The sequence below is a fragment of the Rhodococcus sp. IEGM 1307 genome (assembly GCF_030056915.1).
Classification (GTDB): domain Bacteria; phylum Actinomycetota; class Actinomycetes; order Mycobacteriales; family Mycobacteriaceae; genus Rhodococcus_F; species Rhodococcus_F opacus_D.
Genome location: NZ_JASHKW010000031.1, coordinates 1 through 57,671, shown reverse-complemented (window position 1 = coordinate 57,671; position 57,671 = coordinate 1). Strand labels below are relative to the sequence as shown.

Here is a 57,671-nt window from a genome sequence, read left to right as displayed (position 1 = left end):
TCCCCGCCGACAGGCAGAGGGTCTATTGGCAGGCCTGCGGCAGCTCGATACCCGGTTCGACGAGCTCACGGCGGTCGTTCACGGCACTACGGTGGCCACCAACGCGGTCCTCGAGCGCAAGGGTGATCGATGCGCTCTGGTGACCACGCGAGGTTTCCGCGACGTACTCGAGCTACGGCGTCGCGACAGGCCCACTACCTACGGCTTGACCGCCGGTTACACCCCGATAGTGCCACGCAGTCGGTCGTTCGAGATCGACGAACGCATCGACGCCCACGGTCGTGTGATCACCCCGCTCGCCGACGACGATGTCCGTTCTCTTGCAAAGCTATTGAAGTCCGCGCAGATCGACAGCGTGGCAGTATGTCTGCTCAACAGCTACTGTAATCCCGTCCACGAACGCCGGCTGGCGGACGCTCTCGGCGAGCTGATGGGCGGCGTACCGATCAGCACATCACACGAGATCTGCCCTGAAGTAGGCGAATTCGAACGCGCGAGCACCACCGCCACCAATGCATTCGTCCGCGCAACCATGAGCAACTATCTCAGCAGCGTGCAGAACCTACTGGAATCCGACGGCTTCCGACACGAAGTGCAGGTCATGCAGTCCAACGGCGGTCTGATTCCGGCTCGACGTGCCGGCGAAATGGCGGTCCGCACTCTGCTCTCGGGCCCAGCTGCTGGCACCGTCGGTGCCGCGGCATTCGGCACGGCAGCAGGCCTGCCCAATGTCATTTCGTGCGATATGGGCGGCACCAGCTTCGATGTCGCACTTATCCCCGGAGGCAAACCGGCACTGACCGACGAGAAGAACATTGACTACGGCGTTCCGATCAAAGTCCCAATGATCGACATCACCACCGTCGCAGCGGGAGGAGGATCCATCGCCTCCCTGGACCGAACAGGGATCCTGCAAGTCGGCCCTGAAAGCGCCGGTTCAGATCCAGGCCCAGCCTGTTACGGCCGCGGCGGCACCCAGCCCACGGTGACCGACGCGAACATAGTCTTGGGACGGATAGCGGCGAGACAACAATTGGGAACCGAGTCCGGATTCGTGCTCGATATCGATGCGGCCAAAACTGCCATTCGCAAGGAAATCGCCCAGCCTCTGGGCCTCAGCGTGACCGCAGCAGCACTGGCCATCATCCGCATAGCGAACGAAACCATGGCCGCCGCCATCCGCAGTGTCAGCATCGATCGAGGACACGACCCCAGAGGATTCACCCTGGTCGGGTTCGGAGGAGCCGGACCCATGCACATCGTCGAGCTCGCCGCCACCGTCGGTGCCCGCACCGTGCTTATACCGCCGTTTCCCGGTGCACTCAGCGCCTACGGCTGCCTGATCGCAGACGCAAAGTACGACTACGTGACAGCAGTGAACATCCCAGTCGACGAAGCGGATGTGCGGAGCACGATCGAAGCCGCGTTGAGTACCCACCGTGCTTCCGGCAAAACCTTGCTCGACGCCGACGGCTTCGGCTCGGATGCGATCTCGGTCGAACACGTAGCGGAGATGAGCTTCATGAAGCAGAGGTACTCCATACGAGTTCCGCTGGGAAACGACGAAAGCTGCTGGGACACCGAAACCCTGACCGAGGCATTCTACAACCACTATTCCACTTCGTACACCGGACGCGCGCCTGCCCGAAACATCAAGCTCATCAATCTGCGCACGACAGTGACCGGGGCACGCCCCCTGCCACGCGCCAACCGCTCACCCCGTAGGGCGCCGTCCATCCCGGCGTTCCGAGAGATCGTCTTCGACAACCTCACTACCTCCGTCGAAGTATTGTCCCGCGACACTCTCGAACCCGGCCAGACGTTGGAAGGACCTCTCGTAATCGAACAAACCGACACCACCATCGTGTTACCACCGAAATCTTCGGCAGTAGTTACCGGCGACCTCTCCCTCGTTGTCGAGGTGAACCGATGAGCGTATCCGTAGATCCGTTGACGCTGGCCGTAATCCGAGGCCGCCTCGAACAGATCGCCGATGAGATGGATACTGTGTTCGAGCGTATGGCGTTCTCCCCGGTCATATCCGACGCGTGGGACCGAGCCGACGGAATCTACTCCGCCACCGATGGTTCGGTAATTGTCCAAGGCGACCGCGGGTTGCCGATCTTCGTCGGCACAATGCAATTCACCGTTGCCAGCGTACTTTCCACGGTCTCCGATATCACACCGGGTGATACGTTTCTGGTCAACGATCCCTTCGCCGGAGGGACGCACATCATGGACACCAAAATGGTCCGACCGTTCTTCTACCGTGGTGAGTTGTTCGCCATGCTGGCCAACACCGGACACTGGACCGATCTGGGCGGCCGCGTACCCGGCGGCTTCGGATCACAAGCCAGCGACTGCTACCAAGAGGGACTCCGTATACCGCCCGTACGGTTGTTCGTGGACGATGAACTCAACACCGACATCCTCGCGATTCTGCAAACCAACTCCAGGCTCCCCGACGACGTCATGGGCGACGTGGATGCGCAGGCCAGCGCCCTGCGAGCCGGCGAAACCCGCCTGACCGAACTGCTCGACGAGCACGGACCCGAGGTGGTCTCTGCGGTCATCGCGACACTCCGGCAGCGATCCGCCGACCAAATGCGCACACAGATCCTTGACATACCGGATGGCACATATCAATTCACCGAGACGATGGACAACGACGGCATCACCGATGAAGTGCTCAACGTCGCGGTCGACATCACTGTCATGAGTGAGCGGATGACTATCGACTTCACTAGATCCTCACCGCCGTGCGAGGGACCGATGAACTCGGTTCATGCCGCGACAGTGTCCAGCGCCCTCGTCGCCATCAAACACATCTTTCCCGACATTCCCATCAACTCTGGAATCTTCGAGCCCCTCGACTTCGTCATCCCAGAATCGGTGTTCCTCAACGCGAAACCACCGAGACCAGTCGCAGGATGCGCCGCCGAAACAAGCCAACGCATCATCACGGCCGTGATGGGTGCACTCGCCGAGGCGGTTCCGCACCGCAGTCAAGCCGGCTCGTCCGCAACCTCGAACAACCTCTCGATCGGCGGAACTGACCAAGACGGTGAACCCTTTGTGATGTACGTCTTCCTCGGCGGCGGGTACGGAGCACACCCGGCAGGAGACGGACTATCCAACGGCTGCTCGCTGATGAGCATCGGCTTGGTACAGTCCATCGAAATACTGGAACAGCGTTACCCCGTCCGGTTCAACCAGTATTCGCTGCGAGACGGGTCTTCCGGTGCCGGACAATTCCGCGGAGGACTCGGTGTGCACTTCGAATTCGAGTACACCGGCGACGCCGGACGGATGAGCCTTCTGGGCGACCAAGCCAAAACAGCACCCGTCGGTCGCGCCGGCGGCGACAACGGTGCGACCTCGGCACCATGGTTCCGCCTCGACGGACGAACCACGACCCTCCCCATGATCAGCAAGGGTGAAAACATCTCCATCCACCAGGGCGACGTGATCTGCATGCAAACCCCCGGAGGCGGCGGCTACGGCGACCTGCAGCAACGTCACGCCGACCACATCGCCGCCGACGCCGACAACGGATACCTCACCGACTCCGCACCGCACTAGTACGAAGCCCATACTCTCGAAAAGAGACAGACGATGTCCACACAACACAGCGACCCAGCACGCACAGTGCAGATGCGGCGTGCAGTTACGGGAAGTCTGATCGGCAGTTCGCTGGAGTGGTACGACTATTTCCTCTACGGCGCCGCATCCGCACTCGTCTTCAACAAGGTCTTCTTCCCCTCCTTCGACCCCCTGACCGGAACCCTCCTCGCCTTCCTCACCTTCTCGGTCGGCTTCATCGTCCGCCCCATCGGAGCAGCGGTGGCCGGTCATTACGGTGATCGAATCGGGCGCAAGAAAGTCATGCTCGTCACCATCGTGGCAATGGGAGTCTCCACAGTCCTGATCGGTCTACTGCCGACTTATGCGACGGTCGGCGTCGCTGCGCCCCTCATGCTCGTCGCCATACGCATCGTCCAGGGACTCGCATTGGGAGGCGAATGGGGCGGCGGCGCTTTGATGATCGCCGAACGCGCCCCTGCCGAACGCCGCGGATTCCTCACTAGCTTCGTGCAGGTCGGTGCGTCCATCGGCAATCTCCTCAGTACCGGCGCGCTGTTACTGCTGTCGGCACTATTGACGCAGGAATCGTTCCTCACCTGGGGGTGGCGAATCCCGTTTCTGTTCTCCGCAGTCGTCGTGCTCATCGGCCTGTACGTCCGGCTCAAGATGAGCGAAACCCCTGCCTTCCACTCACTGCAAGAGCAGGGCCAGGCCAGCACCAACCCCGTCCGCGACGTCCTCCGCCAACAATCCCTGGACCTGCTGCGTGTCATCGGGATTCGCGCCGGCGCGGACATAATGTACTACGTCCTGATCACATTCCTGTTGACCTATATCGCCGATGAACTGGGCCTGCCTCGCACGGTCGGACTGCTGGCTGCGATGATCGGCGCGACCATGCAGCTGTTCACGTACCCCGCGTTCGCCGCACTCAGTGACCGATTCGGCCGTCGGCGCCTGACCATAATCGGAGCACTGGGCGCCATCGCGTGGATGCCCTTCCTCTTTCCGCTGGTCGATACTGGATCGACGCTCGTCATCATCGTGGCTGTCCTCGGCGGACTCGTATGGCACTCCGCAATGTACGGAGTCCAAGCAGCCTGGATCTGCGAGCTCTTCGACGCCCAACACCGCTACAGCGGAGCATCATTGGGCTATCAACTCGCCGGAATCGTCGGCGGCAGCCTCGCACCGACGATCGCAATCGGACTGCTCCAGCTCTTCGACTCCACCGTTCCAGTCACCATTTATGTCTGCCTCGCGTTGGCCGTCGTCGCCATTACCGCACTGTGCACACGCGAAACACGAGGCATCGACTTGAACCCATCGGTCGAACCGGCCCCCGACCAGCTGAACGAGTCACACGCGCCGTGAACGACGCGTGACCATTCTCGACACTCCGAATGCCCACATGCCACCCCTCAATCCAGGCGGCACACGAATCCAGCAAGGACTTCCATGACTCAATCAAGTACGTTGAACGACCTGAGAGCCGAATGGTTGGCGCTCTACAACCAGAGAACCACTCGGTCGCGCATGGCCAACGAGGCCGCCGCACGGTCGATAGCACAAAGCCAACGTAGCCGGTTCAACTCGGCGATGCCTCATCCGATCTACATCGATCATGGCGAAGGCGCCCACTTCGTCGATATCGACAAGAACCACTTTCTCGACTGCAACGCAGGATGGAACGCCGCATTTCTCGGACGCGGTCACCCTGCAATTACTGCTGCCGTCGGTCAGGCGATGTCATTACTCGGCGCGCCCGGCGGCTCGATGCATCCGTCCGCCAAACGTGACGAGTTCGCGCGACTGCTCTGCGACCGCGTTCGCGGAGCCGAACGCGTCGTCTTCGCCCCCTCAGGCTCCGAGGCGAACACCTATGCCCTTCGACTCGCACGTTCCTTCACTGGCAAACAAACAGTAATCAGAATGGCCGGGGGCTATCACGGTCAACACGACGCCCTGCTAGGTGAGCAATCGTCGAAAGCCGGAACAGCAACAGGCGCTCAGAACAACGTCATTACAGTGCCGTTCAACGATCTACCAGCTGCGCGCGCGGCACTCGATGCCCACCAAGGCACAACGGCAGCGTTGATTTCCGAGCCCATGATGACCATTCCCGGCGCTGTACACCAACGAGACCATTTTTTGCACGACCTGCGGGCCATCACCCGAGAATACGGTGTTCTCTTCATTCTTGACGAAGTGATCACTGGGTGTCGTTTCGCAGTGGGCGGAGCAAGCGATTACTACGATTTCGAGCCCGCAGACCTTGTCGTCATGGGAAAGATGCTCGGGGGTGGCCTACCCACCGCTGCCGTCGTCGGGCGAGCCGCGATACTCGAACAACCCATCAGTGCCTCGAATACGCACGCTCAAAATCCTGTCACCCTGGCAGCTGCCGTTGCCGCTCTCGAACTGTCCACTGCCGACGAACACCGTCGGGTGGCACTCATGGGCGAACGGTTGCGATCAGGCCTACGCGCCACTGCCGCGGACTTGCCGATTCCCGTACAAATCACCGGCGACGGCCCCTGCGCTGGAATTCATTTCACCTCCGATGAGGTAGTCGACTTCACGTCCGCCGAACGCGCAAACAACGAATTGTGGCGGCTGCTGTGCGTCGGAATCGCCAACAACGGGTTAGGACTGACCAGCCGCACTTTCGGGCCCACGATGGCCTGGACCGACACCGACGTGGACTACGCGCTGGGCGTGTTCTCCGCGACGCTCAAGAACATCGCCCACGCCGCTGCGGAAAGCGAGCTCACCGCACGATGATCACCTCGAATGCACGCCACGAGATCAATGCACCGCACCTACCCCCGCCGCGTGGACACTTCCCCCACGCAGTTCGGATCGACGGACCGGCGCCCCTGGTTCACGTATCGGGTCTGCTCGCACTCGACGCAGACGGGCGAATCGAGGGTCCCGGTGACGCCGAAATACAGACATCGCGCATTCTCGACTCTCTCGAGACCATCCTCGCTGCCGCAGGCGCCGACATCGACGGGCTGGTGAAACTCACTATCTACGTCACAAATATCGAAGACCGAGCCGCCGTGAGCACCATTCGGCGGAGTCGATGGCCCGACATCAAACCCGCCAGCACCCTGGTCGAAGTAAGCCGCCTGGCCGCAGACGGCGCCGTTGTCGAAATAGACGCCGTCGCTGTCGTTCTCACCGACAACTCACGGACTGCGTCATGACACACCCACTCCCCGATCGCCCACGTCGATCTGATTCGCCCCTGGCCCGCCGCGCACAACACGTAATGCCGGGCGGGATCACCCGCTCCACGGTGTACGTACCGCCGCACCCTCCCTACGCAGTCTCCGGATCCGGAGCCGTACTCACAGACCACCTCGGAAACCAGCTCATAGACTGCAACAACAACTACACATCCTTGATCCACGGACATAGCCACCCCGCAATAGAAACCGCAGCTATGAGCGCCATCCGAACCGGATCAGCATTCGGCCTCCCCACCCGCAGCGAAATAGAGTTCGCCGAACTCCTCTCCCAACGAACAGGCTTCGAGAAGTGGCGATTCTGCAACTCCGGCACAGAGGCAGTCCTCATGCTCGTGCGAGCAGCTCGCGCTCACACCGGACGACAGAAAATCGTACGGTTCGCCGGCAGCTACCACGGCACCGGAGACGAACTCGCCAGTGCCAACACCCCCGGCGTTCCGTCATGGATCGAAAAGTCGGTTCTTGAACTGCCACAAGGGGACCTGCCCGCGCTCGAGAACGCCTTCGCAGTACACGGTGACGACATTGCTGTGGTCCTGATAGACCTCCTCCCCAACCGGGCAGGACTCACCCCTGCAGAGCCCGCCTACATTGAACGACTACAGTCAATCGCCCGCCGATACGGCGCACTCGTGGCCGTCGACGAGGTCATCAGTTTCAGACTCTGTTTGGGCGGGCTGCACACCGAATACCCAGTTCAACCTGACCTCATCTCCACGGGAAAACTCATCGGTGGAGGCTTCCCAGTCGGGGCGGTAGGGGGCCGGCGTGAGGTGCTCGAATCCTTCGATCCCACCCGAACACGACCCGTCATGTGGGGCGGCACATTCACCGCCAACCCGGTGACCATGGCTGCAGGCCACGTAGCCCTGCAGCTGTACGATCAGACCGCCGTCACCACCCTCAACGCCCGCGGTAACCGTCTCCGCGCCGATCTGCGCGACGCTGGAGTGGACACGAACGGGCACGGATCGTTGATCCGCATCCTCAGCAACGACACCCCCGCCCTGTGGTGGGCGCTGTACGATCTCGGCGTACTAGCAGGGTCGAACGGACTACTGTCATTGTCCACCGCCATGACCGACGAACAGATCGATAGCATTCACGCAGCTGTCGTGGCCGCCGCGACCACCCCGGCCGTCCGGTAAGCGGAACGCCGACAGCGCCGGGCATACCCTGTCGAATTCGCCTGATATCAAGGCTTAATACGGCCAAGAGCCGCACTGCCCTGAAACTTCCAGTGAGACCGGCGGCCCGCGCGGCCGCGAACTCCCCGGAAGTCCGAGAGTAACGAACGCTGAAGACACGACTGCACAAGTACTTGACGGGACCACCACTGCTGCAACGATCAAGAGCGAGCTTAAGGACAGAGCCTCGATTCTTCGCGACCAAGGTAGTACCCCGCTCTTGGAACACTGCTGGTCGGCGACGATCCAGGTTCCCGCTGGTACGTCAACGGCAAGCACAAAGACTGTGCAGAGGTGGGCATCGAGTCGATCCGAATCGATCTTCCTGCGAGCGCCTCGCAGGAAGAGATCGAGTGCGCGGTCCGATCGCTCAACGACGATAAGCGCTGTACCGGTTTCATCGTTCAGCTTCCGCTGCCGCACGGTCGAGACGAGAATCGTGTTCTTGCCCTTGTCGATCCTGCCAAGGACGCTGATGGCCTTCACCCGACGAACCTGGGCTGGCTCGTTCTCGGCGGAGAAGCACCCTTACCGCGCACCCCGAACGGAATCATCGAGCTGTTGCGACGCTACGGGGTTCCGGTCGATGGCAAACGGGTCGCGGTGGTCGGCCGAGGAGTAACTGTCGGTCGCCCGTTGGGCCTCCTATTCACGCGACGCTCGGAGAACGCCACTGTCACGTTGTGCCACACGGGGACCCGCGACCTAGCCCAGTGCGTCCGTGAAGCAGACATCGTCGTGGCGGCCGCCAGTGTCCCAAACATCATCACGGCTGAGATGGTGAAACCCGGCGCCGCAGTCCTTGACGTGGGCGTGTCGCGGCTCGATGGGAAACTTGCGGGCGACGTAGCAAAAGACGTCTGGGATGTGGCCGGTTGGGTCTCTCCAAACCCGGGCGGCGTGGGCCCAATGACGCGGGCAATGTTCCTCAACAATGTAGTGGCCTTGGCAGAAGAGCAGCACCGCCCGTCGATCTTTGAGTGTTCCACCTCCAGGTGAGGTTCCCCCGCTTCTTCGGAGAGGCGGGGGAACGTCACGGAGCGGCCCTGCGGGCCCGTATCGGCGAAGCTCTTCGCCGTGTCCGGGGTTCCTGCTCGGGCCTCGACTGACGGCGTGAGGCCCGAGGAGTTCAGGCGCGTCGACCAGGTATCGGGTCTGTCGCGCTGCCGCGTCTGCGCAGGCGCTGTCGCGCGGACCCCTCGGACAGTGGGATAATCGCAATTGCGTGCGCCTGCCCGGTCGGGCGGCTCAGTCCCAGGTCGGGAGATGTGCGTCGATGTAGCGGGCGCCGTATCCTCCAGCGGGGAGGATCTCGGCGATCCGGTTGAGGTCGGCGGGCGTGAGGTCCAGATCCACGGTCGCAGTGTTCTCTTCAACGCGTGCGACACTGCGGGTCCCAGGGATCGGGACGATGTGCTCGCCCTGCGCGAGCAGCCACGCCAGCGCGAGTTGCGCGACTGTCGCTCCCTTGGTCTCGGCGAGCACCTTCAGCTCGTCGACGGCGGCGACGTTCTTCTCGAAGTTGCTCGGCTGCCACCGCGGGTCGTAGCTGCGCATATCGGACGCGTCGTACGTGCTCGCCGGCTGCGCGGTTCCAGTGAGGAACCCACGACCGAGCGGCGAGTAAGGCACGAACCCGATCCCGAGTTCGTCGAGGACCGGGAACAACTGCTCGACATCGCGCTCGAACAGCGAGTACTCGGTCTGCAGGACCGAGACTGGCTGCACCGCGTGCGCACGCCGGATAGTCGTCACTCCCGCCTCCGACAGACCGAGGTAGCGCACCTTTCCTTCCTGGATGAGCTCGCCGACCGTGCCGGCAACGTCTTCGATAGGGACCTCCGGATCCACACGGTGCTGGTAGAGCACGTCGATGACGTCCGTCTGCAGGTACCGGAGGCTATTCTCCGTGACCTCGCGGATGTGCTCGGGCCGACTGTTCAGGGAAAAGTCTGGCATGTAGCCGAACTTCGTCGCGACGACGATCTCATCCCTGAAGCCCTTCACAACCTTGCCAAAGAGCTTCTCGTTGGCTCCGAAGCCGTACAACTCTGCGGTGTCGAAGAACGTCACCCCGAGCTCGTACGCGCGACGGATCGCGTTCGCGCCACCTTCCTCGTCTCCTGGGCCATAGGCGAAGGTAATCCCCATGCCTCCGTAGCCGATCGCGGAGGCCGTTAGCCCCTGCTTGCCCAGTGTTCGCTGTTTCATATGCGTTCCTTTCTCGAAGCTACTCCTGGAGGCACTCTACGCCTTACATGTCTCACTGTGACACAGAAGGCGGAGTGCGCCCTGTCGCGTAGGCTGGCGGTGTGGATGACAGTGAGACGAAGCCCGGCCTAGTGAGGGACATCGCCCGCGACGCAGTGCGCGCGCACGTCACCGCGGTTGCCGTTCATCTGTTCGACGAGCTCGGCTTCGAGAATGTGACGATCGACCAGCTGTCCGAGGCTGCCGGCATCTCCCGGCGCACGTTCCACCGATACTTTTCCGCCAAAGAAGACGTCATAGTCGGGGACACAGCCCAGATGGGCAAGCTCGTGCGCGACGCGCTGCTGCAGCGGCCACCACAGGAGCCTGTGTGGACCTCACTGCGCCTGGCGTTCGTGTACATGCTCTCCCAGGCATCCGGCGATAGCGCACGAGGCAAGCGGATGATCCGGCTCATGGCCGACACCGCCGCGCTTCGTGCGCGCAACCTGGAGAAGCACCTGAAGTGGGAAAATATGCTCACTCCGATCATCGAGGAGCGCCTCACAGGCGACGACCGACATGTCCGCGCCCAAGCGCTCGTGCATGCGGGCCTCGCCTGCCTCGATGTCAGCCTTCTCACCTGGGCGCAGTCAACCAGTGACTCAGGTATCGAGGATGTGTTCCGACGCGTATTCGCCGCGATCGATGAAGGCGGCTGACCGACGAGCGCACCCGCTCGAGGCCTGCCTGCGGAGCGCAAGGCTCAGCTGACCTCATTTATAAAGCACACTTCGGGCGTTTCGGGTGTTAGTGGTGTACATACATCTCCCGCGTATCCCGTTCGCGAGAGTGTGCCGTCCGACATCGAGATGGTCATCGATTGACTCACTGCGAGACCGACCAGAATACCGGTGCTCACGCACGACGAAAAGTTCGACGTGCCGCTCCTCGAGCGGGCGCTGCGGCTCGAGGTGGGGTACGTGGGAGCGATGGGGTCGCGCCGGACCTGCCTGAACCGCGAACGGGCACTACGACTGCTCGGGCTGGGTGACACCAAACTCGGCCGTTTGCACGCCCCGATCGGGCTCGACATCGGGGGGCGAACACCCGCGGAAACCGCAATCTCCATCGCGGCCGAGATCATCGCTGCCCGCGAACACAGGCCGGGTAACCCACTCCGTGAGGGCTTGTCACCGATCCACACACGAGTCGGCGAATCGTTAGCCGCCGTACAACAAGGGTGAACCGACAGCCAGTGAATACCAGAAAACGATGACCTGCCGACGCCTAGTCGTTTCTAGGCGTCGGCAGGATGCCAGTTACGTGGGGATAGGGCCCGTATTCCCAGGTGCGTCGCAAGCTCCTTCAATGATGTTCCGTGATAGTTGCGTTCGACCAACAGCGCGAGCGCCACCTCCGGCGCTGACGTCGCGATTACTTAGGGCGGATCAAATGCAGAACCCACCCGGGTGCCGGGAGCTATAGGGCACGACACCCTATCGTGCGACGCGAACGGCGCCCTTCGGTGTGACGTCGATTTCGGAGATCTCCGTATCTGCCAGTGCAAGCGGCTTCATGCAGGTGCCACAACACAATTCCGGCTCGAGTGGACTGCGACAGGGAACGTGTGTCAGAGGCACCAGGGGTCCCTGCGAACTCTTCCACCGCTCACCCCAGGTGATAATCGCTAGTGCAACCGGGTAGAGCTCGAGTCCCCTCTCTGTCAGGTGGTACTCGTGGCGGATCGGCCGCTGCTGGTACTGGGTACGAATCAACACACCGCGCTCGACGAGACGGGTCAAGCGAGTGGTGAGGATGTTGGTCGAGACCTGCAGATTCGTGCGGAACTCATCGAATCGGTGCACACCGAAGAACGCCTCACGCACCATCAGACAACTCCACCAATCGCCGAGAACGATTTGGGTGCGCGCGATGGAGCACGGCCGGTTGCGTTCCAGCAGATCGTAGTCAGGCGCTCGATGGTACTGCCCAGATAATCGAGACCCTCCCAATCGTTGTTCGGCGTGCTCTGCGTGCACGTCTCGAGCCACGATTAGCTTCCGGCAGGAACCACAGCGCAACTCCGGGGAGGCTGCACCACCACACATACGGTGCGCGACACTGAGTCGGCGGTTCCCGACCTCGCCATCGGGACACTTGTCCCCCCACGCCAAGGCCGTCATGAGGCATGCGAAGAAGTCTTCGCCTGCGGGCGCGACAAGGTACTCCTCTGCGGCGCTCGAGCCCTCGTGGCCGCGCGTGAGCAACCCGTTATCGACGAGCTGAGACAGTCGGGCACTGAGTGTCGAGCGAGCGATTCCCAGACGTGCTTGAAAGTCGGCGAAGCGGCGTACGTCATGCAGTAATGCCTCGCGCATCACCAGCCATGACCACGCATTGCCGACGGCTTGTGACGTGAGGGTGATCCCGTCCAGCCTGGTTCCGGGTTCAGTCATACATGTCTCTCCTCGACCGGCATCCGTCCATCGACCCAAAACTATCACTTGTGCGGTGCGCCACATCGCACTAAAGTCTCGTTTTGAAAGTCAGTCTTGCTTTGCAAGTAACTATGGAAGGAATGCCAACATGAGCACCGAACAGAAGTTGATCGTCGAACGGTCCGGAGCCGTGACGACGGTGACCCTGAACCGGCCTGCGGTGAACAATGCGCTCGATCGGGATCTCTCAGAACAGCTGAATCGGGCGGTCCGAGAAATCCGAGACGATCGAGAGTCACGCGTGGTCGTGTTCCAAGGCGCAGGAAACACCTTTTGCGCCGGTGACGACGTGGCCGAGTTCAACGAGTGGGACGAAGCGACCATCGGCAGGCAGATCAGGATGTACCAGGAAACCTCCAAGATCATCGAGGATCTCACACAGGTCACTATCGCCAAGGTTGACGGCATCGCCGTCGGTGGAGGCCTCGAACTGACGCTGGTGTGCGACTTCGTCGTGGCAACCGATCGCTCGCAGTGGGGTATGCCGGAGATCGACTGGGACATCACACCGGGATGGGGTGGCACCAATCGCCTTGCCGCGTTCGCCGGTCGCCGAAAGGCTAAGGAATGGAACCTCATCGGTGCCCTCTTCGATGCGAATACCGCTGAGCGCTTTGATCTGATCAACCGTGTCACGACGCCCGAGGGACTCGACGCAGAGGTCCAGTCGCTGATCGCGGTGATGCTCGCAAAGGAGCCACGAGTGGTAGAGCGCACGAAGAAGTGCCTCAACTACGGCGCCGACAACATCGCCACGGGCCTTGCCCTCGAATCGGAATGGATCGGCCGAGCCAAGACCGCCGGCATCGCCGATTTCACCGATCGTGGTGCGCGCGAGCGGCGGCGGCACCTCTCGAAGACCTTCTGGCAGGACCGATCGCCGCAGCGGTGATTGTGCACTCCAGTCGGCCACGGGAGGAACGGTCATGACGATACCGTCAAAAAACGCTCAAACGTTGCTCGATATTTTCGAGAGCAACGTTCACGCCACTACCTTGTCCTGGTTCTCTGATGACCTCCTTCCGCGGCCTGGCTGGAGCGCATCATCCACCGATCCATCAGGCTGGTGTTCGCTCAGCGGCTCGAATGTTCGCGACCATGTCCGAACACTCGCCGCCGCCCTGGTCCAGGCCGGGGTGTCCCGCGGGGATCGAGTGGCGTTGATGATGCCGAACCGGCCAGAGCACTGGCTCTCGGATCTGGCTGTGCTCCACGCGGGCGCTGTCCCGACTACGTTCTACCCCACGCTTTCGCGCGCGCAAGTGCGATCGCAGGCCGCCCACGTGGGGGTCAGTGCAGTAGTACTCGAAGGCTCCGCACAGGTTGAGCAGTGGTCTCATGCACTCGAGCACCCCGACCTCCGCTGCGTCATCGTCCTCAGCGAGAACGTGACACCTACCTCCGCGACCGTCGAGTGGCAGACGTATGCGGAGGCCCTCGAACGAGGGAAGGCACGATTGTCCCGGGAACCTTCCGTCATCGAGGAACGGGTTCAAGGGATCCGTCCTGAGGACCTCGCGACAATTATCTTCACGTCGGGCACAACGGCAGACCCGAAGGCAGTTCCGTTGACCCATCGCAATGTGCTGGCAGCCGCGTCCGGGTTGCAGGCAGCCGGCAAACCACCCGTGCCATACCGATCTGTCAGCTACTTGCCCACTGCGCACATCCTTGACCGGCTGTGCAATATCTACGTTGTCCTGCTTCTCGGTGGTGAGATCGCATTCAGTCCGAATGCAGATGCACTTCATCGCGTGGTGGCACGTTCTCGACCGACATCCTTCGCTGGCGTACCGCGCATCTGGGAAAGATTGCTTACGCTCATCGAAAGCGTTCCGCAGGACCGATCCCTTGATGCTTTGCGTCTCGCCGGCCTCGATGATGTCGCACTCGCGACCACGGCCGGCGCTCCGATGCCGACGGTTCTCGCCGAGCGGTTGCGACGCCACGGCCTGCCACTGGTGGATATGTGGGGACTTACCGAAGCTGCCGGAGCGATCACGGCCTCGAGCGCCTCCGACGCTCGCCCCCACACTGTCGGCCGGCCCCTACCGGGTTCCGAGATACGGCTCGCTGCCGACGGCGAACTCATCTTGCGCGGACCGCAGATCACGCCCGGTTACCTACGGCCGGACGGAACCACTAAGTCCATCACGGATGCGGAAGGCTGGCTTCCCACAGGCGACATCGGCGGCCTCGACGCGGATGGCTACGTCCACATCACCGCCCGGAAGAAGGAAATCATCGTCACCAGCGGCGGAAAGAACGTCAGCCCCGTGGCAGTCGAATCATTGCTCGTACGTTCGCCCCTCATAGCGCAGGCGGCAACGTTCGGCAATGATCACCCTTACATCGTTGCCTTGATGACTGTTGACCTGGAAGGTGCGAAGGCATGGATGGAACGAGAGCACGGTGTCGCTACCGATGAGTTGTCCGCCGACTCGCTCGTCGAGGAGCCCACGGTGCAGGCGGAGGTCGCGCGAGCAGTCGACGAGGCCAATGCGGAACTAGCCCGCTCCGAGCAGGTCAAACGCTGGCAGCTGTTACCACGACCATGGAGCCCCGAGGACGGCACGCTGACGCCGACACACAAAATGCGCCGAGCAGTTATCGAGGATCGGCATCGCGCCGCCCTCACCGAGCTCTACCGCTCAGCATCCTCCCGGGTCAGGACACAGTGATGGCAACCACCACCAGGTCTCCCCACGATCCCGTCGGCCTCGATCTGAAAAACCTGCGGCACTTCATGGACACGCGCCATCCCGGATTGGTATCCGGAAGCCTGACCGGCACGGTCCTCGAGGGCGGGCGATCAAACCTCACCTATCTGGTCGGCGACGGCACCACGAACTGGGTGGTACGGAGGCCGCCCCTTGGAGATATCCTTCCAACAGCGCACGACGTGGTCCGCGAGTACTTGATCCTGGACACGCTCGTGGACACGACCGTCCCGGTGCCCCGACCGCTCGCACTCTGTACCGCCGAAACCGAGGCAGACGCACCATTTTACGTGATGGAGTATGTGGAAGGCACGGTCTACCGATCCGACGCACAGCTCACCGCGATCGGGCCCCAGCGCACCCGCACGATCACCGATGCTCTCATCGATACCCTCGTCGAGCTACACCACGTGAACCCTACCGACGTCCTCACCGCCGTCGGTGGCCGCCCTGAGGGATTCTTACAACGACAGCTTGTACGATGGACAACCCAACTCGATCGCTCTCGCAACCGCGATCTGCCTGTCCTGGACGCACTCGCCGAGCAGCTGAGCCGCTGCATTCCTGCATCCGGAGCGCCATCGATCGTCCACGGAGACTATCGCCTAGACAACACACTGGTCGACAAAGGTCAGATCGTGGCCGTGCTCGATTGGGAAATGGCCACGGTCGGAGATCCACTAACCGATGTGGCGTTGATGATCGCCTACGGCGAAGCTGCCCGAATTGGGGTCGGAGCTATCGGCACCGCCACCGGCTACCCATCCGCCCGCGAGATCGGCGACCGGTACGCCAGGGCGACCAGACGAGACGTCTCCGCTATTCCGTGGTACTTGGGGCTCTCCTATTTCAAACTCGCCGTCATTGCCGAGGGGATCCACAACCGATTCACGCGCGGACACACAGTCGGCGGCGGCTTCGCCGATATCGGTTCGGCCGTAACACCTCTCGCCCAACTGGGCACCGATGCACTGAAGGAGTGACCATGGATTTTTCCTTCGATGTCGAAACCAAGCGACTCACGTCCGAGCTCCTCGACTTCATGGACTCTCACATCTATCCAGCCGAACAGATATTCGCCGACCAGGTCGGTGACAGTGACGATCCGTGGCTCATACCACCGATCATCGACGAACTGAAACGCGAGGCGCGCGACCGCGGGTTGTGGAACCTGTTTCTGCCCGGTGAACACGGTGCGGGACTGACCAACCTTCAATACGCGCCCTTGGCTGAGATCACCGGCAGAAGCCCCAGCATCGCGCCGGCAGCGATGAACTGCTCGGCACCCGACACCGGCAACATCGAGGTTCTATCCATGTTCGGTGACGACATGCAGCGACAGCGATGGTTGCGTCCGCTGCTCGACGGCGAGATCCGGTCCGGCTTCGCGATGACCGAGCCGGACGTAGCGTCCTGCGACGCACGCAATATCTCGACGAGCATCAGATCCGAGGGTGAGTCGTATGTCATCAACGGGCGCAAGTGGTTCTGCTCGGGAGGCATGAACCCGCACTGCGAGGTCTTCATTGTGATGGGTCGCACGGACCCGGACGCAGATCCTCATCGGCAGCAAAGCATGATTCTCGTTCCACGTGATACACCGGGGTTAACCGTGACCAGGGGGTTGCACATCTTCGGTTACTCGGATGGCTGGCACGGTGGACACGCCGAACTCTCATTCGAGGATGCCCGGGTGCCCGTGGAGAACCTGATCAGCGCTGAGGGCTCCGGCTTCGCCATCGCGCAAGCTCGTCTTGGGCCCGGCCGTATCCACCACTGTATGCGCCTCATCGGTATGGCCGAGCGCGCGATCGAATTGATGTGCCGACGCGCAAACTCTCGCATCGCATTCGGACAGCCACTGGCCACACAGGGCGTAATCCGAAATTGGATCGCCCAGGCGCGGGTGACCGTCGAGCAGCTGCGCCTGCTCGTACTCAAGACCGCGTGGCTCATGGACACCGCCGGAAACCGCGAAGCACACAGCGAGATCCAGGCAATCAAGATTGCCGTCCCGTCCGCTGTCGGACAGATCATCGACCGGGCGATCCAGATCCACGGAGCCGGCGGCCTGAGCCAGGATCTTCCGCTCGCGGAGCTGTACGCGCAAGCTCGCGTCCTGCGTATCGCCGACGGTCCCGATGAGGTACACGAGAACTCACTTGCTCGCGCTGAGCTACGGAGGCACCAATGAACTTCGACGGGAAGGTGGTCGTTCTCACCGGAGGCAGTCGCGGAATGGGCAAAAAGATGGCTGAGGCATACGCTCAGCGAGGCGCCGACGTGGTCATAGCGAGTCGGAAACTGGACAACTGTGTAATGGTCGCCGACGCCATACGGTCGAACTATGGCGTGCGTACGCTTGCCGTGGAGTGCAACGTCAGTAACTGGTACAGCTGCGATGAACTCATTAATGCCGTGTACGCGGAGTTCGGACGCATCGACGTTCTGGTCAACAACGCCGGGCTCTCCCCGCTGTACGCGAGTCTGGACCAAGTCGGTGAAGACCTGTTCGACAAAATCATCGGAGTGAACCTCAAGGGACCGTTCCGGCTTTCCGCTGTCACCGGCACTCGGATGACCGAGGACGGCGGTGGTGTGATCCTCAATATCAGCTCGATGGAGGCCATCCGACCCTCACCGGATTCACTGCCCTATGCAGCAGCAAAAGCTGGTCTCAACACGCTGACCGAGGGTATGGCGAAAGCGTTCGGACCACACGTGCGCGTGAACGCAATACAATGCGGTCCGTTCCTCACCGACATAGCGGCAGCGTGGGATCCCGACCTACGTGACGGGTTTGCCAGCACACTGGCGCTGCGCCGTTGCGGCCACCCAAACGAGATCATCGGTGCAGCAATATATCTCACCGGAGATGAGTCGTCGTTTTGCACTGGCTCCATCCTACGACTTGATGGTGGAGTCCCATAGGCGAAGTCGGGCCACCACACCTTATGTGTCATACCAGTTCGATATTTCTCGGGGTACAACACTAGTGATGGTGTCTGTGCATTCGAATTTTAACAGTTGGTTCTTCTGGATCCGTCGCGGGAGATGTTGTCAACAACCGTGAAGGAGTGAGTTTCAGGCGACCTCTGCCCCGTGCTTGCGGGCTCGACCGCCTCGATGTTGGGGCTGATGTCGGTGGGTCGTTCGAGCAGCTCGCCTTTGTGGAACACCACGTCGGCACGGACGGGCGAGACCAGATATGGTGCGTTGACCACACACCAGCACGCTTGGGCGGCGTCGATAAGCTTGTAGGCTATGGCAATCTACTTTCGCGACGGTGCGGCCCCGGACGAAGGTCACCAGGGTCCCGGATCCCGTGCGGCGGTCGTCAAGCGACACGAACGCTGGCTGACCCCAACCAGTCGCCGGGTTACGGATTCTGCGGCGCCGGTTCTTGCGCGACGCAGTTCGCGCTTGACAATCTCGCCGTCGGCATCGGGCGCGACCCCAGTCGGCGATGTCGGACGCGATGATTGGCTTGGGGCGGAGGCCGCCGGAGACTCACTCATCCACAGGTATTGACAACATCCCTCCTGACCAGTGGAGAATTTCTAACGCCAACCCCACCCTGAGATGGTTGCCGGACAATGGTTGTGGTAGAAGCTGCTCAGCTCGATCCAGACGATTCAATACGGTGTTGCGATGCGTGAACAGTTGCGCAGCAGCACGAGTGGCATTAGCGTCCTCCCGCAAATAGACCCGCAGCGTTTCGCTTAAGTCGGCATCCGCGCCGATAAGGCCACCAAGGGTGTCGATGACAAACTGGTTGGCCCCTTCTTCGTCTTGAGAGGCCAACACCGCGAGACGAGCATCGTCGTAGACCACGAATCGTTCTCGACCAGGATTTCGCTCCGCAAGGCGTCGCGCGGCGACTGCTTCTCGATGAGTTCGGCGAAATCCCGCCAGATGGGGCGCGGGAGAACCGGCGGCTCCTAGAACACCCTCAGATGCCTGAGTCATCGCGTCGCGTAACGGATGGGAAACAAGTGAACTCCTGGTAAGTCAGTGAGTGCTTACATCCTCGAGCTACCAGGATCACTTGCCATCAACGCTCATCGAACTGCGCCCCGTCACGCCCGACCCCGATCAAAGTCGAGCGGGCACCGCTGCGCGGTGTATCCCTCTTCGTCGGTGCACGATGCACAACGGGCCCTCCTCGAACCCCTCCGGTAACACCGGAGGCCGTGGTGGTCGACCCATAAAACATTGTCGCACTTTGGTGCTCGATGCCATCTTCTACGTCGTGTGGGGTATCGCGTGGCGGCCGATACCGGCGGAGTTCCCGCCCGCCACCATGGGTACGCGATCTTCATCCGCTGGGTCCGCGCGGGAGTATGGCGGCGGATCCACGACTCATTACGTGATCGCGACCGTGTGCGAGGCGGCCGCGATGCGCAGCCGTCGGCGGCGATCGTCGCTCCCAATCGGTGCAGGGTTCCGACGCCGTGCCCGGGTCGAGGCGTGGATACGATGCGGGGAAACCGAACGGGCGCAAACGCCACATCGCAGTGGACTCGAGCGGGCTGTTTCGCCGATGCGGGCACTCGGAAGCTGGGTGGCGCCAGTTCACCGATCGGTGGCGATGCCGAGCGATCGCGCCCAGAGCAGGGTTAGTGTCTCGATGGCTTTGTCCTCGTCGTAGGGCTTGCCGAAGACGTAGAACTCGTCGGCGAAACGGTCCACCATGTAGGCCAGCGCGTTCGCTGCGTAGACGGGGTCGACGTCGTCGAAGGCCACGCCAGTCTCCTGCCAGTGTCGGATGGCCCCGACTAGGCGGTTCTCGAAGACCGTGTCAATCTCCGTCTTGATCAGTCGCATGTCCGGGAGCGTCCTGGCCAGGGCCGAGCAGTCGGTCATCAGACGGGCGTTGCGCTGGTAACCACGGAGGTAGCTGGCGTTCGCCTCACGGATGGAGTCGATCGGACGCCGCTCGCCCGAGGTGGAGACCCCGGGACGACTGTTCTGCAGCTCAGCGAGCACCTCGATCATGACGGCGTGGAACACCTCCTCCTTGGAGGAGAAGTGGATGTAGAACGTCCCGGTTGCCAAGCCTGCGCGAGGGGCGATGTCGGAGAGCTTGGAGTCGTAAAACCCTTGCTCGTTGAACAACTCTCGCGCGGCATCGATCAGCCTCTTCCGCGTGCGCTGCTTGCGCGCAGGGACCCCACCGGCCGGAGCCGTCGCCGCTGGTGCTTGTGGGGTACCGGCCTCAGTAGTCAAACAAGCTCCTCGAGGGTGTTGGTAACGGCGCGCGCATGTCGTCAGATCGTACCTAAGCAGATCCTACTGAAGCAGCGACAGGGCCATCTGCGCGAAGCGCTCTGGCTTGTTGAGGAGTTCGTCGAGCTCCTGCGTCTGCTCCCCCATCGCTCCCGATGCGTAGCGCTCGTACACACCGAGACCGATGCAGGCCAGGCGCCAGTACGCGAACGCCTGGTAGTAGGGGAGTCGCTCGATGTCGAGGCCGCCGGCAGCGGCATAGGCGTCCAGGAGACGCGGCAGGCTCGGGGAAGCCAGGTGGGGGGCGGGGGTCCACTCCAGTCCCCCCGACCACCAGGCCGCGAGCCAGCCGAGGTCGGCCAGGCCGTCACCGGCAGCGGTCAGTTCCCAGTCGAGCACGGCAGCGATCGATCCGTCCGGGGCGACGATGACGTTGCCGGGACGGTAGTCGCCGTGCACCAAGACCGGCTCGTCCTGGTCCGGTGCGTCGGTCTTGAGGCGGTCGTGGAGCTCACGGAGAAGCATTCCCGTCGGGTCGGTGCGGTCCTGGAGCTGTGAGTTCCAGCGCCGCAACTGGCGCCGCACGAGGGGGTAGGGCTTCACCAGGTCGCCCAGACCGACTTCGGCGAGGTCGACCGAGTGGATCCGCGCCAGCGTCGAACCGAGTTCCTGGAGGAATCTCTCCCGTGCCGGCCCGGCGAGGGCCTCGATGGCGGCGTCCTCATCCATCACGACCCCGTCGACGAACTCCATCACGTAGAACGGGGCTCCTGTCACGTCGTCGCCGGCGCAGTAGCCGACCATCCTCGGCACCGGCACGCCGGTGTTGTACAGGGCTGCCATGATGCGGTGCTCGCGGCCGACGTCATGGGCACTGGTGTGCACCGCGCCGACTGGTGGACGGCGAAGGATCCACCGCCGACCCGATTCCGCTGTCGCCGTGTAGGTGAGGTTGGAGCGGCCATTGGCGACCAGGGAGAATGTCAGCCCGCAATCGTCGCCGACGTGCCGGGCGAACCAGGAGACGACGCGGTCGGTGTCTAGGCCCGGCAAGTTGTGGCCTTGAGGGCTCTCGCGGTTCACGGCTTCACCCCCGGCATCCGCAGCTCGTTGCGCCCGAGTGTGCGCAGATGGACCTGGTCGGGACCGTCCCCGAACCGCATCGTGCGTGCGATAGCCCACAGGCGCGCCAGCGGCGTGTCGGTGCTCACTCCCATTGCGCCGTGTAGCTGGATGGCGTCATCGATGATGGCTGCGACGCCCCGGGGCACGGCGACCTTGATCGCCGCGATCTCGTCTCGTGCTGCGGAGGCGCCGGCGTCGTCGATGATCCACGCGCACTTCATTACCAGGAGGCGCAGCTGCTCGATGCTGATCCGTGCCTCGGCGACCCATTCCCGGACGACCGCGTTCTTCGCCAGGGGCTCGCCGAAGGCAACGCGCTGCCGGGCGCGCTCCTTCATCAGCGTGATTGCGCGCTCCGCCATTCCGATGGCGCGCATGCAGTGATGGATTCGGCCGGGACCGAGTCGCGCCTGGGCCATCTCGAAGCCGCCGCCGGGCTCGCCGAGGAGATGGGACCGCGGAACCCGGACGTCCTTGAAGATGATCTCTCCGTGGCCGCCCGCGTCGTGGTAGCCGTAGAAGTCGAGGTCGCGTTCGACGGTCACGCCCGGAGCGTCCCGCGGCACGATGACGAAGGACTGGCGGCGGAAGCCGTCCGCCTCCGGGTCACTGAGGCCCATCACGAGGAAGAAGCTGCACCTGGGGTCCAGGGCACCGGTGATCCACCACTTCCGGCCATTGACCGTGATCCCGTCGGGATCGATGTCGATCGAAGTCTGGATGTTGGAGGCGTCACTGCTGGCGACGTCGGGTTCGGTCATGGCGAACGCGCTTCGGGCATTGCCGGCGAGCAGCGGCTCGAGATACAGCCGTCGTTGCTCCTCGCTCCCGAACATGTGTAGCAGCTCCATGTTGCCCGTGTCCGGGGCCGAGCAGTTGAAGACCTCCGGCGCGATCTCGGGGTACCAGCCGGTGGCCTCCGCGATAGGCGCGTAGTCGACCGTCGTCAGACCGGATTCTGCGGGCAGGAAGAGGTTCCACAGGCCGTGTCGGCGCGCCTCCTCCTTCAGCAATTCGATGACAGGTGGCACCGCGTGCGGGTCTGCGGCGGCGATGGCGGCTCGTCGTTGCTCGGCATACACGGCCTCGGCCGGCGCGACGCGACTGGCTATGAACCTCTGTGCCTTGGCGGTGATCTCCGCCGAAGCGGACGAGGGGTGAAAGTTGACCATGGGAGCACACTACATGACAATGAATTCATTCTCATCGAAATTTGTGACGCCCCGCGCCACCCGTCCGTCCGGACCGGTCGCGCCGGGCTCCAGCAGGGGAACGGCCCCTCTGACACCGAAAGGACCCACAGCTCCATGACACTCCAGAACAAGGTCGCCGTCGTCACGGGCGGAAGTCGCGGCATGGGGAAGGCCATGGTCGACGCTCTCGCCAGCCAGGGCGCCCACGTGGTCATCGCGAGTCGCAAGGTGGAGAACTGCGAGACACTCAAGACCGAGATCGAGCAGCGTTACGGCACAAAGGCCTTAGCCGTGCGCTTCAACGCCAGCAGTTGGACGGACTCCGACGAGTTGCTCGAACGCACGCTCGCCGAGTTCGGCACGATCGACATTCTTGTCAACAACGCCGGTCTCTCTCCGCTCTACTCCAGCCTCACCGAGGTCAGCGAGTCTCTCTTCGACAAGGTGATCGGCGTCAATCTCAAGGGCCCGTTCCGGCTAACGGCGCTCGCCGGTGAGCACATGGCCACTCACGCGGGAGGGTCCATCATCAACATCGGGTCGATCGAGGCGGTCAAACCGTCAGCCCAGGCTCTCCCCTACGCGGCAGCCAAGGCTGGACTGCACGTCCTGACCGAAGGATTTGCGAAGGCCTACGGACCGTCAGTGAGGGTCAACACGATCCAGTGCGGCCCCTTCCTCACCGACATCTCCGAAGCCTGGACAGAGGAAATGCGAGCAGACTTCGAGTCAGACCTCGCGCTCGAGCGGTGCGGCCAGCCCGAGGAGATCGTCGGCGCCGTCCTCCATTTCGCCTCTGACGCATCCTCATTCACCACGGGCGCCGTTCTTCGCGTCGACGGTGGTGCGCTGTGACTGACGAACCCTCGCTGCTCGACGGTGGAACCGACCTGTCCCCTGAGAGCCGGCAAGACCTCATGCGGGTCCTCGGCTGGATGGCGCGAGAAGGACTCGCCCTCGGCGATCTGCGTGCCGCCGCACCCGTTGGTGGCGGGACGCAGAACGTGATGATCCGGTTCACCAGTGATGACCGGTCCTACGTGATGAGGCGCGGTCCTCGCCACCTCCGGGAGACCACGAACGCGGCCCTGACACGAGAGATCGAGATCCTCGAAGCGTTGGCGCGCACCGAGGTGCCGCACCCGCATCTCGTCGCCAGCTGCACCGACGTGAGCATCCTCGGCGATTCGGTGTTCTACCTCATGGAACCCATCGAGGGCGTGAACGCCTTCATCGAGATCAGTGATCTTCATCGCGACGACCCAGTCGTGCGTCGCCAGATCGGCTTCGAACTGGTCGAGGCCTTGGTGTCTCTCGGCGAGGTGGACCCAGAAGCGGTCGGACTCGGCCACCTGGGACGCCCGGACGGCTTCCTGGAGCGGCAAGTCGACCAGTGGCTGCGCGAGGTGGACCGTTACGAGTCCGTCGAGGGCTACGTGCGTGACATCCCCGATCTCGAGGAGGTCGCGAGTTGGCTACGTGCTCACCAGCCCCTGACCAACGAGCCGGGACTCATGCACGGTGACTTCCATCTCGGGAACGTGATGATCGCACCCGACGGTCCGGGAATCGCTGCGATCGTCGACTGGGAGATGTGCACGGTCGGGGATCCGCTGCTCGACCTGGGCTGGCTCCTCGCGACGTGGCAGCAGCCCGACGGTACGGATCTCAGTGGCAGCAAGCTCGCAGCGGCCGGCGAGCTCGCGACGACGGACGAGCTCATCGAGCACTACGCCCGCCTGTCGACTCGGGACCTGACGAACCTCGACTGGTATCGGGTCCTGGCGTGCTTCAAGCTCGGCATCCTCCTCGAGGGCACCTACGCGCGCTCGCTCGATGGAAGGGCACCGAGAGCCCTCGGCGACTGGATGCATGCCCGCACCGTCCGCCTCTTCCACCAGGCGATTCAGCTCATTCATCGAGCCGTCCGACCAGCCCCTTCCCCATCGGCAGCAGGAGAACTCTCATGACCGAAGCCGTCGTCATCGACGTCATCCGAACCGCCACCGGCCGCGGCAAGCCCGGAGGTGCGCTGTCCGGCGTCCACCCCGCTGATCTCCTGGCGACGACGCTGCGTGCACTCGTCGAGCGCACGCAGATCGACCCCGCACTCGTCGATGACGTCCTCGCCGGGTGCGTGTCCCAGATCGGCGACCAGGGCTACAACATCGCCCGCACGGCCACGCTGGTTGCCGGGTTCCCGGAGTCGGTGCCGGCGACGAGCATCGACCGTCAGTGCGGCTCCAGCCAGCAGGCCGCTCACTTCGCGGCCCAGTCGATCATGGCCGGGGTCAACGACGTCGTCGTCGCCTGTGGCGTCGAGTCGATGAGCCGCATTCCCCTCGGATCGAGCCAGGCCGACGGGGACCCGTTCGGTCCGTTGTCGGCCAGGTACCCGGCGGGCCAGGCCAATCAGGGCGTGGGCGCCGAGCTGATTGCAGCCCGGTGGGGACTCTCACGCAGCGAGCTCGACGAGTACGCCGCGCTGTCGCATGAGCGGGCCGCCAAGGCCGCCGCGGATGGCGCCTTCGACTCCGAAATCGTCCCAGTCGACGTCATCGAGCCTGACGGCAAGCCGGGCCGGCACCTCGTGGACGAGACCGTCCGGGCCGGTACCACCGCGAGCGGCCTTTCCGGGTTGCGGCCGTCGTTCCAGACCGACGAGTTCACCACACGGTTCCCCGAGGTGACCTGGTCCATCACACCGGGGAACTCTTCTCCCTTGACCGACGGCGCCTCCGCCGCCCTGATCATGAGCCGCGAGAAGGCCGATGCCCTCGGACTCCGGCCACGGGCACGCTTCCACGCCTTCTCCGTCGTCGGCAGCGACCCGCTCCTGATGCTCACCGGCCCCATCCCGGCAACGCAGCGGATCCTTGAGCGCACCGGAATGACGATCTCCGACATCGATGCCTTCGAGGTGAATGAGGCCTTCGCTTCGGTGCCGCTGGCCTGGGCGCGCGAAGTGGGGGCCGATCTGGCTCGGGTCAATCCCCGAGGCGGCGCCATCGCCCTCGGGCATCCTCTCGGCGGCTCGGGGACCAAGCTGCTGGCCACCTTGGTCAACCACCTCGAGCAGACCGGGGGCCGGTACGGCCTGCAGACCATGTGCGAGGGCGGCGGCATGGCAAATGCGACGATCATCGAGCGCCTCGACGGCTGACCCTCGCGCGAGTAGGTGACCCCCCACTTCCACCGTGATCCCACAAGCCGAGTCCACACTTGTAGTTTGTATGACGACATACGGTATGATGTGGTGAGCCTCACAAAGAGGAAGGCATCAGACGCTGTCAGAGAGGACGTTGCACACATGACCGAGCAATTGATCGAGGTTGACGCCCGGCTGCTCCAGGAGGTGGCCGATCGCGCGCTCATCCAGGACCTCATCGCCCGCTATGCCTTCTTCGGCGACTACGGACCGAACGAGTCCTTCGCGGATTTGTTCACCCCCGACGGCACATGGGTGATCGCGGGCACGGATGTCGTCGTGCGAGGCCGTGACCAGCTCGTCCAGTTGGTGACGGCGGTGCGCGACAACGCGCCCGGCGCGCATCACATGCAGAGCAACCACGTGGTCGACCTCGATGGCGACCGCGCGACCGGCAAGGTCGAGCTGAACGTGTTCCTGCTGCGGCCCGAGGAGATCTACTCCAACACGCACGGCTGGTACGAGGACGTCTACGTCAAGGTCGACGGCCGCTGGTTGATCGAATCACGCACCATTCATCTGTCCGCTGACTCGATGCAGGTGGCGTCAACCGGAAAGATCGGCGAGCACACCGCGCCAATGTTCGCCGAGCTGGGACGGCTGTTCGGCGGCGAGGGACACGCCTGAAACGCTCGACGGCCGACGGCGACTCACCCCACCGAACGGGGTGAGTCGCCGTTCGTCTTGTCCGGTCGGGTGCATCCGACCCGACGGTGTCTGACTTCCCGTTTCAGCGTCGGGCGGGCGCCTGGCCATCCAGGGCGGCGAGCGCCGCAGCCTTGGCCGCCTCGACATGGGCGCGAGCCAACGCCGCGGCTCCGTGGCCGTCTCGCTGTTCGATGAGATCCACGATCCCGACGAGCTCCCGACGGCTGGCTTCGGCCCGGCCGCCGATGCGCAACGACAGGCGCCGAAGCGCGTGGATGCGGGCTTCGATCGAGCCGAACATCTGCTGCAGGATCGAGTTCCCGGCCCCCTCGAGCAGCACGTCGTAGAAGCGCCGGGTTCCTGCGAGCTGGTCGGCGACGTCGTCGAACTCCTGCGGCGGCCTCATGATGGCGAGGAGCTTGGCGACCTGCTCATCGGTCGCGTTGCGGACGAACAGCTCGACCGCCGCCGCCTCCAAAGGTGCTCGAACGTCGTACAGCTCGTTCACCACGTCTGCGGTGAGGACTGCCACCTGCAGTCCGCGGGCGCCCGATCGTTCGACCAGGCCCTCCGTCTGCAAAATCCTCAGGGCCTCACGCAACGACGTCCGGCTCACGCCGGTCAACTCGACGAGCTCCCGCTCCGTCAGCCGACGTCCGGGCTCCAGATCACCGCGGGTGATGGCTTCGCGAACCACATCCGTGACGCGGTCGCGCAGGAGTCGCTCCGGTCGCTCCACCAGTAGCGAGTACTCACTCATCACCATCTCCTTGGTCTTCGTATGACCATGCACATCATACGGGGAACCAGCCGCTGCGGGGCTAATAAAGGGCGCCGTCGGCGAGCCGTGAGGCACATCACCCTACCGTAGTCTCGTCATACCAAATGCAGACTGGTCCGGACACGCACGATGCGCCGCTGCCGGGGATCGCCGATGGGACTTCCGGCCGTCGGTCGCTCCGGAGGAAGTCGTAGCCGCGGTGGCCTTTTCGAGCTAGCGACGAAGCTTACTCCCCTACCTGCCAGCCGCCCGGCCGATTTGCCGCCCTCAGCCGGGCCACTGTCGACAGGCGGTTGACATCTTTTGTATTACGTAGTCCAATACTACAAAACCCCATGTGAGCACGCTCACAGTGAAAGAGGAGCAGCTGTGACCCTGACCAACGACCGTTCGAGCGATTTAGTCATCCCCGACCTCAGCGATCCGGCGACCTTCACTGATGCCGTTCCGAATGCGGCCTTCGCCGAGATCCGGAACCGTCCTGGCCTGCACTGGGTGGCGACGCCCGTCGCCAACTCCCACGGCGGCTACTGGGCCGTCACCCGCTACGACGAGATCGTGGAAATCGAGCGCGATCCCGCCTCGTTCACTGCCACCAACGGCAGTCCGTTCCCCTACACGAACCTGCCGAAGGACCACCCGGCCAAGGACAACGTGATGTGCGTCGATCCGCCACGTCACAACTATCTCCGGCGTGCCACCGCCAAGGGCTTCGCACCCCGCATCGTCGCCAACTTCGAGCCCTGGGTCCGCGACGTGGTCATCGAGATCATCGAGGGCCTCGAGGGCAAGACCGAATTCGACTTCATCGAGGAGTACGGCCGCACTATCCCGGCATTTGTCATCGCCCGGGTACTCGGCGCGCCCAAGGAAGACCGCGCCTACCTCGTGCAGCTCATCCAGGACTACATCGACGCCGGACAAATGACGGAAAGCCTCGAGGAGGGCGAGGGCGTCGGCGAGCGGATCATCCCGCTGATGATGCAGATCACCGACTACGCCGCCAAGATCCAAAAGGTCAAACTGGCCAACCCGGCCGACGACATGTTCACCGAGCTGGCTCGCTGCGTCGAGCGCGGCGAGATCAACCAGGACGAGTACCTCCAGTGGATGTTCGTCATGCTGGCCGCCGGCTACGAGACCACGCAGACCACCATCGGGCAGTCGATGCGCATGTACCTCGAGGACCCCGAGATCCGCGAGGCCACCGACAAGGCGATCGCGCAGGGCGAAACGATGCTGGCGGTCGAGGAGTACCTGCGACTGATCAGCCCCCCGATGCAGATGGCGCGCACCGCCACCCGCGACCTCGACTTCCACGGCCAGAAGATCCTCGAGGGTCAGGTCATGGTGCTCTACTACGTGGCAGCGAACCGCGACACGACGAAGTTCTCCGAGCCCGACCGGTTCAACCCCTGGCGGCCCGAGAAGGAAAATCTCGTCTTCGGTGCCGGCGCGCATCGCTGCATCGGATCGCACCTCGCCAAGCTCGAGCTCCAAATACTCTGGGACGAACTGGCGAAACGCAACATCCGCTACGAGCTCGCCGGTGAGCCGAAGCGCGGCTACTCCAACTTCATCAACCAGCTGCGTTCACTGCCCGTCCGACGGCCCTGACGAGGGCGGCCTCAACACGGAGGGCGTGGCGCGCCCCGACCTTCTCGACCCGGCGCGCCACCCCATGCTCGCAATGGTCGAGCGCTCGCACGACCGGCCTGATGCCGACGACGAACCGGCCCCAAGGACCCCTGGAACTATGCCGGCCAGAGAGGACGCTCATGCAGACCGCTACCACTGACCGGACCACGATGAAGGGCGAGCGCGGAGCAACGACCGCAGCTGCGGCCCTGACCGCCGCGATGTGGGCCGCCCTGCGGGGACAGCCCGAGGTCCTGTCCAGGGTGACATTCACGGGCACCGGCGACATGTCCTGCCCGTTCCCCGTGATGGATATGGCGGCAGCGGCGTTCGCCACGGCAGGAGCGGCCGTGTCCTCCCTCCTGGACGTCATGGGAGACCGCGAGCACACGGTGAGCGTGGATCGTCGTCAAGCGGCCACATGGTTCGATTTTCCGCTTGCACCAACAAGATTCCTCGACGTCCCACAGCAGCACGGGATCAACGGTCACCTGAACAGCATTCGGGGTGACGACCACAAGGCGTGGATGACGGAATTCGAGACGGCCGACGGCGGCTGGTTACGCGTGAATTCCAGCTATCCCAACCTCCGCGCTCGCATGGTGCGCGCCCTTGGTCTGTCGGAGCCAGCGAGCCCCGCCGATGTGCAGTCGGTGATCGGCCGGCTGACGGCAGAGGACGCTGAAGAACAACTCGTCTCCGCCGGGGCTGCCGCCGCGATCGCCAGGTCGTTGGAGGAGTGGAAGCAGCATCCCCAGGGCATCGCGTTAGCGGGCGAGCCACTCGTGGCGATCACCGACACTCTTGCCGGTCCTAGCGGGTGGGCGCCGACCCTCGGGCGGCCGCTTCTCGGTATCCGGGTCCTCGATATGACGAAGGTCGTCGCCGCGCCGATGGCAACGCGATTCCTCGCTATGCTCGGGGCAGAGGTACTGCGCGTCGACGCACCCGACAGCGCGGAGGCCACCCTGCTCGGCGTCCACGATCTCGGCCTGGGCAAGCGATGGGCCATGCTGGACGCTCGAACCCACGACGGTCGGGCCCAGCTGCGCGAGCTGCTGGCAGGCGCAGACGTGTTGCTCCACGGCTACCATCCCCGTGCTCTCGATGGCCTCGGGCTGGATGCGGACATCAGGGCGCAGCTCCGACCGGGCCTGGTCGACGTCACCCTCAACGCTTACGGATGGACCGGGCCGTGGCGTCACCGCCGGGGCTTCGACACCCTGGTCCAATTCTCTACGGGAATTGCGCATGAGATTGCTCGCTGGGCGAGCGAGGATCCAGACAATCGCACGCCGATCAACGCGATCGGCCGACTGGTCGATGCGAGTCGACCCCGCCACCTGCCTGTGGAGTCCCTCGACTTCGCCACCGGCTACCAGCTGGCTGCCGCTGCCATCGTGGGGCTCCAGCGACGTCGCGAGACCGGCATGGGCTCCATCACACGGATGTCGCTCGCGAGAACAGCCAAGCTCCTTGTCGACCATGCTGGTGAGCCCGCCGACACGTCGTTCCATCTCCCCGACCCGGAGGCACGACTGACAGATACCGTGCACGGGATGGGAGTCCGGCCGACTCGGCGGCTCGCTCCCCCGGTCGACATCGACGACGTACCGCTGTTCTGGGACCGTCCCGCGGAACTCCCGGGCTCTTCGCTCCCTCAGTGGGCGGGACCCGCCCGCGACGACCGCTGAAAGCACAGCGGACAGGTACGGCTTCCTGTCGTGTCCCAGCGTGAGGCGCTCGCCCCACAGTGGGCAGGTAGGCCTGACTTCGTTGACCCGACTGGTGGGAGAGTGTCGCCGGTGACCGGCGCCCAGCACGACTCGCGCTGCTCATATCTGGTTCGAGGGTCACCGCACGGGGTGCTCCGCCAGAGGTCAACGAAGTCCGGACCGGGTGGCGACGCCTCGAGCACTGCGAGGGACCTGCATCAGCCGGCTCATGGGCGACAGCAACATCGGCGACCACGCGGTGTGGCACCGGTCACGGACCGTGTTTCAGGAACGAATGCTGCCTTCGCACCGTCGATCAGCCCGAGCAGAGGGCACAGGGACTTCTGCTATGGGATCGGGCGGCAGTGCAGTTTTCGATCACACCGAGACGCGCTTGCGGCCTCGGGCGCAGCCACCTCGACGCGCGGCCACGGCAGGATCGTTGAGCATTGTGCGGTTGCGCCGGGATAGAAGGGCGATGCAAGCCTCCTTGCCGAAGTGTCGACCGACGACGCCACCCGAGGCCGCTCCGGTGAGCGCGAGGGTGGTCTTGTTCGAATATCTCTGCTGCTGTCACCGCGAAATGGTGTGGCGCAGAGCGACGGAGCCGCGCAAGTTCACCGCGGCCCCGTCGTCGAGCAGCAGGTCAGTGGCCGTTGGCCTCGAGGGAGACTGGCTTCCACTGCTCCCACTCGTCGAGGCGCTGCTGGTAAATCCCGGGCACCATCTGCGTCGCGAGGGTGCCGTACAGCACGCGCAGCGGAGGCTGCTCGGCGTCAACGATCCTCAAGATCGCGTGCCCCGCGGCCACGGGGTCGCCGATCATCTCCGGAGACATGTTCTGCGCCATCTGTTCGTTCACGATGTCGCGGAACGGTTGGTAGTCGGCGATCTCGTCCGCGTGGGTGGCGCTGCTGCCTGCCCAGTCCGTGCTGTAGCCGCCCGGTTCGATGAGAGTCAAATTGATGCCGAAGCTTGCAACTTCCTGCGCGAGCGATTCACTCATGCCCTCCAGGGCCCACTTCGATGCGTGGTAGCCGCCGAGGTTGGGGAAGGCTCCGAGGCCACCGATCGTGGAGATCTGGATGATGTGTCCGGAACCCTGCGCGCGCATGATCGGCAGGACGGCCTGCGTGATGTGGAGCACGCCGACAGGTTGACCTCGAGCTGGTTGCGCAGCTGCTGCTCGGTGATCTCGTCGACCATGCCGAACAGGCCGTAGCCGGCGTTGTTCACGACGACGTCGAGGTGACCGAACTTCTCGTGCGCAGCTTTCACCGCGGCGAATGCGGCGTCGCGGTCGGTGACGTCCAGCTGCAAGGGAAGCACGGCTTCGCCGAACCTCTGCACCAGGTCGTCGAGGGCGGATGTGTTGCGGGCGGTCGCCGCAACGTTGTCGCCGCGACCCAGGGCTGCGCGCGCGAACTCCTTGCCGAAGCCGCGGCCTGCACCGGTAACGCTCATGGTGAACCTCTCGAGATCGTGACTATCAGCATACCGTATGCTGAATACCGTCATACAGTAAATTGGATATCTCGAGGGCTCGAGGCCGGACGGCCAGCGCGCTCTTCACCGAAGACGCTTGCCTCCCTCGTGATCGGTTTTCCAGACGATGGGACTGGACAGATCACTATTACTCCAGCCCGACTCGCCTCCAACAGTTTCAGATCTCACCATCACTCGACAGGAGCCAACACATGACTTCTCACACCCCGACCCGGACCGCTGTCGTGACGGGGGCCGGGCGCGGAATCGGCGCCGGTGTGGCCAAGCGCCTCGCCTCGGACGGCTTCGCGGTCGCGGTCCTCGACGTCGACGAGGTCGCCTGCAGGCAAGTTGTCGGTGAGATCGAGACGACGGGTGGGCGCGGGACCGCGGTCGGCGTCGACGTCACAGACGAGGCCGCCGTCCATTCTGCCGTCGAGCGAATCGCCGACGAACTCGGCGGACCGACCGTGCTGGTCAACAACGCCGGCATTATCCGAGATAATCTACTGTTCAAGATGACCGCCGAGGAGTGGGACGCGGTATTGAACGTGCACTTGCGCGGAGCGTTCCTGATGACGCGCGCGGTCCAGGGTTACATGACCGCGGCCGGATGGGGTCGAATCGTCAACCTGTCGAGCACCTCCGCCCTAGGCAACCGCGGGCAGGCGAACTACTCCGCCGCCAAGGCTGGTGTGCAGGGCTTTACCAAGACTCTCGCGCTCGAAATGGGAAAATTCGGCGTCACCGCCAACGCGATTGCTCCTGGATTCATCGAAACCGATATGACTATGGCCACCGCCGACCGTCTGGGCTACTCCTTCGCGGACTTCAAGGCCGCGATCGTCAAAGACATTCCGGTCGGCCGCGGCGGTCTAGCCGCTGACATCGCGCACGCCGTCTCGTTCTTCGCCAGCCAGGGAGCCGGCTTCATCTCCGGTCAGGTACTTTACGTCGCTGGAGGACCGCAGGCATGAGGGTCTTCCATGGCGTCGCTGAACTCGAGAGGGCCGTGAATACCCACCTCGGCTACTCGGACTGGCACACGATCAATCAGGACCAGATCAACGCCTTCGCCCAGGCCACCGGGGACCATCAATGGATTCACGTCGACCCAGAGAAGGCAGTCCACGGGCCGTTCGGCTCAACCATCGCCCATGGATACCTCACCATGAGCCTGGTGCCGATGCTTGTTGGGCAGGTGTACGAGATCAGCGGCGTCCAGATGGGAATCAATTACGGCGCAGACAGGCTGCGCTTCCCGTCGCCAGTGCCAGTAGGATCCCGGATCCGCGCGGGCGTCGAGCTGACGATGGTCAAGCCGAACGCAATGGGCTACCAAGTCGCGACCCGCGTGACGATCGATCGAGACGGTGGCGACAAGCCGGCATGCGTTGTCGATATGCTGACAGTGGTAGTGCCCTGAGGGGTGGCGAACGGCGTCCACGATCGACGAGATCCGGTATGCCTCATACGGTCCCCGACGGGGGTAAACCGCATTAACCGTCATCCTCGAAGCCGACTCTGTCGAGGTATTTGAGAGTCCAACGGGGTTATGCCGCGGCGTGCTCGGCCTTCGGCTCTGCCTGCTCCATCTCGGCCGGTTTGTTGATCTACGCGTCGATGGGCAAAATCCAGGATCTTCGGGATGCCTACGGTCCCGCACCGTTCGGTATGCGCCAGTCGGGCCTGGCCAGCACTGCCGCGCGTTCGGCAGCTTCTGTCCAGCGGGTCCGGCGTGCATCGCAGGAGCGTGCAGCTCGGCCGTCGACGGGTTTCCCACCAGGCCTTCACCGAGGGCTGTGACCGATGAAAAAGCTCCCGCGGCAATCGAATTCATGCATCGGAGCCCGGGTGTTCTTTGCTGTCCACGGCATCGGCCACATCAATCGGATCGTCACCGACAAGGAGTCCACCCGCGTGCGGGGGCAGACCCTCAGTGCACCCTCGGCGGTGATCCCCACGGCGACCACGACCGCAATCGAGATCACCTGCGAGGAGGTGTCGCGCACATGCAGGAGCTCGTGTCGAACGATCCGCGAAACCTCGGACTTGGAAGTCCCGAACCGATTCCCAGAGCTGCTACCAGGTCGTCCACGCTGCGGGTGGAAACTCCGTGTACGCACGCCTCCATCATCACCGCGTACAGCACCTGATCGATCCGTCGGTGGTGCTCGAGGATCGATGGATGAGAGCGAAACCCTTGCGTACTCTCGGGATCGGCAATTGGACTCTTACCAGGCGTGGCTAGGTTGCCGCACGCTCGTGCGGACATTTCAGCGCGTGATCACGCAGCCGCTTGGTCGCAAGTGCTTGAAAGTACAGCGCTGGCATCAGGAGAAGCGCACCGACAACTTTCCGTAGCGGGACCCGGTGAACATCGATGTGATCGCCTGGGGAAGGTTGTCGAATCCCTCGAACACGGTGTTTACCGGCGTGAGGCGGCCGGTGTCGACCAGGCGAGCGAGGTCGTTCTCTGCCTGCAGGCGATCGTAGTAGTAGTCGCTGACGATCCACGCCTCGACCTTCAGTTGCTTTTCCTGCACTATACGTTCGAGGTCATCCGTGATGCCGAAGGTGCGTCGTAGCCGAGCCCGGTAGATCTCGGGACTGGCATTCGGGGACCGTTTCGGTCTGGCGGTGACCTCGTCAGCGTAGATGTCGTGTGAGAATCCATACGAAAGTACCCGTCCGTATCGATTCATCACCGTGAAGACTTCATCGGTGACGGGCCCCCCGACGCCGTCGGAGAAGACGTCGACGCCGTCGGGGAAGGCCTGCCGAACCTGTTCACCGAGGTCGGGCGATCGGTAGTCGATGCAGTGGTCGAGGCCTAGCTCCTCGACCGCCCATCTGCACTTGTCCGAGCCTCCGGCGAATCCCACCACGTAGCATCCTGCGGCCTTGGCGAGCTGTGCGCTGATCGAACCGGTTGCGCCGGTCACTGCGGCGGCTGCCACGGCGTCCCCTGGCATCAGTGGTCCGACCTCCCGCATACCGAAGTAGGCGGTCAGTCCGGTAGTACCCATCAGACCGATGAGGTCCTCCGCTGGAAATTGGGTGACGAGCCATGGCCGGTACACGTAGGTCCATTGTGAGTTCGTGCCGTTCAACTCCTTGACCGATGCTGAAGGGGGCGCATAGCCCACCGGGCCTGACGCGCTACTCACCAGCGCGTAGTCCTGCCATCCGGTTTGACATGCGATAACGTCACCCTCCTGCAGGAGCGGATTGCGGGATTGCACCACCACTGCACAGGCAAAGTCGGTCTCGGACTGGCCGAGTTGGAGGGTCCCGCCGGGGGCCATGCTGATCCGGACCCGTGGGTGGATTCCCATGACCTTCACCTGCACCAGAGCTTCGCCTTCGGCTGGTTGCGGCATCGGCGTCTCCACCAGCGCAAACTGTTCCGGTGACACCTTGCTGTTGATCATGGGTTGCGCATAAACCCACTGCTTCATGGTGTTGGGCAGTGTCATGCGCGTCCTTCGCGGAGACTCGTTTTGGATGAATAGGTGTCGATCAGCCGAATGACCTGCCGGAATCGCGGGTCGGATGTGCCCGAGATGTCCGTGTCCAGCTGCGGGGCAGGACCCGGTGCCGCGGGGGTGAACCGGCGCATCACCATCGGGAAACCCTTGAGCCATTCGCCCTCGGTACTTCGCAATACCAGGCCGCGCTGCTCGCGATGGGGTTGCTGGGCGCGGTCGGCTGCCGTGTTGACCGCCACCGCTGGGACCCCCGCGGCCCGCAGTTCGGCCGCCGCCTCCTGGCGGTTCCGTGACGACGACCAGTCCGTGATCAATTGGTCGACGACGTCTTGCTGGGCCCGCCACCAGGTGTCGTCGGCCTCGCCGACGAGGCCCGGCACGACCTGGGCCAGCGCGCGGCGGTGCTCGCTGGTCGAGCAGGCGATCGCGAGCCACTCGCCGTTCGCTGCCGGATAGACGTCGTGCGGCGTCGCGTGCGATCGGCGGTTGCCGGTTCGCTCCATCGGCACGTCGTCCCAGACGAAGGCGGCGAGCTGGTCGGCGAGGGTCCACGCGACGAGCTCCCGCTGGGAGATGTCCAGCCATGCTCCCGGGCGGCGGGTCGCCACTGCGTGGGCAGCGAACGCCGCCCCGGCGAGGGCGACGACCTGATCCGGGTAGTTGACATCACCCGATGACCACAGCGGGCTCGAGTCGGCGTAGCCCGTCGCGCTGGCCAGACCGGACAGGAGATCGAGAGTCGAACCGTACGAGGCATAGCCCGACTCCGGACCCGCGCTGCCTTGACTCGACAGTGAGACGTAGACGAGGTCAGGATTTAATTCACGCGCCGTTGCCGGATCGATCCCCAAGCGTTCCGTCACGCCCGCCCGGAAGTTCTCGACGAGAATATCGGCGCGTCGAATGAGCTCGTGCACCGCCGCTCGTCCTGCCGTGCTCTTGAGGTCTATGCAGATCCCCGTCTTCCCGGCGTTGTTCGAGCGGAACATCGGCGAGGATTCGGGCCTCTCGGAGGTGTCCGATCCAGGCATGACCCACCGGCGGAAACGGTCTGGGCGTTCCTCGGACTCGATCTTGATGACCGTCGCGCCGTATTCGGCCAGGAGGCGGGTCGTCGCCGCGCCCGCGGTGATCGTCCCGAAATCGAGCACGACCACACCATCGAGCGGGGCACCCGAGACCGTGCCCGATCTGTTCTCGTCACTCGAGGGGGTACGCGGCGCCAGGGCCCCGTGCTCATCCAACTGCGGCGCGGGTTCGACTCCCTCAGTCCGTTGCCCAGGAAGCGGGAAGGAAACAACCGGAGCGTCGGGACGCCGCTGGTCGCAGGGCAGGATGAAGCCTCTCTCATGGAACTGTTCGGAGTCGATCAGGTCCGCGGCAGCCGCCGCGTAGCCGAAGGGCAGGCCGAGATTCTGTGCGGAGACAAAGACCTCGTGGGCCTCGCGCTGACGGATGGCGTCCGCGATGATCAGCCACAGCTCCTCCGACCGCTCCAGCCGGATGGCGGGGTTGATCAGCTCGGGATCCCTCAAGCGCTCGTCGCCTAGCAGTTTCACCACTGCCGGCCACTGCTCCGGCAGGAAGATCACGCCGACCCAGCCGTCTTTGGCCTCGACCACGCGCCACGCACCCCGGGAGGCGCCCGTGCGATGAGGCACGACCCCGGTCAGGTCGAAGGTGACGTCGCTCTTCCAGTCCATGTACGCCGCGACGTCGCTCATCGTCACTTCGATCAGGTCCCCGTCGCCACTCGTTGCGCGGCGGCGCAGCGCGAGCGAGGCGCCGAAGAGACCGACGAAGGCAGCAGCGTACGCCGCTTGCTCACCGCCGAGGGTCAGCGGAGGCCGCGCCGGCTCTCCGATCATGTGGGCGAGGCCGCCCTCGGCCTCGGCGAGCAGACTGTCACCCTCCAGCTCGGCGAGGTGTCCGTGGGGGTTGAAGGTGGTTATCGAGACGGTGACCAGAGCCGGATATCGGCGTGTGAGCGTCTCTGCGTCGAGCCCGAGGGACCGAGCCTCGCTCGGTGGCAGATCGACCAGGAGGACGTCGGCGGAGGCGAGCCGGTCGCACCACTGGTGGGGTTCGACGACGGCGCTCTGCTTGCCTGCGGCCAGCGCTGCAAAGGTCAGCGCGCGGCGTCGCAGCGCGTGGCCTTCGCGCGTCTCACACATCGTCACGTCGTGGCCTAGCGCCGCGAACAGCCGACCGCATGCCGCGCCCGCGACCGATCGCGTGATCTCGACGACCACGAGTTTGGGGACCTCACCCATCACGACTCCCGTTGCCGGGTGCCTCTGCGGTCGCGGCTACGAGCAGTTCCTTCAGGGGCGTGGCCGGATCGGCCAGTCGCGACGTGTCCACCTCGGCTTGCATCGCCACCAGCTTCTTCGCGACCATGAAGTCCCGAGGGTTGTTGACGACGTCGGCGGCGCGGATGGCGCCGTCTTTGAGGTAGAAGAGGCTGAAGCTCCGGCCTTCGTCCGCGCTTCCGCGGACAATGATCTCGTCATGGCTCGGACAAAGCCCCACCACCTGCAGCTTCACGTCGTACTGGTCGGACCAGAACCACGGGATGGCGTCGTAGGGCCGCGCATTGCCGGTGAGGGCGGCGGCGACGACCTTTGCCTGCTCCAGCGCGTTGGGGACGGACTCGACCCGCCGCAATCCGCCGTTTTGGGCACAGGGGTGCCTCGTACAGTCGCCGACAGCGAGGATGCGGGGGTCCTCCGTGCGACAGAACTCGTCGACCACCACGCCTCCGTCGACTGCGAGCCCCGCGTCGTGAGCCAGCTCGTCGTTCGCTTCCATGCCGATCCCGACGACGACCAAATCGATCGGCAGCGTCACCCCGTCGGACAGCTTCACGGCCACCGCCCGGCCGTCCGCGCCGACCTCCACCGAGTCCACGAAGCGACAGGTCCGGATGTCGACGCCTTGCTCCTTGTGAATCCGTTCGTAGAAGTCGCTCACGACGGGCAGGGTCACTCGTGCGAGGACCCGCGGGCCCGCCTCGACGACGGTCACGTCAAGACCAGACTTTCGGGCGACCGCGGCCACCTCGAGCCCGACGTACCCCCCGCCGAGGACGGCGAGCCGCGCTCCAGGGGTGAACTGCGCACGCATCTCGTCGATATCGGCGAGCCGGCGAAGCGTGTGGACATTGGGCGCGGCGTGCGCCCGCGCGTCCGGGAGCAGCCGCGCTCGACCGCCCGTCGCCAGGACGAGCCAGTCATACGACACGTCGTCGTCACCATCGGGCCCGTCGGTGCGGACGGTTTGCGTGTCGCGGTCGATCCCAGTTGCCCGCGTCGCGAGCCTGACCTCCACCCGCTGGTCCTCGTAGGTCGCCGGTGGGCGGATGTAGAGATCGGTCGACGTCACGTCACCCAGCAAGTAGCCCTTGGATAGCGGCGGTCTGCTGTAGGGGTGGGTCGGCTCCTCGGAAAGGATCGTGATCGGGCCGGCGAAGCCGAGCATTCGCAAGGTAGCGGCGCACTCGGCACCCGCTTGGCCGCCACCAACGATCACCACCCGATCGTCGGCGCCCGCGGATTCGATGTTCGGCAGTTCCATGCTCGATCTCCTCTACTGCACGGCCGGGACGGTCACCACGATGCCGTCGAGGTCGGGCGAGAACTTCACCTGGCACGAGAGCCGGCTGCACTCGGTCGGTTCTGCCGCGGCAACCTCGAGCATGTCCTCCTCCTCCTCCGACTTCGGCGGCAGGAGCGAGACCCACTGTTCGTCCACGAACACGTGGCAGGTTGCACACGAGAGCTCGCCACCGCACTCCGCCACAATCCCCGGCACCAGGTTGGCGCGCGCCACCTGCATCAGCGACTGGCCATTCTCGGCGGTGGTGTCCGTCTTGACTCCGTCCGCGCGGATGAAAACCACACGACCCATAACGTCACATTCCTTTGCTGCGAAACTTGCGGGGGTGTCGGCGCCGTCGGGCGCCTGTCAGCGGCCGCCCAGGAAGGGGCATGACTCGGCGTCGCCGGTGCCGTCGTGGGCGTGCTCGCCAGGGGCTTCGACGACAGGCAGCTCCTGCACGTCGACCATGAGCGCACGGGCGTGCTCCATTGCGAACGCCCGACTGAAGGGGTTCGTCGCGATGACACGAGTGCCGGCGAGTAGGCCGTCGAACGCCTTCGATGCGACGACCGACGACTCCTGAGCGAAGGGGACGATCGCCTGCGCTGCCTCGGGGTCAGCCTCCACGAAGGCGCGCACATTCTCGGTCAACGTCCATCCCGGCGCCAGCATCGAAACGCCGATGCCCCAGGGCTCCAGATCGCGGTGTGCTGTGAGGGTCAGACCGAGGGTCGCGAACTTGGTGATGGTGTAGACACTGAACGGGGCGACATGCGGGGGAACGCCGAGCGAGTGCTCGGAGCCGGTGTTGAGCAGGTACGCCGGCCGGCCGGCCGCCGCCGCGTCGTGCAGGAGCGGCGCGAAGACGTGGACGATGTTGACCCCACCCTCGACGTTGACTCGCACCGAGCGGCTGGCGGCCTCGGGGTCAATCTCCTGCAGCGAGCCCAGCACAGCGAAGGCCGCGTTGTTGCACACCACATTGACCTCACCGAACCGGTCGACGGTCTCCTTCGCCAGCCGTCGCACGTCCTCGACGTTCGAGACGTCGGCCACCGTGGAATCGACATCACCGCCGGCCTCGCGGAGCTCGTCGACCGCGGCCTTGGCGTCGTCGATGTCAGCGAGCATGACCTTCGCGCCACGGTTGACCGCCTCGCGCGCCAGCGCGAGACCGACACCGGTGGCACCGCCGGTCACTACGACTACCGCATCGGTCAGATCACTCATCGTCGCTTGCCTTCCTGTTTCATTGGGCCGTGATGGCCGTCACTTTGTATGACGGTATCCCGTAGACCATCTGTCGTCAACTGCTTCTCCGGGAAACTGGATCCGCCGCGAGCCGGCGTGAGGACTGCTCTGCGCGATGGTCGACGTCGGAGAGCGCCCATCCCAGAGCCAGTTCGCAGCCGCTCAGTCGTCCTGTCCGTAGGCTCGATGGCCGGCGGTGAAGAAGGTCCGGGCCGTGACCAGCCGACGCCCCCTGCTCGGCGGCGATGACGGCACTGGTATAGACCGGGTAGTCCTGCGCGTCATCCCAGTCGAGGGCCTGAATCCGCTGGTAGGCCTTCTTTCCCCTGGCGGGTGCCACGGCGTCGAACCCGCGATGCGCGTTGCCAGTGCACACGCCCGGTCGAGCAGCAAGCCGTCAGGGACGACCTCATTCACGAGCCCGAATCGGTGAGCGGTCGGAGCATCGATCCGCTGGGCCAGGAAGACCATTTCGGCGGCATGCTTAGGCAGCACCTGCTTCGGCATGGCCGGGCCCGCCTGGATGCGCCAGGCACCGAGCGCCATCTCCGGAACGCCGATCGTTGCCGACTCCGCCGGCCACTGCCGGCTCGCACTTGTTGCTCGAGCGTCGACCTGCCGCCCAGTACGAAGCCGTTGACGGCGACGATGAACATCGCCGGGTGGGGCCCGAATGGGCGCCTGGCACTGGGTCCACACGTCAGGGGCGCCTGGCTCGGCCTGCTGGCCGGGCCAGGCGCGTTCCTCGCCTCGGGCAGATCGATCCCAGCACAGAGGGCGGAGCCCGAGCCGGTCAGGACGATCGCCTTTGCGGTCGTTGCCGCGAGGACCTCCAGCAGTCGCCGCTGGTCAGCGGCGTTCATGGCGTTGCGCTTGTCCGGTCGGTTGAGCGTCACGATGGCATGCGCCACGCATCCTCCATCAGTACGAGGGTGCGCTGCTCCTCGCACGCCGACCGTCCGGAAGACGAGCCCGCTCGGTCCTCAGCCAGGGAGGGCTGCCTCCCGGCGGACAGCCGGGAGCTGCACCCGCGCACTCGTCCGCCGCATCACCGGCGCCCGAAGGCCTGCCGATTGCCCTCGTCGATGAAGACGGACTTGACCTCGGTGTAGGCGTCGAGTGCGTCCACGCCGAGCTCGCGCCCGAGCCCGCTCTGCTTGAAGCCTCCGAAGGGCGTTGCGTAGTGGACGACGCGATAGGTGTTGACCCACACGGTCCCTGCCCTCAGGCGCTTGACCATGCGGTGGGCGCGAGCGACGTCGGAGGTCCACACAGCGGCCGCGAGGCCGAAGTCGACGTCGTTGGCCAGTCTCGCGGCCTCGTCCTCGCCACTGAAGCGCACGAGGCTCGCCACGGGGCCGAAGATCTCCTCCTGGGCGAGGCGCGACTGGTTGTCGACCCCGGAGAAGACGGTGGGACGGACGAACAAACCTCGCGCCGTCTCCGGGGTGGTCTCGCGCACTCCTCCGGCGGTCACGACGGCACCTTCGTCCTGCCCGATCTGGATGTACTCCAGCACGCGATCGAGCTGGTTGCGACAGGCGACGGGGCCCACCTCGACGGTCGGATCGAGCGGGTCCCCGAGCTTCAGGGCCGACGCCGCCTCGGTGAGGCGGGCGACGAAGTCGTCGTAGACCTCGTCCTCGACCAGGACGCGGGATCCTGCCATGCACGTCTGCCCCGTTGCCGCGAAGACTCCGGCCATCACGCCGTGGACCGCGTTCTCCAGGTCTGCGTCGCGGAAGATGATGTTGGGTGACTTCCCTCCGAGCTCGAGGGTGACGCGCCCGATGCGCGGCCCGGCCGCGGTCAGCATGGCCTTCCCCGCGGCGGTCGAGCCGGTGAAGCCGATTTTGTCGACGTCCGGATGGGACGCGAGCGCTGCGCCGGTGGGCTGACCGAACCCGGTGACGACATTGACGACACCGGCCGGGTAGCCCGCCTGCTCGCACAGCTCCGCAAGGCGAAGGGTGGAGGTGGGCGTCACCTCGGATGGCTTGATGACGATGGTGCATCCCGCGGCGAGGGCCGGGAAGAGCTTCCAGGACAGCAGCATGAGCGGAGAGTTCCAGGGCGTGATGGCGGCCACGACCCCGACCGGCTCGCGGACGTTGTAGACGGTGTGCCCCGGCACGCCCTGGACTGTGGTGCCACCCATCGTCTCGGCGAGACCCGCGACGAACCGGGCGTGGCCGGCCATCGCGTACGAGCCGCCCACCATCTCGCCGACGAGCTTGCCGTTCTCGTGGATCTGGAGATGGGCCAGCTCCTCGGCATGGGCCTCGATCAGATCGGCCAGCTTGCGCAGCATCGCCGCGCGCGTCGCAGCCGGCGTCTGGGGCCAGCCACCCTCGTCGAAGGCGTGCCGGGCAGCGGCCACGGCACGGTCGACATCCTCCACGGTCGCCACGGGCACCCGCCCCCAGGGCTGGGTGTCGAACGGATCGACACACGTGAACGTGTCACGCTCGCCGATCTCGATCCACTCTCCGCCGATGTACATCGCGTAGTCGCGATCCCATTCAGCCGGGAAGCGGGTCGCCGTGGATTCCATTGCTGCCGTCACGCCACATCAGTCCTTCGGTTAAGAGTCGCTAGCCGTTGATCCCGGGCGCCGACGACGCCCCGCACGGATCGGAGTCGGAGTTTGTATGACGGTATCCCGTCCGACATCATGTGTCAACGGTCACAGGCGTCGCTGCCCATCACCGCTTGGCAGGCATCGCGAAAAGGCTCTTGCCACCACACGTGTAGAGCACCTGACCGGTGATCGCACGCGCCCGGTCGTCGACGAGGAAGCGCGCGAGGTGAGCGACGTTCTCGGCGCTCCCGAGCTCGCGATTGGGCTGGGCGACGATCAGGTTGCGCAGCACCTCCTCGGGAAGCTCGTCGACGCCGGGCGTCTTGATGAGTCCCGGCGCGATAGCGTTGACCGTGATTCCCGTGCGAGCGAGCTCGAGCGCGAGCGAGCGGGTCATGCTGACCACCCCGCCCTTGGTGGCGGAGTAGTTCGTTTGCCCCCACCACCCGAGCCACGCGCGCGACGCGATGTTGATGATGCGTCCGCCGCCGGACTCGCGCATCTGCGCCGCCGCGGCCTGGCAACCGTAGAAGACCCCGTCGAGGTTGACCTGCGTGACCCGCTCCCACGACTCCTGGGTGATGTTGCGCAGAGCCGTGTCCTGAGCCATCGCGGCGTTGTTCACGTAGCAATCGAGACGCCCCCAGCGGTCCACGGTTGCTTGCACCAGCTCCCGGACCGACGCGGGGTTGCTGACGTCGGCGCGGGTTGCCCACGCATCACCCGGACCGCCGCGGCTGATCTCGTCAGCCACGCTCTCGGCCAGCTCGGTATTCAGGTCGCACACAACCACATGCGCACCGTCAGCAGCCAGCCGCCGTGCGATGACCTCGCCGATGCCGCGCCCGGAGCCCGTCACGATCGCGACGCGCCCCTTCAGGCCGTCCTTGCTCACCATCGAACCAACCTCGTCCTGAACCGTCATTTTCCGACTCCTCACTCGTCTGGTCTGGGACCTGCTCGTCAGGCGGTGAGCGAGCTCAGCACGCTCAGGCCGCCGGACACGTGCAGCACCTGCCCGGTGAAGTGGCCCGATGCCTGATCCGTCAGGAACGCGACCGCATAGGCCACGTCCTCGACACCCACCGGTCCGGTGAGCGGCGGCGGCGGTGCCTCCCACGGATCCTCGGTCGCGACGACCGGTCCCAGCTCCGAGGGCGGGCAGATGACGTTGACGTTCACGCCCAGCGGCCCGAGGTCGAGCGCAAGACTCCGCCCCAGACCGACCAGGCCCGCCAGGTCGATGGCACGCTCGGTGCGACCCGGCCAGCCCAGGAAGTCACGGCCGGCGACCAGTGCCACGCGGCCCTCACCGCGGGGGAACCCGGGGGTCGCGGCGCGGAGGAAGGCCAGCGCCTGTGCGGCGGAGCCCTCGGGAGGGGTGCCGTCGTAGCCGATGACGACGGCCCGGATCGCCCGGCCCCGAGCGAGCTCGGCCTCGAGAGCCTCGCTGTGCTCGGACGAGCGGCGGCCCTCGAGCCGCACGACGTCGTCGCCCCGACCCTGTAGCTCTGCGCTGATCGCAGCCAGGGCCTCGTGGTCGCCCACCACGAACGAGATACCGATGGAGTTCATCGCTTTCGTTCTCCTCTCGTCACTCATACAGCCAGGACGTGGACGCCGCACGCACCGTTGTCGACGCCGGCGATGCCGCCGCCCGTGACATGCGTGAGGGCCACCGACGCCCCGGGGACCTGACGGGCCCCGGCGCGGCCGGTGAGCTGCTCGTACGCCTCACCGAGTTGCGCAACACCGGTGGCTCCGACCGGATGTCCTCGCGAGATGAGCCCCCCACTCGGATTCACCGCGCAGTCGCCGTCGATGTCAGCGCGACCCTCCGCGAGGTAGCGGGCGCCTTGGCCGCGCTCGCAGAGGCCCAGTGCCTCGTAGTAGAGAACCTCGGCGATGCTGAAGGCGTCGTGCACCTCGGCGAGGTCCAGGTCCTTCGGACCGATTCCGGCCTGGGCATAGGCCTGCTGGATCGCCCGGAGCGTCACGTCGGGCATCGTGAGGTCGCGGGGAGCGTCGCTGTACTTGCCCGAGGTGATCACCGAGGCCTTGATGCCGACCGCGTCGAGACCGAGTTCCGACGCTGCCTCCTCCGAGCAGATGAGGACGGCACTCGATCCATCGCTGTTGGGCGAGCATTGGAGCAGGGTCAGCGGGTCGGCGATCGGCTTGGAGTTCAGTACCTCCTCCAGCGTGACGGCGGCCTGGAAGCGAGCGATCGGGTTGAGCGCCCCGTTGCGTCGGTTCTTGACGGACACGCCCGCCAGGTCCTCCGGCTTCAGCCCGTTCTCCCACAGGTAGCGGTTCGCACGCAACGCATAGTGGGCCGGCATGATTGCGCCCTGCGCTGCCTCGATGTCGGTGGGGTCGAGCTTGAGTGCCCCACCGCCGAGTGCCGACAGCCGTTCGGTCGCGACGACGACGACGATGCGCGCCTGTCCCGATGCCACCATGCCGATGGCGAGGTGGGCCGCCGAGGCGCCAGACGCGCAGGCGTTCTCGATGTTGAACACAGGCAGTCCGGTCATCGACAGGCGGGACAGGATGCGCTGGCCGAGCAGCGCTCCCCCGGCAACGCCGGCCGAGATGACCGTGTCGACGGCCTCACGGTCGATCCCGGTGGAACGGAGCAGGCCGCGAACGGCGTCGGCGCCGAGGTCGACGACATGCGTCGACTCCTTGACGAAGGGAATGGTGTGTGCGCCTGCAATGACAGGAACCGGCATCAGAAGACTCCTTGTGCCTTGTGGTGGACGTGCGGATCTACGCGGGTGCGCCCGAGGCGCCCGCAAGCGGACGAGGTCCCGGCGCCGCGATCTGCAGCAGGGGAAGGCCGGCCTCCGTCAGACCGACCTGGCCGACGACGACAGGGGTGCCGGGCTCCAGGACGTCGCCGCTGACAGCATCGAAACCCGCCATCACCCGGAGGCCGACGGCCAGGTCGACGTGAGCCAACCCGTACGGAAGCGGCCGATCGTTGCGTCCCGAGCGCACCACAGTGACGGAGTACACCACGCCATCACCCGGGACGGTCTCGTCGGTGAAGGCGTCCCCGAGGCACTGCGCGCAATGGCGCGGCCTCGGGTGGGAGAGGTGTCCGCAGTCGTTGCAACGTGCGCCGGGGACGCCCGTCGATTGCAGTTCGAGCTGACTTTCAGCAGTCACGGGTCGTCGACCTTTCGGTGAAGGGATATCTGGAGAAGTGCCGCCTTGGGCCGGCGACGACTCCTGTGGTCTGTTGTATGACAAACTACGAACGGGCGGCCGCGGACCTGTCGACCCGCCCGCCCTCATCGAGCGGGGACCCCAGCTGCGCCCGGGCCCGATCGGTGAGGACGTGGCGCATGTAGTCGGGGAACATCTCCGACTCCGGCTTGACGTCCTTGAGGACCTCGCGTGCCACGACGACCTTGTGTACCTCGGTGGGACCATCGGCCAGTCCGACGTGGAACGACTGGATCACCCACTCCGCGAAGGGCATCTCGTGCGTGATGCCCAGGGAGCCGTGCAGGTGCAGCGCACGGGAGGCGATGTCGTTGAGGACCTGCGGCATGATCGCCTTGACCGCCGAGACATTCTTCCGAAGTGCGCGCCAGTCGTGGCCCTGGTCGGCCAGCCACGCGGTCTCGAGGATGAGGAGCCGGAACTGGCGCAGCTGGATCCAGCTGTCCGCGATCTTCTCCTGGACCAGCTGCTGGCGCGATAGCAGATCGCCCTTGGTCGACCGCGACACGACGCGTTCACACATCATCTCGAAGGCCCTCGTGGCCTGCGCCAAGGTGCGCATTGCGTGGTGCATGCGACCGCCACCCAGTCGCACCTGCGCGACGACAAAGGCATCGCCGGGCTCACCCAGCATGTTCTCGTGAGGTACCCGGACGTCAGTCAGGCGCAGATGGGCGTGCGTGTCCGCCGCCTCCCCGTAATGCCCGTAGTTGCGCAGGATCTCGATGCCCGGCGTGTCTGCCGGCACGATGAACATCGACATCTGGCGATAGGGGTCCTCGGCCTCCGGGTTGGTCCGGACCATCAAGATGTGGAACGCAGCATGCTCTGCCTCGCTGGCGAACCACTTCTCTCCGTTGATCACCCACTCGTCGCCCTCGCGGACCGCAGTGGTGCGGATCGCCAGCGGGTCCGCCCCGCCCTGCGGCTCGGTCATCGCGAAACACGACACGATGTCGTTCGCCAGGAGGGGCTCGAGCCACTGCTTCTTCTGCTCGGGCGTGCCGTAGTGAGCAAGGATCTCGGAGTTCCCGGTGTCCGGTGCCTGGGCGCCGAACACGATCGGACCGAAGCGCGACATGCCGAACTTCTCGTTCATGAGTGCGAGCTTGAGCTGGCCGTACCCCTTGCCGCCGAGTTCCGGGCCGAGGTGGCACGCCCACAGTCCGCGCGACTTCACCTCGGCCTGCAGCGGCCGGACCAGCCGGACGAACTCGGGATCGTGGATGTCCCACTGACTTCCCAGTACGTAGTCCAGTGGCTGGACCTGGTTACGCACAAACTCGTCGATCCAGTCGATCTCGACCTGAAAATCGGGATCGGTATCAAAGCTCCACATGGTTACTCCTCAGCAGGATGGCGGTCGGCCCGGTGTTGCCCCGGTGGCTCGACGTCGGTCAGCCGGCGACGCTCGCCAGGATCGTCGAGATGTCCTCAGCGGTCCGGATCGGCCGCAGGTTGTGGTAGGTCACGTAAGGGTGGGCCAACGCGAGCGGCACGACATCGTCGAGACGCTGCGGATCGACACCGAGCTCCCGCACCGTCGTCGGCAGATCGCACACCTCGAGTAAGTCACGGACGATCACATCCAGGGGATCACCCGGTCGACCCATCGCCGCGGTGACCTGCTCGATCCTCGGATCGTCGTGGCCGCGCAGCCAGCGTGCCTGGGCCAGCATCATCACGCACGCGGTCTCGCTGTGCCCCACATGTGCCCACGGCGCGAAGACGTGAACCATGAAGTGACTGAAGCCGTGCGGCACCGACAGCTGGCACATCCCGGCCAAAAACGAAGCACGTTGCAGCAGAGGGATCGCTGTCTCCACGTCACCACGGGCGAGCAGCGGAATCCCGGCAGCGAACTGACGGATCGCCTGCAGGCATAGGTCGATGCACAGATCGTTCGGCCTCGTGGACAGGACACTGTTGACGGCGTGATCGAGACCCCGTACCGCGGTGACCAGCGCGAGGTGGCGGGGCGTGTGGGCGACGATCGACGGGTCGTACACGATGGCCCGGCCGACCCCGTCAGGGATGCGGAGGATGATCTTCTTGCCGGTCTCGTCGTCCACCGGTGTTCCGGCCGCCGTCCACTCCGACAGCGAGAAGGTCGTCGGGATGGCGATCTGACGCAGCGTCGGGCGCTGGTTCAGCTTCGGCTCCTGGTCGATACGCAGGGCACGCAGGTCGTCGTGCGTCCGCACACCTTCCGTGACCCCGAGCTGGACGAACTTGCCGAAGTCCATCACCGAACCGCCGCCGACCGTGACCAGCACATCCGCGTCGGACCCTTCGACCTCCTGGATCGCCGCGAGCACGTTCTTGACCGGAGCGTGCTCGCCGACACGGTCACTCCGCGCGACGAACCGGGGCCCCAAGGCGGCGGCGAGGCGATCGATGACATCGGTCTTCTGGTTGAGCGTGCGGGAGCTGAAGATAAAAGCCCGCTCGTATCCGTAGTCCTCGAGGAGCTGCGGCACCACCCGCCGCGCATCCGCGTTCAGCTTGATCTCGGCGGCTCCCGCGGGAAGGTGAAGAGTCTGACCCTGACCATTTTCGGGCTCGGGGAAATACAGCCGCCGTGCCGTCTCGGGGTCGCTCGCGCTACTCATCGTCGCCCTTTCCGACGCCGCTCAGCTGCGTCGATCACCTATTCGTATCGCGCTCAGCATGGGTTTGCTCGCGACTTCGTATGACGGTATCTCGTCATACAAGCTCCGTCAATGGGGATATGCCGGCGCGACCTCACCGTGCCCGGTAGACCGGAGTTCGCTTCTCCGCGAAGGCGGTACGACCCTCCAGCCGGTCCTCGCTGTCACGCAGCGATCCCCACAGCAGCTGCTCCATGGCCAGCCCGTCGTCAAGGGTGAGCTGATCCGCCGCTTCGACGGCCTTCTTGATGGCGCGCACGGCCAGCGGCGCATTCGCGCAGATGCGTTCAGCGATCTCGAGTGCACGCTCACGCAGGGACTCACGAGCGACCAGCTCTGAGACGAGACCCAGACGTAGCGCTGTGTCGGCGTCGATGGGCTCGCCGGTCAGCGCCATCCGGCGAGCGATACCCCGCGGTAGCGCATGGGCGATGCGCTGCGTACCGCCCGCCCCCGGGATTGATCCCACCTTGGCCTCGGGGAGGCAGAATCTCGCTTCGGGCGTGGCGATCTGTATGTCGGTCGAGAGCAGAAGCTCGAGGCCAGCGCCGTAGGCGAGCCCATTGACGGCGCAGATCACGGGCTTGAGGTAGTTGGGCGGCACGGTGACTGGTCGCGGTCCGGTACCACCCAGGAACGATCCCGCGAAGGACTGCTCCGGCACCGGTGTCTTCAGGTCGGCACCAGCCGAGAAGGCCCGGTCCCCCGCACCCGTCAGCACGAGCACCCAGGTCTCGTCGTCCCGCTGAAGCCGGTCCCACGCGTCGCTCAGCGCCGCGCCCAGCTCCGGATCGATGGCATTCATCGAGGTCGGTCGATTGAGCGTGAGCACCGACACGTGGCCGATCCGCTCCTCGATGAGTACTGAGTCATCCACAGTCGTGTCGGTGGGCATGGCCGCTCGCTTCCCTTGTAAACATACGGTACACTGTCATACAGACTACGGTATGACGATAGGCGCCCTCAAGCCCGGTATCCCAGCCTTCACGCAGCGACCCGAGACTTGAGGAGTCACCGTGCAGTGCGTTCTCTTCGAGCCCCGGGCCCAACGCCTTCCGCTACTTCGTGCGCAAGTGGGTGGATCGCTTTGCGACGCAGCGTGTCGAGGTGGTGAGCAATTACCGACGAAACTGGAGCGAAGCAGGGAACCTGAAACTGCTAGCTGCGCACAGCTGATCCCCGGCCGGTTCGCGCTCGAACTCACGATGTGCCGTGATGGCCATGGGCTGGCGGCGGCCAAGTAGAAGTTAGCCGGTACCCCGTCGCACACTTCGATGCCTACGTCGAACCATGGCGAACACCGAACATCGATGACCAGGTGTCCTTCCTACGTCAACACCTCACGCCGACCACCGTCGACCCTGCGGAGAAGCCATGAGCACATCGACCACTCAACCAGTACACGTACCCGCCTCCGAACAAGCACTGTCCCGCCGACGCCACTGGAACAACCAGGTCCGGCGCCACGCCTCCATGACACCGGACCGCCCCGCCCTGCGATACCTCGGACAAACCCTCACCTGGAAGGACCTGCACCAACGGGCCGCCGCCCTCGCAAAGGTCCTTCACCTGCGAGGGATCGGACACGGCGATCGCGTACTGATCACCATGCTCAACCGCCCCGAGTACCTCGAGGCACTGCTCGCGATCACCGCGACCGGAGCCATCGCCGTCCCGGTCAACATCCGGATGAGCCCAGCCGAAGCCGTGTTCATCGCCACCGATGTAGGCGCGAAGGCGATCATCACCAATCAGGCCCTGTGCGAACTCGCAACCACCGTCGCCGCCGAAACCGACGGCATCGAGTTCGTCATCGCCACCGACGAAGCCCGGCCGGGGCAGCTCGACTACGAAAGTGTGCTCGCCGACACCGCCGGCGACATGCCGGACATCGACGTACCCGATGAGTCGGTCGCTCTGATCCTGTACACGTCGGGCACCACCGGGCGGCCGAAAGGCGCGATGATCACCCACGCGAATCTGAACGCCATCTCCATGGCCTTCATGGATTCGCTCTCCTACCGGCGCGGCGACATCGTCTCGGTCGCCGTACCTTTGTTCCACATCGGCGGCATCGCCTCGGTCCTCCCCCAGCTCTACTTCGGCGGCACATCGGTGATCCACCCCCTCGGGGAGTTCGATCCCGACCGCACCCTTCAGACGTTCCAGGATGAAGGAACAACCTGGGTCTTCCTCGTCCCGGCGCAGTGGCAGGCCGTGACCGCCGTCCAGCTCGACCGACCACGCGACCTGGCTCTGCGCATTCTGAGCTGGGGAGCAGCTCCCGCCTCCGACGCCCTGCTGCGGTCGATGATGACGGCATTCCCCCACGCCGAGACAGTGGCCGTGTTCGGGCAGACCGAGAGCACCGGATTCGCCTGCTACCTCGACGGTGACCACAGCCTGAGCAAACTCGGATCAGTAGGCGTCCCGACCTCCTCGGTCGAGGTGAAAATCGTCGACGACCAGATGCACGAGGTCGGCACCGGCGAGATCGGAGAGATCGTCTTCAGAGGTCCGACCGTGATGACCGGTTACTGGCAACGCCCCGACGCCTCCGAGGAAGTGTTCGCCGGAGGATGGCTCCACTCCGGCGACCTCGGCCGACAAGACGAGGACGGCTTCTTCTACATCGTCGACCGCAAAAAGGACATGATCATCTCCGGTGGCGAGAACATCTACTGCGCCGAGGTCGAGAACGCGATCATGGACCATCCAGCCGTGGCAGAGATCGCCATCATCGGACGCGCCGATGAGCGGTGGGGTGAGGTCGCGGTGGCCGTGGCCGCGCTCCAAGACGGGATGCGACTCGGTATCGACGAACTCGTCACCTTCCTTCGACCATCCCTGGCCCGGTTCAAGCACCCCAAGGACCTGATCGTGGTCGATCAGCTGCCCCGAAACGCCAGCAACAAGATCCGCAAAAACGTCCTACGCGAGGCCTACGGCAGCCCGGACCCCGGCCTGAACCGCACACCCGTGTGACCCTCCATCCCCGTGGTCGACCCACCGGTCGAGCTCGGATGGGCAGGTCCATCCGATGCACCAATGGTTGAAACACACCTTGGCCGACCCGGCACGGCTCAACGTCAACCGGGGGTGCCGTCGCCCTGGGACATCCGCTCGGCGCTCCGGCGGCCCGGCCGAGGGTCACACTCCTGCACGAGCTAGAACGCACCGGCAGTCGTTTCGGGGCTGCAAACCATGTGCGAAGGCGTCAGATTGGCCAAACGTCACGATGATCGCGCGCCTGTAGAGACTGAGCCCCGTAACACCGTGCGTCAGGGCATGGTTCGCCGTGATTCCACCACCCATGCAGCGATCTGGGCACGAGAGGTGAAGCCCAACTTGGCAAGGAGGTGTTCGATGTGCCCCTGCGCGGTGCGCACAGAAATCGTCAAGCGGGACGCTATCTCTCTATTGGTCAATCCCTCGGCGACCAACTCGGCGACCTCACGCTCCCGCTTCGTCGGCTCGGCCGGTCCCGGGCTCGGTGAGGATGACGCCGGACTTTGCTCACCGAGTGCGTAGGCGACCGCGGAGGCCACTCCCAGCTTGCCCCCCTTTCCCCGTGCCAGATCAAATGCACTCTTACTCAGCGCTTTCCGCGCATCACGCTCGCACTTCTCACGGTACTGGACCAACCCGGATACGAACATCGGGGAACTCCCTATGGCATTGCTGAGGTTTTCTGCAGCTGAGGTCAACACCACGGCTCGTTCGAAGTCACCTTCCTCGGCAGCGATCCACGCGAGTGCTTGTAGGCACATGCTGATGACGAGCCGCTCATTGACCTTCCGAGCAGCGCGGAGCGCCTGTTGGAGTAGCTCGTTCGCCCGTTCGGTATTGGCGTGTCGCCACACCACGACGGCCAGGGCCCACAGCAAATATGACCGATGCACTGCTTCACCGTGCTCTTCGGTGACCGCGAGTGCACTCTCGTAGCATTCGATGGCGCGCTCGGTGTGATTGAGCAACTCGTACGTGATTCCGAGACCCTCCAACAAGAGGATGTGGAGGGCAAGTGCACTCGCCTCCGCAGCGTAGACAGGCCGAGCGGCTTCGAAATGGACTTGTGCATACTCGACGTCGCCGCCGTACAGGGACCGGTAACCTTCGGCAAGGTCGATGTGCGCCCGCAGCAGAGGATCGGCCGATCGATCGGCGAGCGCCCGTCCCGCGTGGATGAGGATCGTCGATGCCTGCAGGTCGCCCTGCACTCCTGCCATCACGCTGGCCCAGAGTATTGCTTTGGCGCGGTCAACGCCTGCGGTGCGGGGCGACAGAGCCAATAATCGATCGATCCAGCGCCGTCCTTCGGTCAACAAACCGCGCGAGAACCAGAGAGGGAACAGCGCTGCGGCCATGCCAAGTCCGGACTCGGGGTCTTCGGAGAGGCAAAACTCGTGTGCCTGTCGTAAATTCGGCAGTTCGGTGACCAATCGGGTCAGCCACTCGAGTTGCCGCGGTCCGACCCAGTCAGCCTCGGCGTCCGAGGACAGCTGCACGTACCAGTTTCTGTATCCGGTGCGCAGCTCGGAGTAGTCGGTGCCGGCGCGGGCCTTTTCCCGACCGTAGTCGCGCACCGTCTCGAGCATCCGGAACCGAGCGACCGGAGCCGACTGTTCTCGAATGAGTATCGACTTGTCGACGAGAAAGGTGATGGTGTCGAGGAGATCGTCAACGGTTGGGTCGTGCCCGAAGATCTGCTCGGCCGTACTGAGTTCGAAGCTTCCGGCGAACATGGACAGGCGAGCCCACATCAGTTGTTCCAGGGGTGTGCACAGGTCGTAGCTCCAGTCGATGCACATCCGCAGGGTCTGTTGTCGTGACGGAGCGTCTCTGCGTCCGCGTGTCAGGAACCGGTAGCGGTCGGTGAGTCGCTGCAGAATCTCCTCTGGGGAGATCGCCCGAAGTCGCGCCGCGGCGAGCTCGATCGCCAACGGCAGGCCGTCGAGGCGCTGGCATATCCGGGCGATGGTCACCTTGTTGTCGTCGGTGACCTCGAAGCCGGGCAGGACCGCGGCGCCTCGCTCGGCGAACAATGTCACCGCGTCGTTTCCGGGCAGCCGTCTCGGCAGATGGTCGGCGTCGGGTACCGCAAGCGGGGCGATCGGTAGCGCTACCTCGCCGCTGATGCCGATCGGCTCTCGGCTGGTCAGGAGGATCCGCAGGCCCGGGCTGGTGCGGAGCAGCGCTTCGGTGAGTTTCGCGACCACGTCGAGCACCTGCTCGCAGTTGTCCAGAACGAGCAGTACCTCGCGCGGGGCGAGGAATTCCGTGAGGACCTCGAGAAGTGGTCTCGCGGCTCGGTCTCGTAGCCCCAGCGCATCCGCCACCACGTTGACGAGAAGCGAGTCGTCGCGCAGCTCGCCCAGCTCGATCAGGAACACACCATCAGCGAAGCGCGATTGCGTTCGACCGGCGACTCGCAGCGCCAGTCGGGTCTTGCCCACTCCTCCCATCCCGGTCAAGGTCACCATGCGGGCCGTCGAGAGTAAGTTTGTGACCTTCGCCGTCTCCTCGCGACGGTCGATGAAGCTGGTTAACTCCAGCGGCAGCGCCCCTGTCCGGCCCGGATGCGCGGCTCGTGGCTCGTCATCGTGGGATGGGTGCGTTGGTGGTATGTGACTGGAGGCGCTGTTGTCGGTTTCGTCGTGAAAGGTGCGCCCGGCCATGTCGTCGACCGGAAAGCCGTGCTTGTGTTGCAGGTGCCGCAGCCGTCGGCCCAGTTCCCCGACGGATGGGCGACCGGCAGGATCGTTTGCCATCGCGGCCTCGATCACGGTGCTGACATCTTCGGCGATGCCGTGCTCTCGCGGGTCCGGCGTCGGCGCGGTGGTGATCCGGACGAACTGGGCGACCAGTTGCTCACCACTCCGGCGCTCGAACGCGGCGTGCCCGGTAACGGCGGCGAACACGGTCGCGCCCAGACCGTACACATCGGCGGCCGGACTCGGTGCGCCACCGGCAATGATTTCGGGTGCCGTGAAGGCCGGCGATCCGGTCACAACTCCGGTGGTGGTTTCGAATCCGCCCGAAATGTGCGCGATACCGAAGTCCGTCAACGCGGGCTCTCCGTAATCGGTGAGCAAGATATTGGCCGGCTTGACGTCGCGATGGAGGATACCGAGGTCGTGTGCGGCTTCGAGGGCACCGGCGATCTTGACGCCCACGCGCAGCACCTCCTCCAGTGTCAGCGGACCCCGTCTTCGGATGCGGGCATCGAGAGAGTCATGGGTGTAGAAGGGCATGACGATATAGGGCCGATCGTGCTCGGTGACTCCGACCTGCAGGACGTTGACGACGTTGGGATGGCCGGTCAAACGGCCCGCGGCCCGCTGCTCACGCAGAAATCGCGCACGGCTGTCCTCGTCGAGGTCCCCGGTCAGCACCTTCACCGCCACGGTGCGATCGAGCGCAGTCTGCCGACAGCGGTACACGACACCGAACCCCCCACGCCCGATCTCCGCGGCGTCGGGGAACCCGGCCGCCGCCAAGTCCACGGTGACCGACCCTGCTACATCCGGTCGGGTAGCGAAGGGATCGACGTCATTCATCGCCTATACCGATACTGACATTCTCGAGCAGAACACCGAGCACACCTCGCTGACTACTCCGAGGGTAACGCCGAGGCCGCGTGAAAACCTCGGATTGCCGAGCCAATCGGATTTGACCGCTCGAAGCCACTCGTCCGATGTCAACCCGCGCCGGGTTGATCGCGGACGAGTCCGGCACACAGGCCGATTTCGAAGCGGCCGACGTGATCGTTCTCTGGCGTCGACAACGTCGATAGCACGGCGCGGGGTGCGGCTGCGAATCGGCGCCGATACCGGGTTGTGCAGTGAGCGACGCCATGACTAGGTGGCTCTGGCGGCCCGCCACGGGAGGCTGGCATTTTGGGGCGAGGTGAGCAAGGCGCGTTCGAACCACACGTGACATCGACCCGTACGGTGTGAAGTCGTTAACCACCGAGGCGTGGCGTTATGCGCACGACATCCCTGAGCGTGGGTGTGGCAGGAGTTTTCGTGAGCGGTGCACGCACCGGTTCCGGCGCTGATCTTTCAAGTTCTGGGGCGGGCCACTAGGAGTCCGCGCACCTGTCCAACTTCGAGCCGTTCCAACGCGTCCGGAATTTCGGCGAAAGAAACTTCTTCGATGGCGGGTACCAACTCCTTCTTGGCGAGGAGATCCAGGACGGCTTCGAGGTCATCGATGCTTGCACCGAGCGATCCGCGGAGCGCGACGTTATTGGTGATGAGAAGCTGAAGGTCGATCGTCACCTCAGGGTGGCCCGAACCGACGACGACTCGACCGCCCAGCTTCACCGCCGTCACGGCAGCGGCGATCGTGCTTGCCATCCCGGCGAAGTCCACCACAGCGTCGACCGAGCCGGGCACCTCACGGATATCGGAGAAGCAGTCGATGGCGCCCTGCTCGCGTGCAGAGTCGAAGACAGAACTGTCGATGTCGACCCCGTATACGGTAGCTCCGCGGGCCTTTGCGATCTGAACGGCGCTTAGTCCCAGGCCACCCAACCCGATGATCGCGAGCGTGGATGCGGCTCCTGCGCCAGCCTCTGAGACGACCGCGTGATATGCGGTGGCGAGGGAGTCGATGGCCACCGCAGCATGGGTAAACGGGACGCCCTCGGGAATGGCGACTATGTTCACGCGGGACGAAACCGCCTGTTCCGCAAATCCTCCGTCGAAACCGAGCCCGACGCCGTTGACGAAGTCCATCCGTTCGATCGGGGGGGCCGACAGCGCAACCGCGACCCGATCACCGATCGCAATATCGTTCACGCCGCCACCGAGACCACGAACTGTACCGGCTACCTCATGTCCGAGGATGATGGGACGCTTGCGCAGCCATGCGTCCCCATGGCCGTTGACGATCTGGACATCGGAGTGGCACATTCCGGCTGCCTCGACATCAATGAGAACCTCCCCCGGCCCAGGGATCGGCGGATCGACATCGACGTACTCGAGACCATCTTCCGTGGAATTGAATTGCCATGCTCGCATTGAAAATTTCCTTGCTCTTGAGGCGATGATGGCGCCCCGTGCAGTGGTGGACTCCGGATCGGATCGCGTATAAGTATTTCGCGGTCCGTCGCCGTACGGACGACGACGGTTCGGGCTAAGCGCGACTCAAAGGGCTTTGAGTTCCTCGGTGACCTCGGAGACCGACTTCTTCGCATCCCCGAACAGCATCGAGGTGGTGTCGGCGAAGAACAGCGGGTTGTCGATGCCGGCGAACCCGGAGTTCATCGACCGCTTCAGCACGATCACCGACTTCGACTGATCCACATTCAGGATCGGCATCCCGTGGATCGGGCTGGAGGGGTCGTTGCGGGCGGCGGGGTTGGTGACATCGTTCGCACCGATCACCAGGGTGA

General features: G+C 64.5%; 46 protein-coding genes and 6 pseudogenes (1 of these 52 running past the window's edge). 24 read left to right on the top strand and 28 right to left on the bottom strand.

Annotation, left to right across the window (positions count from 1 at the left end):
- From QM841_RS39265 to QM841_RS39235, 7 genes and pseudogenes are all read left to right on the top strand, one after another.
- Window positions 1-1,933, top strand: partial view of a hydantoinase/oxoprolinase family protein gene (locus QM841_RS39265; protein ID WP_283336199.1) — the 3' portion only. Its footprint begins 101 nt before the window's first position; the window shows 1,933 of its 2,034 coding nt (coding positions 102-2,034); the start codon falls outside the window, past its left edge; it ends in the stop codon at window positions 1,931-1,933.
- Entirely contained in the window at window positions 1,930-3,582 is a 1,653-nt protein-coding gene (locus QM841_RS39260) for a hydantoinase B/oxoprolinase family protein (protein WP_283336198.1), read from the top strand. The genes QM841_RS39265 and QM841_RS39260 overlap by 4 nt, the downstream gene beginning before the upstream one ends.
- Window positions 3,583-3,615: 33 nt before the next feature.
- Window positions 3,616-4,959, top strand: coding sequence for an MFS transporter (locus QM841_RS39255; RefSeq protein WP_283336197.1), 1,344 nt, complete (start codon window positions 3,616-3,618; stop codon window positions 4,957-4,959).
- An 84-nt stretch (window positions 4,960-5,043) separates the two neighbouring features.
- Window positions 5,044-6,369, top strand: coding sequence for an aspartate aminotransferase family protein (locus tag QM841_RS39250; protein ID WP_283336196.1), 1,326 nt, complete (start codon window positions 5,044-5,046; stop codon window positions 6,367-6,369).
- Entirely contained in the window at window positions 6,366-6,797 is a 432-nt protein-coding gene (locus QM841_RS39245; RefSeq protein WP_133987856.1) for a RidA family protein, read from the top strand. The genes QM841_RS39250 and QM841_RS39245 overlap by 4 nt, the downstream gene beginning before the upstream one ends.
- Window positions 6,794-7,990 carry an aspartate aminotransferase family protein gene (locus tag QM841_RS39240; RefSeq protein WP_349307457.1) on the top strand — a complete coding sequence of 399 codons (1,197 nt, stop codon included), beginning with the start codon at window positions 6,794-6,796 and terminating at the stop codon, window positions 7,988-7,990. Before QM841_RS39245 ends, QM841_RS39240 begins: the two co-directional genes overlap by 4 nt.
- 199 nt (window positions 7,991-8,189) lie before the next feature.
- Window positions 8,190-9,028, top strand: a pseudogene (locus QM841_RS39235) (bifunctional methylenetetrahydrofolate dehydrogenase/methenyltetrahydrofolate cyclohydrolase).
- Between the two features lie 249 nt (window positions 9,029-9,277).
- Here the strand turns inward: QM841_RS39235 and QM841_RS39230 are convergent.
- Window positions 9,278-10,240, bottom strand: a complete 963-nt coding sequence (locus tag QM841_RS39230; protein ID WP_283336195.1) for an aldo/keto reductase — start codon at window positions 10,238-10,240, stop codon at window positions 9,278-9,280.
- A gap of 101 nt (window positions 10,241-10,341) precedes the next feature.
- On the opposite strand from QM841_RS39230, the gene QM841_RS39225 reads away from it, so the two are divergent.
- Together QM841_RS39225 and QM841_RS39220 are read left to right on the top strand one after the other, a co-directional pair.
- A complete protein-coding gene (locus QM841_RS39225) occupies window positions 10,342-10,941 on the top strand; it encodes a TetR family transcriptional regulator (RefSeq protein ID WP_283336194.1) in 600 nt (199 codons plus the stop codon).
- Window positions 10,942-11,133: 192 nt separating this feature from the next.
- The gene (locus QM841_RS39220) at window positions 11,134-11,466 is read left to right on the top strand and encodes an XdhC family protein (RefSeq protein ID WP_502943325.1); all 333 of its coding nucleotides are present in this window, start codon (window positions 11,134-11,136) and stop codon (window positions 11,464-11,466) included.
- A 252-nt stretch (window positions 11,467-11,718) separates the two neighbouring features.
- On the opposite strand, the gene QM841_RS39215 is transcribed toward QM841_RS39220, so the two are convergent.
- Complete coding sequence (locus tag QM841_RS39215; RefSeq protein WP_283336193.1) at window positions 11,719-12,678, bottom strand: winged helix-turn-helix transcriptional regulator; 960 nt, start codon at window positions 12,676-12,678, stop codon at window positions 11,719-11,721.
- A gap of 55 nt (window positions 12,679-12,733) precedes the next feature.
- On the opposite strand from QM841_RS39215, the gene QM841_RS39210 reads away from it, so the two are divergent.
- Genes QM841_RS39210 through QM841_RS39190 form a run of 5 tightly spaced genes read left to right on the top strand, consistent with a single transcriptional unit; the run spans window position 12,734 to window position 18,371 of the window.
- Window positions 12,734-13,612: an enoyl-CoA hydratase/isomerase family protein gene (locus QM841_RS39210; protein ID WP_283336192.1), complete on the top strand. Its 879-nt coding sequence runs from the start codon at window positions 12,734-12,736 to the stop codon at window positions 13,610-13,612.
- A 34-nt stretch (window positions 13,613-13,646) separates the two neighbouring features.
- The gene (locus QM841_RS39205; protein ID WP_283336191.1) at window positions 13,647-15,401 is read left to right on the top strand and encodes an AMP-dependent synthetase/ligase; all 1,755 of its coding nucleotides are present in this window, start codon (window positions 13,647-13,649) and stop codon (window positions 15,399-15,401) included.
- Window positions 15,401-16,423, top strand: a complete 1,023-nt coding sequence (locus tag QM841_RS39200; protein ID WP_283336190.1) for a phosphotransferase family protein — start codon at window positions 15,401-15,403, stop codon at window positions 16,421-16,423. The genes QM841_RS39205 and QM841_RS39200 overlap by 1 nt, the downstream gene beginning before the upstream one ends.
- Before the next feature lie 2 nt (window positions 16,424-16,425).
- Window positions 16,426-17,634 (top strand): acyl-CoA dehydrogenase family protein, encoded by a 1,209-nt coding sequence (locus QM841_RS39195; protein ID WP_133987813.1) that lies wholly within the window; start codon window positions 16,426-16,428, stop codon window positions 17,632-17,634.
- Window positions 17,631-18,371 carry an SDR family NAD(P)-dependent oxidoreductase gene (locus tag QM841_RS39190; RefSeq protein ID WP_283336189.1) on the top strand — a complete coding sequence of 247 codons (741 nt, stop codon included), beginning with the start codon at window positions 17,631-17,633 and terminating at the stop codon, window positions 18,369-18,371. The genes QM841_RS39195 and QM841_RS39190 overlap by 4 nt, the downstream gene beginning before the upstream one ends.
- A gap of 89 nt (window positions 18,372-18,460) precedes the next feature.
- Here QM841_RS39190 and QM841_RS43680 read toward each other — a convergent pair.
- The 5 genes and pseudogenes from QM841_RS43680 to QM841_RS39165 form a co-directional block, all read right to left on the bottom strand.
- Window positions 18,461-18,712 (bottom strand): annotated as a pseudogene (locus tag QM841_RS43680) (hypothetical protein); the annotation flags it as partial.
- A gap of 238 nt (window positions 18,713-18,950) precedes the next feature.
- Window positions 18,951-19,274 carry a helix-turn-helix domain-containing protein gene (locus QM841_RS39180; RefSeq protein ID WP_283336188.1) on the bottom strand — a complete coding sequence of 108 codons (324 nt, stop codon included), beginning with the start codon at window positions 19,272-19,274 and terminating at the stop codon, window positions 18,951-18,953.
- Window positions 19,275-20,015: 741 nt separating this feature from the next.
- Window positions 20,016-20,669, bottom strand: coding sequence for a TetR/AcrR family transcriptional regulator (locus tag QM841_RS39175; RefSeq protein WP_283336187.1), 654 nt, complete (start codon window positions 20,667-20,669; stop codon window positions 20,016-20,018).
- Between the two features lie 63 nt (window positions 20,670-20,732).
- Entirely contained in the window at window positions 20,733-21,752 is a 1,020-nt protein-coding gene (locus QM841_RS39170) for a phosphotransferase family protein (RefSeq protein ID WP_283336186.1), read from the bottom strand.
- Complete coding sequence (locus QM841_RS39165) at window positions 21,749-22,966, bottom strand: acyl-CoA dehydrogenase family protein (protein WP_283336185.1); 1,218 nt, start codon at window positions 22,964-22,966, stop codon at window positions 21,749-21,751. Before QM841_RS39165 ends, QM841_RS39170 begins: the two co-directional genes overlap by 4 nt.
- Before the next feature lie 135 nt (window positions 22,967-23,101).
- Here QM841_RS39165 and QM841_RS39160 point away from each other — a divergent pair, with 135 nt between their 5' ends.
- The 4 genes from QM841_RS39160 to QM841_RS39145 all read left to right on the top strand — a co-directional run bounded on the left by QM841_RS39160 (window position 23,102) and on the right by QM841_RS39145 (window position 26,822).
- Window positions 23,102-23,842 carry an SDR family NAD(P)-dependent oxidoreductase gene (locus tag QM841_RS39160; RefSeq protein WP_283336184.1) on the top strand — a complete coding sequence of 247 codons (741 nt, stop codon included), beginning with the start codon at window positions 23,102-23,104 and terminating at the stop codon, window positions 23,840-23,842.
- A gap of 80 nt (window positions 23,843-23,922) precedes the next feature.
- On the top strand, window positions 23,923-24,957 hold the full coding sequence (locus QM841_RS39155; protein ID WP_502943326.1) for a phosphotransferase family protein: 1,035 nt from the start codon (window positions 23,923-23,925) through the stop codon (window positions 24,955-24,957).
- Complete coding sequence (locus QM841_RS39150) at window positions 24,954-26,150, top strand: thiolase family protein (RefSeq protein ID WP_283336182.1); 1,197 nt, start codon at window positions 24,954-24,956, stop codon at window positions 26,148-26,150. The genes QM841_RS39155 and QM841_RS39150 overlap by 4 nt, the downstream gene beginning before the upstream one ends.
- Window positions 26,151-26,297: 147 nt before the next feature.
- On the top strand, window positions 26,298-26,822 hold the full coding sequence (locus QM841_RS39145; RefSeq protein ID WP_283336181.1) for a nuclear transport factor 2 family protein: 525 nt from the start codon (window positions 26,298-26,300) through the stop codon (window positions 26,820-26,822).
- Window positions 26,823-26,925: 103 nt separating this feature from the next.
- Here the strand turns inward: QM841_RS39145 and QM841_RS39140 are convergent, their stop codons facing one another.
- The gene (locus QM841_RS39140; RefSeq protein ID WP_283336180.1) at window positions 26,926-27,603 is read right to left on the bottom strand and encodes a GntR family transcriptional regulator; all 678 of its coding nucleotides are present in this window, start codon (window positions 27,601-27,603) and stop codon (window positions 26,926-26,928) included.
- 390 nt (window positions 27,604-27,993) lie between these two features.
- Between QM841_RS39140 and QM841_RS39135 the strand changes: the two genes are divergently transcribed.
- Window positions 27,994-29,241: a cytochrome P450 gene (locus QM841_RS39135; protein WP_283336179.1), complete on the top strand. Its 1,248-nt coding sequence runs from the start codon at window positions 27,994-27,996 to the stop codon at window positions 29,239-29,241.
- Window positions 29,242-29,402: 161 nt separating this feature from the next.
- Window positions 29,403-30,956, top strand: a complete 1,554-nt coding sequence (locus QM841_RS39130) for a CoA transferase (RefSeq protein WP_283336178.1) — start codon at window positions 29,403-29,405, stop codon at window positions 30,954-30,956.
- Window positions 30,957-31,623: 667 nt separating this feature from the next.
- Here QM841_RS39130 and QM841_RS39125 read toward each other — a convergent pair.
- Window positions 31,624-32,441, bottom strand: a pseudogene (locus tag QM841_RS39125) (SDR family NAD(P)-dependent oxidoreductase).
- A gap of 233 nt (window positions 32,442-32,674) precedes the next feature.
- On the opposite strand from QM841_RS39125, the gene QM841_RS39120 reads away from it, so the two are divergent.
- Both QM841_RS39120 and QM841_RS39115 read left to right on the top strand, forming a co-directional pair.
- Entirely contained in the window at window positions 32,675-33,439 is a 765-nt protein-coding gene (locus tag QM841_RS39120) for an SDR family oxidoreductase (protein WP_283336177.1), read from the top strand.
- The gene (locus QM841_RS39115; RefSeq protein ID WP_283336176.1) at window positions 33,436-33,888 is read left to right on the top strand and encodes a MaoC family dehydratase; all 453 of its coding nucleotides are present in this window, start codon (window positions 33,436-33,438) and stop codon (window positions 33,886-33,888) included. Before QM841_RS39120 ends, QM841_RS39115 begins: the two co-directional genes overlap by 4 nt.
- A gap of 613 nt (window positions 33,889-34,501) precedes the next feature.
- On the opposite strand, the pseudogene QM841_RS43675 reads toward QM841_RS39115, so the two are convergent.
- The 16 genes and pseudogenes from QM841_RS43675 to QM841_RS39040 all read right to left on the bottom strand — a co-directional run.
- Window positions 34,502-34,694, bottom strand: a pseudogene (locus QM841_RS43675) (transposase); the annotation flags it as partial.
- 101 nt (window positions 34,695-34,795) lie between these two features.
- A complete protein-coding gene (locus QM841_RS39105) occupies window positions 34,796-35,941 on the bottom strand; it encodes an MDR family NADP-dependent oxidoreductase (protein ID WP_283336175.1) in 1,146 nt (381 codons plus the stop codon).
- Window positions 35,938-38,226, bottom strand: a complete 2,289-nt coding sequence (locus QM841_RS39100; RefSeq protein ID WP_283336174.1) for a CaiB/BaiF CoA-transferase family protein — start codon at window positions 38,224-38,226, stop codon at window positions 35,938-35,940. The genes QM841_RS39105 and QM841_RS39100 overlap by 4 nt, the downstream gene beginning before the upstream one ends.
- Window positions 38,219-39,529 carry an NAD(P)/FAD-dependent oxidoreductase gene (locus tag QM841_RS39095; RefSeq protein WP_283336173.1) on the bottom strand — a complete coding sequence of 437 codons (1,311 nt, stop codon included), beginning with the start codon at window positions 39,527-39,529 and terminating at the stop codon, window positions 38,219-38,221. Before QM841_RS39095 ends, QM841_RS39100 begins: the two co-directional genes overlap by 8 nt.
- Window positions 39,530-39,541: 12 nt before the next feature.
- On the bottom strand, window positions 39,542-39,862 hold the full coding sequence (locus QM841_RS39090) for a 2Fe-2S iron-sulfur cluster-binding protein (protein ID WP_283336172.1): 321 nt from the start codon (window positions 39,860-39,862) through the stop codon (window positions 39,542-39,544).
- A 57-nt stretch (window positions 39,863-39,919) separates the two neighbouring features.
- Window positions 39,920-40,783 (bottom strand): SDR family NAD(P)-dependent oxidoreductase, encoded by an 864-nt coding sequence (locus QM841_RS39085; RefSeq protein ID WP_283336171.1) that lies wholly within the window; start codon window positions 40,781-40,783, stop codon window positions 39,920-39,922.
- A gap of 183 nt (window positions 40,784-40,966) precedes the next feature.
- Window positions 40,967-41,503 (bottom strand): enoyl-CoA hydratase/isomerase family protein, encoded by a 537-nt coding sequence (locus tag QM841_RS39080; RefSeq protein ID WP_283336170.1) that lies wholly within the window; start codon window positions 41,501-41,503, stop codon window positions 40,967-40,969.
- Window positions 41,434-41,700 (bottom strand): annotated as a pseudogene (locus QM841_RS43670) (enoyl-CoA hydratase-related protein); the annotation flags it as partial. The gene QM841_RS39080 and the pseudogene QM841_RS43670, both read right to left, overlap by 70 nt.
- Before the next feature lie 152 nt (window positions 41,701-41,852).
- Window positions 41,853-43,370 carry an aldehyde dehydrogenase gene (locus QM841_RS39075; protein ID WP_283336169.1) on the bottom strand — a complete coding sequence of 506 codons (1,518 nt, stop codon included), beginning with the start codon at window positions 43,368-43,370 and terminating at the stop codon, window positions 41,853-41,855.
- A 139-nt stretch (window positions 43,371-43,509) separates the two neighbouring features.
- On the bottom strand, window positions 43,510-44,310 hold the full coding sequence (locus QM841_RS39070) for an SDR family oxidoreductase (protein ID WP_283336168.1): 801 nt from the start codon (window positions 44,308-44,310) through the stop codon (window positions 43,510-43,512).
- A 38-nt stretch (window positions 44,311-44,348) separates the two neighbouring features.
- The gene (locus QM841_RS39065; RefSeq protein ID WP_283336167.1) at window positions 44,349-44,960 is read right to left on the bottom strand and encodes an SDR family oxidoreductase; all 612 of its coding nucleotides are present in this window, start codon (window positions 44,958-44,960) and stop codon (window positions 44,349-44,351) included.
- Between the two features lie 23 nt (window positions 44,961-44,983).
- On the bottom strand, window positions 44,984-46,120 hold the full coding sequence (locus tag QM841_RS39060; RefSeq protein ID WP_283336166.1) for a thiolase family protein: 1,137 nt from the start codon (window positions 46,118-46,120) through the stop codon (window positions 44,984-44,986).
- A 37-nt stretch (window positions 46,121-46,157) separates the two neighbouring features.
- The gene (locus tag QM841_RS39055) at window positions 46,158-46,559 is read right to left on the bottom strand and encodes a Zn-ribbon domain-containing OB-fold protein (protein ID WP_283336165.1); all 402 of its coding nucleotides are present in this window, start codon (window positions 46,557-46,559) and stop codon (window positions 46,158-46,160) included.
- Window positions 46,560-46,644: 85 nt separating this feature from the next.
- Window positions 46,645-47,958 (bottom strand): acyl-CoA dehydrogenase family protein, encoded by a 1,314-nt coding sequence (locus tag QM841_RS39050; RefSeq protein ID WP_283336164.1) that lies wholly within the window; start codon window positions 47,956-47,958, stop codon window positions 46,645-46,647.
- A gap of 58 nt (window positions 47,959-48,016) precedes the next feature.
- Window positions 48,017-49,231, bottom strand: a complete 1,215-nt coding sequence (locus QM841_RS39045; RefSeq protein WP_283336163.1) for an iron-containing alcohol dehydrogenase — start codon at window positions 49,229-49,231, stop codon at window positions 48,017-48,019.
- 133 nt (window positions 49,232-49,364) lie between these two features.
- Complete coding sequence (locus QM841_RS39040) at window positions 49,365-50,147, bottom strand: enoyl-CoA hydratase/isomerase family protein (protein ID WP_283336162.1); 783 nt, start codon at window positions 50,145-50,147, stop codon at window positions 49,365-49,367.
- A gap of 497 nt (window positions 50,148-50,644) precedes the next feature.
- Between QM841_RS39040 and QM841_RS39035 the strand changes: the two genes are divergently transcribed.
- Window positions 50,645-52,255, top strand: a complete 1,611-nt coding sequence (locus QM841_RS39035) for a long-chain-fatty-acid--CoA ligase (protein ID WP_283336161.1) — start codon at window positions 50,645-50,647, stop codon at window positions 52,253-52,255.
- Between the two features lie 64 nt (window positions 52,256-52,319).
- Window positions 52,320-52,526 (top strand): annotated as a pseudogene (locus QM841_RS39030) (acetyl-CoA C-acetyltransferase); the annotation flags it as partial.
- A 25-nt stretch (window positions 52,527-52,551) separates the two neighbouring features.
- Here the strand turns inward: QM841_RS39030 and QM841_RS39025 are convergent.
- The 3 genes from QM841_RS39025 to QM841_RS39015 form a co-directional block, all read right to left on the bottom strand.
- A complete protein-coding gene (locus tag QM841_RS39025) occupies window positions 52,552-55,830 on the bottom strand; it encodes a protein kinase domain-containing protein (RefSeq protein WP_283336160.1) in 3,279 nt (1,092 codons plus the stop codon).
- Window positions 55,831-56,334: 504 nt separating this feature from the next.
- Complete coding sequence (locus tag QM841_RS39020) at window positions 56,335-57,297, bottom strand: zinc-binding dehydrogenase (protein WP_283336159.1); 963 nt, start codon at window positions 57,295-57,297, stop codon at window positions 56,335-56,337.
- 126 nt (window positions 57,298-57,423) lie between these two features.
- The coding region (locus QM841_RS39015) for an NAD(P)(+) transhydrogenase (Re/Si-specific) subunit beta (RefSeq protein ID WP_283336158.1) at window positions 57,424-57,671 on the bottom strand (248 nt) is incomplete at its 5' end.

What these genes read in the sequence shown, in the direction of transcription:
- QM841_RS39200 (WP_283336190.1), top strand. Translation starts at nt 15,401, where the DNA reads ATGGCAACCACCACCAGGTCTCCCCACGATCCCGTCGGCCTCGATCTG.
- QM841_RS39140 (WP_283336180.1), bottom strand. Translation starts at nt 27,603, where the DNA reads ATGAGTGAGTACTCGCTACTGGTGGAGCGACCGGAGCGACTCCTGCGC.
- QM841_RS39230 (WP_283336195.1), bottom strand. Translation starts at nt 10,240, where the DNA reads ATGAAACAGCGAACACTGGGCAAGCAGGGGCTAACGGCCTCCGCGATC.
- QM841_RS39155 (WP_502943326.1), top strand. Translation starts at nt 23,923, where the DNA reads ATGGCGCGAGAAGGACTCGCCCTCGGCGATCTGCGTGCCGCCGCACCC.
- QM841_RS39050 (WP_283336164.1), bottom strand. Translation starts at nt 47,958, where the DNA reads ATGTGGAGCTTTGATACCGATCCCGATTTTCAGGTCGAGATCGACTGG.
- QM841_RS39250 (WP_283336196.1), top strand. Translation starts at nt 5,044, where the DNA reads ATGACTCAATCAAGTACGTTGAACGACCTGAGAGCCGAATGGTTGGCG.
- QM841_RS39085 (WP_283336171.1), bottom strand. Translation starts at nt 40,783, where the DNA reads ATGAGTGATCTGACCGATGCGGTAGTCGTAGTGACCGGCGGTGCCACC.
- QM841_RS39215 (WP_283336193.1), bottom strand. Translation starts at nt 12,678, where the DNA reads ATGACTGAACCCGGAACCAGGCTGGACGGGATCACCCTCACGTCACAA.
- QM841_RS39100 (WP_283336174.1), bottom strand. Translation starts at nt 38,226, where the DNA reads ATGGGTGAGGTCCCCAAACTCGTGGTCGTCGAGATCACGCGATCGGTC.
- QM841_RS39070 (WP_283336168.1), bottom strand. Translation starts at nt 44,310, where the DNA reads ATGACGGTTCAGGACGAGGTTGGTTCGATGGTGAGCAAGGACGGCCTG.
- QM841_RS39105 (WP_283336175.1), bottom strand. Translation starts at nt 35,941, where the DNA reads ATGACACTGCCCAACACCATGAAGCAGTGGGTTTATGCGCAACCCATG.
- QM841_RS39090 (WP_283336172.1), bottom strand. Translation starts at nt 39,862, where the DNA reads ATGGGTCGTGTGGTTTTCATCCGCGCGGACGGAGTCAAGACGGACACC.
- QM841_RS39150 (WP_283336182.1), top strand. Translation starts at nt 24,954, where the DNA reads ATGACCGAAGCCGTCGTCATCGACGTCATCCGAACCGCCACCGGCCGC.
- QM841_RS39245 (WP_133987856.1), top strand. Translation starts at nt 6,366, where the DNA reads ATGATCACCTCGAATGCACGCCACGAGATCAATGCACCGCACCTACCC.
- QM841_RS39095 (WP_283336173.1), bottom strand. Translation starts at nt 39,529, where the DNA reads ATGGAACTGCCGAACATCGAATCCGCGGGCGCCGACGATCGGGTGGTG.
- QM841_RS39205 (WP_283336191.1), top strand. Translation starts at nt 13,647, where the DNA reads ATGACGATACCGTCAAAAAACGCTCAAACGTTGCTCGATATTTTCGAG.
- QM841_RS39035 (WP_283336161.1), top strand. Translation starts at nt 50,645, where the DNA reads ATGAGCACATCGACCACTCAACCAGTACACGTACCCGCCTCCGAACAA.
- QM841_RS39195 (WP_133987813.1), top strand. Translation starts at nt 16,426, where the DNA reads ATGGATTTTTCCTTCGATGTCGAAACCAAGCGACTCACGTCCGAGCTC.
- QM841_RS39240 (WP_349307457.1), top strand. Translation starts at nt 6,794, where the DNA reads ATGACACACCCACTCCCCGATCGCCCACGTCGATCTGATTCGCCCCTG.
- QM841_RS39065 (WP_283336167.1), bottom strand. Translation starts at nt 44,960, where the DNA reads ATGAACTCCATCGGTATCTCGTTCGTGGTGGGCGACCACGAGGCCCTG.
- QM841_RS39165 (WP_283336185.1), bottom strand. Translation starts at nt 22,966, where the DNA reads ATGGTCAACTTTCACCCCTCGTCCGCTTCGGCGGAGATCACCGCCAAG.
- QM841_RS39045 (WP_283336163.1), bottom strand. Translation starts at nt 49,231, where the DNA reads ATGAGTAGCGCGAGCGACCCCGAGACGGCACGGCGGCTGTATTTCCCC.
- QM841_RS39260 (WP_283336198.1), top strand. Translation starts at nt 1,930, where the DNA reads ATGAGCGTATCCGTAGATCCGTTGACGCTGGCCGTAATCCGAGGCCGC.
- QM841_RS39160 (WP_283336184.1), top strand. Translation starts at nt 23,102, where the DNA reads ATGACACTCCAGAACAAGGTCGCCGTCGTCACGGGCGGAAGTCGCGGC.
- QM841_RS39060 (WP_283336166.1), bottom strand. Translation starts at nt 46,120, where the DNA reads ATGCCGGTTCCTGTCATTGCAGGCGCACACACCATTCCCTTCGTCAAG.
- QM841_RS39255 (WP_283336197.1), top strand. Translation starts at nt 3,616, where the DNA reads ATGTCCACACAACACAGCGACCCAGCACGCACAGTGCAGATGCGGCGT.
- QM841_RS39025 (WP_283336160.1), bottom strand. Translation starts at nt 55,830, where the DNA reads ATGAATGACGTCGATCCCTTCGCTACCCGACCGGATGTAGCAGGGTCG.
- QM841_RS39120 (WP_283336177.1), top strand. Translation starts at nt 32,675, where the DNA reads ATGACTTCTCACACCCCGACCCGGACCGCTGTCGTGACGGGGGCCGGG.
- QM841_RS39115 (WP_283336176.1), top strand. Translation starts at nt 33,436, where the DNA reads ATGAGGGTCTTCCATGGCGTCGCTGAACTCGAGAGGGCCGTGAATACC.
- QM841_RS39130 (WP_283336178.1), top strand. Translation starts at nt 29,403, where the DNA reads ATGCAGACCGCTACCACTGACCGGACCACGATGAAGGGCGAGCGCGGA.
- QM841_RS39145 (WP_283336181.1), top strand. Translation starts at nt 26,298, where the DNA reads ATGACCGAGCAATTGATCGAGGTTGACGCCCGGCTGCTCCAGGAGGTG.
- QM841_RS39190 (WP_283336189.1), top strand. Translation starts at nt 17,631, where the DNA reads ATGAACTTCGACGGGAAGGTGGTCGTTCTCACCGGAGGCAGTCGCGGA.
- QM841_RS39020 (WP_283336159.1), bottom strand. Translation starts at nt 57,297, where the DNA reads ATGCGAGCATGGCAATTCAATTCCACGGAAGATGGTCTCGAGTACGTC.